This is a genomic window from Gilliamella sp. App2-1 (assembly GCF_001690255.1).
GTDB lineage: Bacteria > Pseudomonadota > Gammaproteobacteria > Enterobacterales > Orbaceae > Gilliamella > Gilliamella apicola_G.
Genome location: NZ_LZGR01000012.1, coordinates 57,672 through 115,342, shown reverse-complemented (window position 1 = coordinate 115,342; position 57,671 = coordinate 57,672). Strand labels below are relative to the sequence as shown.

The window sequence follows — 57,671 nt, the reverse complement described above, 5'->3', positions numbered from 1 at the left end:
TGATTAATGTAGACTGTTTTAGTGATTTATAACCGCTGGCATTTAAACTAAGTTAGCATAAATTTTTATTTATTAATCAAATAAATAACTCAAGCAAACCCAGACACAATTTTGCTACAAACAAACTATTTTTTTGCTATCATTAATTAACTATTTATTCAGCTTTGTCGGATTTATTTTGAAAGTAGTGAGTATATACAATAAAATAGGCTTTCGTACAGTATCTTTACTGTATTTCTATAAAAATTTAATGTGATTTAAAATAATGACTTTATATATTGTTGCCACACCCATCGGAAACTTAGATGACATTACACTTAGAGCCATCAGTACACTCAAAAGTGTCGATCTTATTGCGGCTGAAGATACTCGTCATAGCGGCTTACTTTTACAACATCTTGGCATTAAAGCGAAGCTGTTCGCTTTGCATGATCATAATGAACAAGAAAAATCCAATTTTTTGATCGAAAAACTCAAATCAGGGTTATCGATTGCTTTAATTTCTGATGCTGGCACTCCGTTAATTAATGATCCTGGATATCACTTAGTTAAAGCTTGTCGCGAAAATGACATTAAGGTGGTGCCAATTCCCGGTGCTTGCGCTGCGATTACGGCTCTGTGTGCTTCGGGCTTGCCGTCGGATAAATTTATTTATGAGGGTTTTTTACCCGCTAAAACTAAAGCACGCCAAGATAGTCTTACAAAATTGCTAGATGAGCCACGCACGATGATTTTTTATGAATCAACTCATCGCTTATTAGACACGCTTAGTGATATGCAAACTATTTGGGGGAAAGATAAGCAAATCATTTTAGCTAAAGAACTGACCAAAACATGGGAAACCATTGTTAGCTTCAAGGTCAGCGAGTTGATTAATTGGCTAGATGAAGATTCTGCCCGCCAAAAAGGCGAGTTTGTATTAATTGTGCAAGGTCATACAAAATCTAATAATGACATCGATCCTAAGGCGATTACCACTCTTAAATTATTACAAAAAGAACTACCATTAAAAAAAGCCGCAGCCATTACTGCTGAAATATATGGGCTTAAAAAGAATCAACTATATCAAATCGGTTTGAATGCAGAGCAATAATTGAATTGCGTCCCACTATTTATAGAAACGTTTATAACCGATATTTTTAACAATGATTTATAGCAATTCATGACATGCTTTAAGCTAAATAGTTATTGCTAATTTGTTTAATTATTCGTTGATTTATCGGTAAGAACATTGGCACAAATAGCACAATTTAGTATATAATCGCCCCTTATTTTTAAGACATTTTATGACAAAAGGTAACAAACAGTATGGGATTTAAATGTGGGATTGTTGGACTACCCAATGTAGGTAAGTCAACGCTTTTTAACGCACTAACTAAAGCTGGTATTGAAGCGGCTAACTTTCCGTTTTGTACTATCGAGCCAAACACTGGGGTTGTGCCAATGCCCGATCCACGTTTAGATGAACTGGCTAAAATTGTTAAGCCACAGCGCACGTTGCCAACCACCATGGAATTTGTTGATATTGCTGGTTTAGTTAAAGGTGCATCGAAAGGTGAAGGTTTGGGTAATCAATTTTTAGCTAACATTCGTGAAACCGAAGCGATCGGTCATGTTGTACGTTGCTTTGAAAACGACAATATTATTCACGTCGCAGGCAAAATCGATCCTGCTGAAGATATCGAAATTATTAACACCGAACTTGCCCTATCCGATCTTGAAGCTTGTGAACGAGCAATGACACGCCTGCAAAAACGCGCTAAAGGTGGCGATAAAGACGCTAAATTTGAGTTAGAAATTCTTCAAAAATGTTTACCGCATTTAGAACAAGGTAAAAAGTTGTTGTTACTTGATTTAAGTAAAGAAGAACTTGATGCAATTAAATACTTGAATTTTTTAACCTTAAAACCAACGATGTATATCGCCAATGTGAATGAGGATGGTTTTGAAAACAATTCTTATTTAGATAAGGTCAAAGCTATTGCCGAGCAAGAAAAGGCCGTGGTTGTAACTGTATGTGCCGCAATTGAAGCTGAACTTGCCGAACTTGATGATGCTGATCGTGAGGAGTTTATGCAAGATTTAGGCTTAACAGAACCAGGATTAAATCGGGTGATTCGCGCAGGATACAGCTTACTTAACCTGCAAACTTATTTTACAGCAGGTGTTAAAGAAGTTCGTGCGTGGACAATTTCGGTTGGCGATACTGCACCACAAGCAGCAGGAAAAATTCATACCGATTTCGAAAAAGGCTTTATTCGTGCTCAAACCATTGCTTTTGATGATTTTATTAAATACGGTGGCGAACAAGGCGCTAAAGAAGCAGGCAAAATGCGCGCTGAAGGTAAAGATTATATCGTGCAAGATGGCGATATTATGAACTTCTTATTTAATGTTTAGTTGTTTATTTCACGTCGCCTTTTGGCGACGTTGTTATATCAGCTATCATAATAAATAATTAATATTACTCAAAAATCATTTTTTACCTAAACGTATAAATTACCAAAACTTCTTTTCAAAAAATCTAATAATCGATTAATAAAGATACATAAGGACAGCACTTTTTATGTTACTCACTTTTCAGCAAGCCAAACAGCAAGTACTTCAAAGCGCATCAACCATAAAATCGCTGCATAGCGAAAAAGTTACGTTATTTGATGCATTAGAAAGAATTACTGCTGAGTCTGTGATTTCCCCCATTAATGTACCTAGTTTTGATAATTCAGCAATGGATGGTTATGCGGTTCGGTTAGCAGATCTTAAGCAATCAAAATTGTTGCCGTTGGCCGGTGCTATTTTTGCGGGAGATGATATAAACAAACTTCACTGGCCACAAGGTACTTGTTTGCGTATTATGACGGGAGCTCCAGTGCCAAATGAAGCCGATGCCGTTGTCATGCAAGAGCAGACCGAAAAATCTGATTTGGGAATTACTTTTTTAGGTAACGTAAAAACTGGCGATAATATTCGTCGTATAGGTGAAGATGTTAAAAAAGGTGCGATCACAGTCAACAAAGGGACTAAATTAACGATACCAACACTATCGACACTTGCAACATTCGGCATTAGTGATCTTGTGGTTTTTAAAAAGTTAAAAGTCGCTATCTTATCTACCGGTGATGAATTAACGCCAATTGGTCAGCCATTATCTGGCAATGGCGCTATTTATGACAGCAACCGCTTCACACTAAAATTATTATTAACCAAACTTAACTGTGAAATCGTTGATCTCGGCATTATTCCTGATGACCCAACCCAAATCAAACACGCGTTAATAACTGCATCAAGTCAGGCTGACTTGGTGATAACAAGTGGCGGCGTATCTGTTGGTGACGCGGATTATACAAAAATTGCTTTAGAAGAATTGGGTAAAATCAATTTTTGGAAGATTGCAATGAAGCCAGGCAAACCTTTTGCTTTTGGCAAAATTGGGGACGCACTATTTTGTGGCTTGCCCGGTAATCCTGTTTCGGCTTTGATAACTTTTTATCAATTAGTTCAGCCATTGATTTTAACACTTTCAGGACAACAAATAGCACCTATCGATTTATCTTTTAAGGTTAAAACCATTAATAATCTAAAGAAAAGTATTGGTCGATTAGATTTTCAACGAGGTATATTACAAAGTAATGAATACGGTGAGTTAGTAGTGACAACAACAGGACAACAAGGCTCACATGTTACTCAATCTTTTAATGGCGCTAACTGTTTTATTGTACTTGAGCAAGATCGAGGTAATGTCAATAAAGGCGAAATGGTAACCGTTGAACTGTTTAATACATTACTTAAGTAACGTTATAGTTTAAGCCATGGTTTGTGAATTCTGCGTCCAATAAAGCCACGTATATTAATAAACCGAAGTAATAGCGTTGGTGCACAATTAAAACAGCGCCACTAATATTGCACCAACTGCAATCATGGCAACACCAATACCCGCTACTAACGAGATCTTTTCACCAAATAAAACAGCAGCAAATACTACAGCAAAAACTACGCTTAATTTATCAATTGGTGCAACTTGCGAGACTTTACCGTCTTTGATTGCCATAAAATAAAATAGCCAAGATAGCGCACCAGCAATACCGCTTAGCGCAATAGTGAGTAATGCCCTTTTATCATTAAAAAAGGTGTTGATAAGGTTTAATTTACCTTGAACAACAACCACTCCGACTAAAAAAATGGCCATTACAATTGCACGAATTGCAGTTGCGGTGTTAGCATCAAGATGTTGTAAACCAATTTTTCCTAAAATAGCAACACTCGCCGCGGTAATAGCCGAAAGTAATGCATAAATAAGCCATGCACTCATATTAGTATTTATCGACTTTAAATAGATATTGTTGATTATTCGAATTGGTATTACATTGTTGTGATTTATTCATTATACCGCGACAATCTTCTAAAACACCGTGAGCTTTTGACCAATGATAGGTTTTACCTTTGTCGTTTTTGCCCCCACATCCAACTAATACTAAGCTAAACATTAAACAAGCTACCCCAATAACTGCAAATTTCATTTCTTTCTCCTTTTTAGTAAGTGCATTGAAATAATTAGCAATATTATGTTTGTTTTATTTGGATTATTTTAATACAGAATCGATGTGATTAATAGCTAGTTTTAAAGCTGATAACGTTCAGCGTTTAGACCCAATCAACTGCGATGGCAAAACCTGTTTAGAAAAGATAGGATCAGTCAATATCATTTTGCGCCTAAACGAATCAAGATTGTTGAGTGAGCAATCTGCCAGTTTCTATCTTCAGACAAATTAAGATTTATATGGTCAAACCATGTCTGATGTGTGGTAATCTACTTTGGGCTTTAGGTGCTAACTCTTTACTCGCATGGCACCAACGCAAAAACTCACTTATTTTTATTTAAAAAGATTCATCGTGCTAAAACCTTTTAGAAGTATGATGTATTTTTTAGGCATTAAATCTTGCTTTTGATTTGTCATCGTTGTTACAGTATTTTTACCACTAATTAGTTTAATCATTTGCTGTACGCTCAATTACTATGGCAACATTTCGAGCATTAGCTATCGCATTCGGTTTAGACACTTTGACTTTAAGCCAATTAACCGAGAATTGTTGAATAACACGCTCAGCAATGTGTTCAGCAACACACTCAATCAATTCAAAATTCGATGATTCAACTAGTTGTGTTACGGTTTGGCTAACGACAAAATAATCTAAACAAAGTTCGACGTTATCACTTTCTCCGGCTGGTTTATTATTCCATGCCATTTCAAGATCGATAATTAACTTTTGCTTAATGGTCTTTTCCCACTCATACACACCAATGGTAGTTAAAACAGTTAATCCTTCAATTAATACTCTATCTTTGCTATATGTATTCATACTAAAATCCAAAAAGTCGATTTTTCTTAAATAGAGATTACCGAATCTTGATAAATTACGCTATAATTTATTGCAATATATTTTAAAATACTAGCAATTATGACGCGAATTTTTCAACCTCTTACAATTGTTCAAAATAGTCTGGTTACCTTAGATGACAATGCGTTCAACCATCTTATTCGTGTGTTACGCATGAAAGTTGGTGAAGAAATTATCCTATTTGATGGTTCTAATCATATTACCCCTGCAGTGATTTATGAAGTTAATAAAAAATCAGTTACGGTTAAAACCGCGTCGTCTGTTTTAGAGAATCACGAATCCCCTTTAAATATCCATTTAGGGCAAGTAATATCACGTGGCGAAAAAATGGAATTTACAATTCAAAAATCAGTGGAGTTAGGTATTAATAGCATTACTCCCCTACTTTCTGAACGTTGTGGAGTAAAATTGGATGCTGATAGACTCGATAAAAAAGTCCAACAATGGCAAAAGATTGTGATTTCGGCTTGTGAGCAATGTGGTCGCAATGTGGTTCCCGTCGTTAACCCAGTAATGAAGCTTGAAACTTGGTGCGCAAATTTAACAACGCCGTTACGCTTAAATCTTCACCCTAAAGCTACACATGGCGTAAAGCAATTGCCTAACGGTTATAATGACATTAGCTTATTAATTGGACCTGAAGGTGGTTTATCAGAAGATGAAATCAGTATGACCCATAATTATCAATTTACCGATATTTTGCTTGGACCACGCGTTTTGCGTACCGAAACAGCAGCATTAACGGCCCTAACTGCTTTGCAAGTGTATTTCGGTGATTTAGGATAATATAAAGTCATATTGTTATAAGGTAAATTAACCCGCTATTGCTAATGTTTGCTTTGCATCTTAGACTGTAACGAGTATGATAGTTACTAGCACACTTTTAATAATGATTTAAGATAATAGTGCTTTAAAACACTCACTGTCGAATGTTCACCTAATCCAATAAATAACGGATATAGAATAATACGCATTATCAACCTATTATTCGCTAAAACAAAAAAATCAGTAAGGAGTCACCATGATTAAACTTGGTATTGTTATGGATCCAATTAGTCATATCAATATTAAAAAAGATACCAGTTTTGCTATGTTGCTTGAGGCACAAAAACGAGGTTATTCGCTTTTTTATATTGAAATGAATGACCTATTTTTAGACACTGGCGAAGCTTATGCAACAACTCGTCCTTTGAAGGTTTATAACGATAAAGATCACTGGTTTGACCTTGGCCAAGAACAAACGCTCCCTTTGTGTGACCTTGACACGATTTTAATGCGAAAAGATCCCCCTTTTGATACTGAATATATTTATGCGACTTATATTTTAGAACGTGCTGAAGCTAAAGGTGTGTTGGTAGTTAATAAACCACAAAGTCTGCGCGATTGTAACGAAAAGCTGTTTACCGCTTGGTTTGCTGAGTTTACACCCAAAACCTTGGTTACTCGCCAAACACAGCAGATTAAAGCGTTTTTTCAAAAGCATCATGATATTATTTTAAAACCATTGGATGGTATGGGAGGATCGTCAATTTTTAGAGTCAAACAGGATGATCCTAATGTTTCGGTAATTATAGAAACATTAACCAAACATAACACTTGTTATTGTATGGCTCAGGACTTTATTCCTGCCATTAAAGAAGGCGATAAGCGTGTTTTAGTGGTCGATGGTGAACCTGTACCTTATTGTTTAGCGCGAATTCCACAAAAAGGCGAAACACGAGGCAACCTTGCTGCCGGTGGCCATGGTGAAGTTAGAGCATTAAGCGATAGTGATTGGCATATAGCTAAAAGCATCGCCCCTATTTTAAAAGAAAAAGGTCTTTTGTTTGTAGGACTTGATATTATTGGTGATAAGTTAACCGAAATTAACGTTACCAGCCCAACCTGCGTTCGTGAAATAGAAGCTGCCAATCCAGATCTTTCAATCACAGGTATGCTAATGGACGCAATCGAACATCGATTAAATAAAAAGAGTTAAACAATGATTAGAGAATATAAACCCGAAGATTTAAATAGCGTAATGACAATTTGGTTACAAGGGAATTTGCAAGCTCATGACTTTATCGATTCTGAATTTTTTAAACAAAATTACGATTTAGTGAAAATGCTAATTCCAATGTCCACTTTATATGTGCAAGATCTTGACGGTATAAAAGGATTTATTGGTTTAACTGAAAACTACATTTCAGGGTTATTTGTTGACCAAAATCACCGTCACCAAGGAATCGGTAACGCACTAGTTAACAAAGCGAAACAACACCACAATGAACTGTTAGTGCATGTTTATAAAAAAAACACTATAGCGATTGATTTTTATCTTTCACAAAATTTTGATATTGTTTCAGAATCGATCAATGAAGAAACCAATGAACCTGAATTATTAATGCGCTGTATTGTTGAGCATAACGTTAAAATTGGCAAATGTGCATTATAAAAATTACCTAAATGTGAAGCTATGAATTTAAAAGATCATTTTATTATTGCTATGCCAACACTCGATGACTCATTGTTTAGTCATTCTGTTATTTATATTTGTGAACATAACCGTGATGGAGCTATGGGAGTTATAATTAATAAACCGATTATTGATCTTAATGTAGCAACAGTCCTTACACGGTTAGAAATTACTTCGCCCACAAGTTGTGCTGAATTAGAGTATCCTGTATTTTGTGGTGGACCAATCGCTGATGAGCAAGGATTTATTTTACATACACCTCAGCAAGGATTTGCTTCTAGCATTCAAATTTCGGATGATGTGATGATTAGTACTTCGCTCGATGCGCTTAAATCAATTGGCTCCCCTGAACAACCCCAAAATATTTTTTTGGCATTAGGATATTCAAGCTGGCAGTCATTACAACTTGAGGACGAAATAGCTCGTAATGATTGGTTAGTTACCAATGCTGATCCCAAAATTATTTATGAAGTTGCCATCGATGAGCGCTGGCAAAAAGCTGCTCAAACGCTTGGGGTTAATATGAATACTATCTCGCACCAAATGGGAAATGCATAATCCATGGCAACCATTATTGCGTTTGATTTTGGCACCGTAAGTATTGGTGCCGCTATTGGTCAAGATATTACTAAAACTGCCAATCCTTTGTGCTCGTTTAAAGCGCGTGATGGCATTCCCAACTGGCAAGCTATTGAAAAGGTTTTAAAAGAGTGGAAACCCGATTTTTTAGTCGTTGGTTTACCCTTAAATATGGATGGAACCGAGCAACCTTTAACCGCCCGAGCGCGTAAATTTGCCAATCGTTTACATGGCATGTTTGGTTATCAAGTTCATTTACAAGATGAACGGTTATCAACCGTCGAAGCAAAATCCCATATTTTTGCTTCTCGTGGTTATCGTGCGCTTGAAAAAGGCATCGTTGATGCAACTTCTGCCATTATTATTTTAGAAAGTTGGTTTGAAAATAATTAGCGATTTTAATTAATTGGTTATTTTGTCAAGAATTAATCGCCATTAAATTTCATCCTTGCTAAAATAGTAGACAATATTCTATTGTAAGGATTACTTGCTGTGTCAAATAATAAATCTCTCAGTTATAAAGATGCTGGTGTCGATATTGATGCTGGCAATGAACTTGTTGATCGCATCAAATCTGTCGTTAAAGAAACTACACGACCAGAGGTTATGGGTGGACTAGGCGGCTTTGGAGCGCTATGTGCTATTCCTCAAAAATATAAAGAACCTATTTTAGTATCGGGCACTGATGGTGTGGGGACTAAATTACGCCTTGCAATGGATTTAAACCGTCATGAATCAATTGGTATTGATTTAGTTGCCATGTGTGTTAACGATTTGATTGTACAGGGTGCCGAACCTTTATTCTTCCTTGATTATTATGCTACTGGCACACTTAATGTTGATGTTGCAACTACTGTAGTCACTGGCATTGCCGAAGGATGTAAACAATCAGGGTGCGCTTTAGTGGGCGGTGAAACAGCCGAAATGCCGGGTATGTACCATAATAATGATTATGATTTAGCTGGATTTTGTGTTGGCGTCGTTGAAAAATCTAAAATGATTGATGGCAGTAAAGTGCAAAACGGTGATGCATTAATTGCATTAGCTTCAAGCGGCGCTCATTCTAATGGCTATTCATTAGTGCGTAAAATTATCGAAGTCAGTGGTGTAAACCCAACAACTAAAAAATTAAACGGTACACCTCTTGCTGATTACCTACTTGCACCCACTAAGATCTATGTTAAGTCTGTACTTGATCTCATCGCCCAAGTTGACGTGCACGCTATTGCCCATATTACTGGTGGCGGATTCTGGGAAAACATTCCGCGTGTGTTACCTGCAAATACTCAAGCAGTTATTGATGAAACAAGTTGGCAATGGCCAGCCATATTTGATTGGCTACAGCAAGCTGGCAATGTTAGTTGTCACGAAATGTACCGCACTTTTAACTGTGGTGTTGGCTTAATTATTGCCTTACCTAGATCACTAGCTGATAAAGCCATTACCTTACTGAATAATCATGGTGAAACAGCATGGTTATTGGGTGAAATTAAACACGCTACATCAAGTGAACGTGTTATTATTAAGTAGTAAGTATTCTATTTAACATATTACTTAATTTTAAACAAGTGGGTAATATCTAAGATTATTTCAAGGTTTATCGATTTAAACAATAACCGTTTAAACAATAACCGATAGTATCCCTACCAAGATACTATGGTTTTGTTTTTTTCAATCGTCATTATTCGTCTATCCAGTAGCTCAAAAACTCAACGGTTTACTCAAGAAATTAATATAAAAATAGCTCAAAGCCATATGACTTTTTGGTACAATAACAAAAAAACATTATAACAAAGTAATGTTATAACACTTTAAAATAAAAGGTTTTTTAATGATCATATCAGATGCAAATAGTGCAGTGTCATCCGTCGCTTATCGTACGAACGAAGTCATTGCTATTTACCCAATTACGCCAAGCTCAACAATGGCTGAACAGGCAGGCACATGGGCAGAATTTAACAAACCAAATGTATTTGGTGACACGCCAAGAGTGATTGAAATGCAGTCCGAAGCTGGTGCAATTGCGACTGTTCATGGTGCATTAATGACAGGTGGGCTAGCAACTTCGTTTACTTCATCACAAGGTTTGCTTTTAATGATCCCATCGCTGTATAAAATAGCGGGTGAACTGACTCCTTTTGTTTTGCATGTTGCCGCGCGTACCGTTGCAACGCATGCTCTTTCAATTTTTGGTGATCATTCTGATGTCATGGCAATTCGGCAAACGGGGTTTGCGATGCTTTGTTCAAGTTCAGTGCAAGAAGCGCAAGATTTTGCCTTAATTTCGCAAATAGCCAGCTTTAATAGCCGCGTTCCTTTTGTTCATTTTTTCGATGGATTTAGAACGTCGCACGAAGTTAATAAAATTTATCCACTTAGCGATGACCAAATCCGTAACTTATTACCACACGAAGCCATTAAAGCCTATCGTACGCGAGCTTTAACGCCTGATAAACCTGTGACACGGGGTACATCAGCCAATCCTGATACCTACTTTCAATGTCGTGAAGCAATAAATACCTATTATGATAATGTCTATCAACATGTTGTTGATGCTATGGACGCTTTTGCAATAGAAACTGGCAGAAAATATCAACCTTTTGAATATTATGGTGCGAGTGATGCCGAGCGCATTATTGTGGTTATGGGTTCAGGGGCAAGCACCACCAAAGAAGTGGTTGATGTATTACTTAAACAAAACGAAAAAGTCGGTGTAGTCACAGTTAGATTATTCCGCCCTTTTTCTGCCAATCATTTGCTAGAGATTATTCCAAGTACTGTGAATAAAATTGCTGTTCTTGATAGAACCAAAGAGCCCGGCTCCCAAGCTGAACCACTTTATTTAGATATTATGACTGCATTTGCTGAAAGTTTATCACGCGGTGAACGTACCAGCATGCCGATCATTGTAGGAGGGCGTTATGGGTTATCGTCTAAAGAGTTTGATCCTCGTTGTGTACTTGCCATTTTTACCGAACTGGGATTAGATAAACCTAAACCACGATTTACCGTTGGTATTTATGATGATATAACTGGGCTTTCTTTACCGTTACCCGAACAATCTATTCCACAAAAATCCGCTCTTGAAGCCCTATTTTATGGACTTGGTAGTGATGGCACAGTGTCGGCAACCAAAAATAATATTAAAATTATCGGTGATAGTTCGCCTTTTTATGTGCAAGGGTATTTTGTTTATGACTCTAAAAAAGCAGGTGGCTTGACTACTTCGCACTTACGAGTTAGCTTGGAACCAATTGATTCCCCCTATTTAATTACCAGTGCCCATTTTATTGGATGCCACCAAGATCAGTTTATCGATAAATATCAAATTGTTGATAAATTAAAAGATGATGGCATCTTTTTGCTTAACACACCCTATAGCAAAGATGAAATTTGGCATCGCCTTCCTAAAGAAGTCCAAGTACAATTAATTCAAAAACGAGCCCATTTTTATATCATTAATGCAACAAAAATTGCACGTGAATGTAATTTAGGAGCAAGAATTAATACTGTTATGCAGGCGGCGTTTTTTCACCTAGCTGGAATTTTTAAAAATGATTTTAATATTACCCAATTAAAAGAAGTCATTGCAAAAAGTTATAGCAGTAAAGGACAAGATTTGGTTGAAAATAACTGGAAAGCACTTGATTTAGCTATAGCCTCACTTGAGCAAATTCCACTTAGCTGTGTTGACCAAAGTAGTGCCATGATGCCTCCAATTGTGCCAGCTAACGCGCCTAACTTTGTTAAAACAGTCACTGCGGCTATGTTAGCTGGTTTGGGGGATAGCTTACCAGTATCAGCATTTCCACCCGATGGTACATGGCCAATAGGCACAACCAAATGGGAAAAACGTAACATTGCTGAAGAAATTCCTATTTGGCAACCCGAACTATGTACTCAGTGTAATCACTGTGCTGTTGCTTGTCCTCATGCGGCCATTCGTGCTAAAGTTGTTGCGCCCGATGATATGGCTAATGCACCAGACTCATTAAGCTCGCTTGAAGTCAAAGCCCGTGATATGAAAGGTCAACGCTATGTGTTGCAAGTTGCCCCAGAAGATTGTACGGGCTGTAATTTGTGTGTCGAAGTTTGCCCTGCTCGTGATCGCAATAATTCTGCAATTAAAGCAATTAACATGCAATCGCGTATCGACAACCTTGATACTCAGCGCACTAATTTTGACTATTTTATGGCATTGCCAGATCGCGATATTAATACGCTTGAACGCATTGATGTGCGTACATCGCAATTACTTACACCGCTATTTGAATATTCAGGTGCTTGTGCTGGTTGTGGTGAAACGCCATACATTAAATTGTTAACGCAACTTTATGGCGATCATTTAGCAATTGCGAATGCCACAGGGTGTTCATCTATTTATGGTGGTAATCTTCCATCGTCACCTTACACAACTGATCGAGATGGTCGTGGACCGGCTTGGGCAAATTCGTTATTTGAAGATAATGCTGAATTTGCTTTAGGGTATCGCATTACTTATGATCAACATAAAAAACGGGCATTGCGCTTACTTGATTCTGTTGCTGGTGACATTTCGCCCGAGATTGTCATAGCGTTAAAATCATCAGAGACATCTATCGCTGAAAAACGGCAACAAGTCGAGTTATTATGTGAACAGCTAGCGCATCTCGACTCAGTTCAAGCGCAAGAGTTGATGCAAGATGCAAATTACTTGATAGATAAATCAGTTTGGGCTATTGGAGGCGATGGTTGGGCTTACGATATTGGATTTGGTGGGCTTGACCATGTCATGAGCTTAACTGATAACGTAAATGTATTGGTGCTAGACACTCAGTGTTATTCGAATACAGGAGGTCAACAATCAAAAGCCACCCCAATGGGCGCTGTATCAAAATTTGCTGATTTAGGTAAGCATAAAGCCCGTAAAGATCTTGGTGTGAGTGTAATGATGTATGGACATGTATATGTGGCACAAATTGCGTTAGGTTCGCAACTAAATCAAACGCTTAAAGCCTTACAAGAAGCTGAAGCATATGATGGACCATCGCTCATTATTGCTTATAGTCCTTGTGAAGAACATGGCTATGATCTTGCTAAATCGCATGAGCAGATGAAAGATTTAGTTAAATCAGGATTCTGGCCTTTGTATCGTTACGATCCACGCCGTATGGCAGAAGACAAACCAGCTTTGGTATTAGATTCAAAAGCGCCAAACAGCGAGTCATTAACTGGTATCTTACTAAAAGAACAGCGTTTTCGCCGTTTAGAAACACTTGAACCCGTGATTGCCAACACCTTGCATGAGCGTTCAACCAAAATGGTGAATTCTAAATATAAGTTTTTGCAGATGCTGGCAACCTATTCAGATATTGAAACACCGGCAGATAGCTAACAGTAACCACGGTACTTAACAAAACATTCCAAAGGACTGTTTATTTATAACAGTCCTTTTTTAAATGCTGTTTTTGAGCAATAAAGCACCATAATTGTGCATATTTAAATCAAGTTAGCCCAAAAAAGTAACCAAACATCATTGCCCTTTTATTATTGATTACTGTACAAATCAAGCACTCTTATCATTTTTAAAAAATTGGTATTATTTTTGCATGGTTAATAATTGAACACATGAGGAACAATTAAAATAGGAGGTGAATCATGGTGTCAAATTTAAATATGAGTAGAAGAAAACTATTAACATTTTCCAGTGCTGCTATAGTGGGATTATCTGTTAATCAACTGTTATCGAAAGCGTATGCTCAAGAAGTACAAAAATCAATTTCATTCTCACTACCTGTGCTTGATAAACTAGTAACCCCAGATGCAACTCATCCTATTCGACTTAATTTTAACGAAAATGCACTTGGCATGTCACCAAGAGCCAAACAAGCAGCTATTGATGCCATACCTAAAGCTAATAGATATGCAAAAGCCGAGATGCCGCTTTTAAATAAAGCATTAGCTAAACATCACCAAGTGGTAGAAAGTCAAATATTATTAACTGCTGGCTCGTCAGAAGGAATCCGCAGTACTATATCCGCTTTTGTAAAACCAGATACACAACTAGTTATACCAGAACTTACTTATGGTGATGGTGAGCATTTTGCAAAAATTTTTAATTTAAAAATAACCAAAGTTCCATGTTTAACTGATTGGAAAATTGATATAACTAGTTTAAAAAATGTAGTTGAAGGATATCGAGGTTTTTCGATTGTTTATTTGGTTAATCCTAACAATCCAACTTCTACAGTGTTTGATCTAAATGAGATCGAATCATGGATAAAAAGTAAACCTAAAAACACAATTTTTATTTTCGACGAAGCTTATGCCGAATTTGTTAATGATCCTACTTTTGAATCAGCAGAGAAATTTATTACACAAAAATATGAAAATATTGTATTGCTTAAAACATTTTCTAAGATTCATGCAATGGCTGGATTACGTGTAGGTTACATTGTTAGCACAGAGGCAAACATAAAAAATATATCCCAGTATGTGGCAGGTGAAAAATTAAACTATTGTGGTGTTTGTGCGGCATTAGCATCGATAAATGATACTCAATATTTGACCTACTCCAAAAAAGTGGTTGATGTGTCACGCGATATTATGGAAAAAGTATTGTCAGAGTTGGGAATACATTATCTTAAATCAGAAACTAATTTTATGTTTCACAAAACACCAATTGGGTTAAATGATTATCGGGAATTAATGAAACAAAAATTCATATTAGTTGGTCGAGATTTTGCCCCTGCAACCAATTGGTGCCGTATATCACTAGGCACGCCAGGTGAAATGCTTTATGTAGCAAATGTAATACGCGAATTAAGAGAAAAATCGATGATTTAATTATAGAGAGGAAACAATTAAAACTCTCTAAATATGATCGATTTAAAGAGTTTTAATTTATGATTTAAATAAATCTTGATATTAGCTATCGGTTATACGTCGTGTCATCCAGTAATGCTTCTTCCAATAACTTTCATACAAGCTTGAATAAGTTACACCTTTTGAACTTGAAGCATGTAAAAATTTACCATCAGTATAATAGATACCAACATGTAAACCACTACGGCTACGTCCTGTTTTAAAGAACACCAAATCGCCTGCTTTAGGAGTGTTCACCTTGACACCTAATTTAGCTTGCTCAGCAGCGCTTCTCGGCAAGTTTTTTGAAAGTTTGTTTTTGAAAAAGTTCATCACCAAAGCAGAACAATCACTACCGGCTAAAGTCGTACCACCGTACCGATACGGCGTATTTTGCCATTTTTTATAGTGAGATTCTATTTTAGCTAACATAGTTGGATTAGATTTTGTATTTATAACAGAAATTTGACCGTGGCTGGTACTACATCCAAATAACATAAACAGAGAAAAGATCAATGTGGTTATAAAAAAAAGTTTATTCATACTACTACTAAAGTTGCTGAGCAACGTTCCTAATAGTCGATTGTCTTTTTTTGTCATTTCTTTTTGTTCCTTTATTTAACGTCGACCAATGCGAATAACGTCTAGCTACCTTTAAACAGTTAGGTAACACACCTTTTTCCCAATCGGTTTTATCTAATTTAGATAACCTAACTGGGCTGGTGTCCGCATGGCTGCGATGATTTAAACTTTCTTTAAGGCGAATTAAACGCAAAGAAAGAAAACAAATAATAACATCATCAACACTTAATTTACTGTATCCAGAAAGATGATAACGCATTCTAGCACCATAATGTTTTGCTGTTTGCATTAAACTACCCATCGCGGCACCAATTAATGTAGCTGAGCCGAGCGAAAGCCCTCCGGTTGCTAAGTCAATACTAGCACCAATCGTTGCACCTGACACAAAGCCTTTAGTTAAATGAATACCCATCGCTTTTAGTGCATCAACATTAAAAAGGTCAGCCTTATAGCGACCTTTAATTAAAGGCAAACTTTCTTCGCTCTCTTGAGTTGAATCAAATTGATACAATTTTAGTAATTCGTTGATCACTATTTGTTCCCGCTTTCTAACTTTATTTTGCATAGCAGTAATTGCTTTTTTATCGTCTAATTTAGCCATTTCGTAAAAGGCGGTAACATCAACGAGCGTTTCAGCAATAATCCAATTAGCAGTTTGATTACGAGAATCACGAATTTGTGCGATTTTATCTAGCCAATTATCTAATATTTTTTTAGCAGGCTCAACCAGTAAAGCAAGGCTATGATACAAACGCTCCTCGCCGTCCAAGGATGGGAATACAGCATCAAACCTTATAATAGCATGAATCCCAATCCGTGAAAGCAAACTTTTCCATTCTTTTTCATTTTGATCATTATCAGCGATAAAATTTAAAACCGCTAATATAGGTTTATCACTATTGGATAAAATAGCTAATTCATCGTGATATTTGGCCAATACTGGTTCACGCACATCTATCACATAGATAGATGCATCGCTATTTAATATTTGTCTGATAACTTTAGCCTCTTGATTAAATGCGTTTTCGGCTTCTGGGCTTTGTAAAAAAAGTGTCAATCTATCAATGCCATCAAGTTTTGCGTTGGCGGGAAATAGGTGGTTAATGTAATCATACAGCGCTAAACTGTCTTCTAACCCTGGGGTATCATAAAAAACAATCGATTGATTATGATCTAGTGGTAATGTTATTGATTCAACATGTCTTGTGGTACCCGGACGATCGGACACATGACCAAAATGACTATTACGGATTAAAGTACGTAATAATGACGTTTTGCCAACATTTGCATGACCCACCACGGCTAATTTTAACGTTGATAGCATATTAAATATCCTCGATTAGCCAGTCAGGTTCAGCTAACTGAAAAGATAGCGATTGCCAATTATGGTACTGTTTGCCTTGATTAATAAACCAGATACGAGTTTGCTGTGATTTATTAATCAGCTGATTAATAAAATTCAATAACCCTCTATCAGGTGTTCTATCGGTATCAATTGCAATTAATAGTTTTTTGGCTGGTATTAATTGCAGATAATCTAACATGTTACCGCGCTGTTCACGAGTATTCAAAAAACCTAAAAAAGAAACAGATTCAGGAGAATGCCAACTTTCTTGTACATCTATGGCAACCAAAAATGCCCCCTCACCGTCTTCAATTGAATGTGTAGGCAAATGCCATTGGTAGCCATCATTACCCAATTTATCGGCATCTTCAATATTAACAAACAGTGGCTGTAATTGATTTGCTAATATTTGATAATCAGGATGCACAATATTTAGCTCAATTCGATGACAGCTAATCAGCCAATTAACACCACAAAATGCCATACATAAAAATCGTACTACTAATCCATAAACAATAAACACACCAAGCAACCAAACAGCCCATGATGAGCGTACATCGCCAGCGCTTAACGCATGTTCGCTTAGCTTTATAACTTCGTCTTTAGGGATTTCGAAACCAAATAACGACGGTAAATAACCTAAATAGTGAGTTAGTGCAATAACCGTATCCGAACTGAGCAAAGTAGTTTGCCATTCAAAACTATAATGTTTGGTTGAAAATAGTACAACTAATACCAATAATGCACTGCTTAAAATCACAGTCCAAAACAGATTAAGTACAAAACCGATGAGCCAACGAATGCGCACGCCAAACAGCTCAACAAACGCCGGTATAAGTTGCTGTACTGTCTTTTTTTGAGATAGTTTTTTAGCTAACCATAACCAACAATGAATCAATAAACTACCACCAAAATTAGCAAAAAATAAGAACGAACTCAACCAAATAGATAGTGTAATTAGATGCACACCTAATAAACTAAAAAGTGCCCAATACAGGTTGATAGGATTTTGACTTAACGCCCCCAACGCTAAAGAGCTACCCAAAAAAATAGATAATACTAGCAATAATGCAAACGATAGCTTTACCGATCGCAATAGTATTTTTTGCGCCAAATATAGCCCATTTTGTTTAGACAACATAGTTGCTCGCATCACAATTCGATCTGTGAGCGGTATTTGTTCTACTCTTACTTGTCGGTTGATGTCTTGGTCAGCAAACCGCCCAGATTTGGTTTCAATTAAATGAATCGTTTCGGTCAGCCAGAGTGATTTTAGCTTTTGTCGCATTAGACTCAATCTTCGCCATTATTCTCAATAAAATATAAAAGAAACGCGACCTAAGTCGCGTTAAAAAAATCAAGTTAATTACTGTGTTATTTCACCAATTTTGCTTAATAATGTTTGAATACGCTGTTGCCATGCTTGCTGATCTTGTTTTAGTTTTTCGTTTTCGTCGCGTAGCGCTTTCATTTCATCAGAACTCTCATTAATCAGTTGTTCCAACTCTTGATTACCTTGCTTTAATGTTGCGATCTCTTGTTGTAATGTATTGATAGTATTTACAGTATGTTGGATACGGCTTTCTAATTGATTTAGTATTTCTAATGACATATTTTTCCTCAAGCTTAATTTATTTGATGTATAATAGATAGCATTATAACCAATTCATTCTGAAATCAACACCTTTTTAAATCTTAAGTTGGAGAAAATTATGCGAAAACCTCTCGTTATGGGTAACTGGAAACTCAATGGTAGCCTCGATATGGCTAAAAACTTAGTCACAGGACTAAAAAATGAGCTATCAAACGACACAGCATGCGATATTGCAATTGCGCCTCCTGTGGTCTACCTTGATTTTGTAAAGCACCAATTAGGTGAATCTAATATTATTTTAGGTGCACAAGATGTGGGTGTTAATTTGTCGGGTGCTTTTACCGGTGAAGTATCAGTAAATATGTTAAAAGAAATTGGTGTGACTCATATTATCATTGGCCATTCTGAACGTCGCACTTATCACAAAGAATCTGATGAGTTTATTGCTAAAAAGTTTGGTGTAATTAAAGAGGCTGGTTTAGTGCCTGTATTATGTATTGGTGAAACCGAAGCTGAAAACGAAGCAGGTCAAACGCATTCTGTTTGCGCACGTCAAATTGATGCAGTAATTAAATCGATTGGCGTTCAGGCTTTTAACGGTGCGGTTATTGCTTATGAGCCAATTTGGGCGATTGGAACTGGCAAATCAGCAACGCCAGTACAAGCACAAGCAGTTCACAAATTTATTCGTGACCATATCGCCAAACAAGATGCAAAAGTGGCTGAACAAGTAATCATTCAATATGGTGGTTCTGTTAATGATAAAAATGCAGCAGAACTATTTGCGCAACCAGACATTGATGGTGCATTAGTTGGTGGTGCATCATTAAAAGCTGACGCATTTGCAGCAATTGTTAAAGCAGCTGAAAAAGCTAAAAAATAAGTCAAAAACGTAATAAATTACAAAATAGCAAATAATAAAAAGACGCTTATTAGCGTCTTTTTATTATTGAAACTAATATTATTTTTTAGCTTTTGGCTGATAGCGTGATGGCCAAATTTGCTCAACAGGAACTTGCAAATAGTCAGAAATTATTCGCTCATACTTAGGACAATGCCGATATAATGCGTTTCTTAAAGTATCCGCCTGCAATCCGCTATCTCTTGAAAGCGCTCTTAAATTTCCGCCTCTAATTTTAATTTCGCCAACAACTCTAGATGCTGTCCAGTCTTGATCTTGCTCTCTCATTATGAGATCCTCTATTGGTTAAATTTTTTGTCATTGTAAAGATTATCGGTATTACAATGTTTATAAAGATAAAAAATTACCAACAAAGAATATCACACAAAAAAACGAATTAAAACATAAAAAAACAAAAAATATATGGAATGTAATAGAAAATGAATAAAAGCAAAGTAAAAAAGCAAGATGAGAAAGAAAAAACACGAATCTTGACTGATACAGGAGTAATTAACTTTAGGAATAGATTAAATCTAGTATTAGAAGGTATATCTGGCAATGCCTTCGCCAAAAAAGTCGGCATGTCAGAAGCGGTAATACGCGATTACCTATCGGGCAAAACCTATCCAGCATTAAATAGATTAGCCATTATTGCCCAAAAATGTGATGTCCCTATTGAGTGGTTAGCAACAGGAAAAGGAGAATGTCGATTATTACCAGACTCTGAAGGCCGTGGCTCAGTACATATTCCATTTCATCATATAAATGAAATGGGTAAATCATATTCCCAAATCAAATCAATTCCATTTGATGTTACTTTAATAAAACATCAAGGTTGCAACCACGAAGACTTAACCGCCGTATGGGCTAAAGGCGATAGCATGGAACCCACGATATCAAACCATGATATTCTTATTATCAATAAAGCACATTACAAACCTATTGATGGCTATTTGTATGCTGTTGAATATGAAGATCAAATCAGTATTAAACGCATTCAGAATCAAGGAGCCAATTTAGCATTACTTTGTGATAATCCTAAGTATCCAGCCATCATTGGTGATAAGCACGGACCACAAGAGTTTAAAATTATTGGGCTTGTTGTTTACCTTTTAAAAGATCTTAACTAACGCTCATTTAACCTTTATATAATTACAGCTTTATAAACGCTGGTTTATAAAGCTATTTTAATCTGGTGCAATTTCATTTTTTTCTACGGCAATCAATACATTAAAAAATGGCAAAAAGTTTCAGAAATGTATACGTTTCAGTATAAAGCTAGTGTAAAATTAGTATAAAAAACAAATCAACACAGCAATCGTTGTCTGCATAACTTTATGCTTTTTCCGCTAATTATGTTAAAATTAGTGTCAAAATTTTTATTAATTTTATCTATTAATATAATAACTATGTCAAATATAAATACTCGAAAAAAAGTCGTTGTCGGCATGTCTGGCGGCGTGGATTCTTCTGTTTCAGCTTATTTATTGCAACAACAAGGATACGATGTTGTTGGATTATTTATGAAAAATTGGGAAGAAGACGATACAGAAGAATATTGTTCTGCTGCTGTTGACCTAGCGGATGCACAAGCAGTTTGTGATAAATTAAATATCAAATTACACACTGTTAACTTTGCTGCCGAATACTGGGACAACGTATTCGAACATTTTTTATCGGAATACAAAGCAGGGCGAACGCCAAATCCTGATATTTTATGTAATAAAGAAATTAAATTTAAGGCTTTTTTAGAATATGCGGCTGAAGATCTCAATGCTGACTTTATTGCCACAGGGCATTATGTTCGTAAACGTGAAACAGGCAATAAAGTTGAATTATTACGTGGGATCGACACTAACAAAGATCAGAGTTACTTTCTTTATACCCTAAGCGAAGCACAAGTAAGTCAAAGCTTATTTCCAGTTGGTGAACTTGAAAAAACTGAGGTACGCAAAATTGCGCAGCAGCTTGGCTTAGCAACTGCAGCTAAAAAAGACTCAACTGGCATCTGTTTTATTGGTGAACGTAAATTTAGTGACTTTTTAGCTCGATATTTACCTGCTCAAGCAGGTAATATTCGCACTGTTGATGGAAAGGTTATTGGTCAACATCAAGGTCTGATGTACCATACGTTAGGACAACGTAAAGGACTGGGTATTGGTGGCTTAAAACAAGCCGATGATACACCATGGTATGTAGTTGACAAAGATCTTATCAATAATGAATTAATTGTGGCACAAGGTCATGAGCATCCTGCGCTATTTTCCGAAGGACTAATTGCACAGCAACTCCATTGGGTCGACCGTAAAGTAGTAACCAAACCATTTAGTTGTACCGTAAAAACGCGCTATCGCCAACTAGATATCGCTTGTCAAGTTATCCCACTAGACGATGACAAAATCAAAGTCATTTTTGATAATCCTGTTGCGGCTGTTACGCCGGGTCAATCTGCCGTCTTTTATAAGGACGAAGTCTGCCTTGGTGGAGGTATTATAGAGGAACGGATTAAAAGCATTAAGGAGTGCTAGAGTGGATAATAAATATAATCATATTACTATTGCCCTTGCTGGTGCAGTGCAAAGCGCAATATTGGTGCCTCAACTTGCTAACACCGGGAGTTGCACTGCCACTCTGTATGAACAAACCATTAAAAGTGTGTTTAAAACCTCACCCAAAACAACGGATGATGTTTATGATGGCATTAAAAATATCAAAACAGGGTTACAAACGCTCATACAATTATTATCGTCAGAACAAAAAGAACAAGTCCAAATTATACGTTATCTGTTTGGTACGCTTAGTATTACAAGCAAATTATTAAAAAATAATGACGCATTAGATAAGATAGACCAGCGATTAAAACGCATTGCAGGACTTTATTCAGAGATGAATGATGAAACTGTTAGCGCTAATGTTGATGATCTGTCCTATTCATTAGCGGGAATTTATTCTGATATCATCAGCCCAATATCAACTAAAATTAAAGTGATTGGCAAAGTCGAATTTTTGCAAAACACATTAGTACAAGCAAAAGTAAGAACAGCACTTTTGGGGTGTGTTCGATCGTCCATATTATGGTATCAAGTTGGTGGCAATCGCTTTCAGTTTATTTTTAGCCGTAAACGCATTTGTAATGCTGCACAACAGCTATTAGACCAAATTAATCGAGCAATCTAATTTACACTTTATAACTGATATTTCAAATATAGTAACGGAGTTAAACCGATGGAATTATCTGCACTCACTGCCCTTTCGCCAATTGACGGACGTTATGGTAACAAAACAATAGAGCTACGCACTATTTTTAGCGAATATGGTTTATTAAAATACCGCGTTCAAGTCGAGATTTGTTGGTTACAAAAGTTAGCCTCGAACGCAGATATTTTAGAGGTTCCAACCTTAAGTCAAGCAGCTATTGATCACCTTAATCAAATTGTTGACCAATTTAGTGAGCAAGATGCAAATCGCATAAAAGAAATCGAAAAAACCACTAATCACGATGTCAAAGCGGTAGAATATTTTTTAAAAGAAAAAGTCAGCACCAATAAAGAATTACATGCGGTTAATGAATTTATCCATTTTGCCTGTACATCAGAAGATATTAACAATTTATCTTATGCGTTAATGCTAAAAACAGCTAGAGAAGATGTCTTAGTGCCATATTGGAATAAATTGATTGATAAAATTACTTCGCAGGCAAAAGCCTATCGTGATTTACCGTTACTTTCAAGAACGCACGGCCAACCCGCTACGCCATCAACTATCGGTAAAGAATTTGCCAATGTAGCCTACCGACTAAAACGTCAATTACAACAACTACAATCGGTTGAAATACTGGGTAAGATTAATGGAGCCACAGGCAATTATAATGCGCATATTGTAGCATATCCACATGTTAATTGGCATAAGTTTAGTGAGGATTTTGTTAGCTCACTAGGATTAAAATGGAATCCTTATACGACCCAAATCGAACCACACGACTATATTGCCGAGTTCTTTGATTGTATAGCGCGCTTTAATACCATTATGATTGACTTCGATCGTGATATTTGGGGATATATTTCATTAAATCACTTTAAGCAAAAAACCATTGCTGGCGAAATCGGCTCCTCAACGATGCCACACAAGGTTAACCCAATTGACTTTGAAAATTCAGAAGGCAACTTAGGAATTGCCAATGCAATCATGAACCATTTAGGTAGCAAATTACCCATTTCTCGCTGGCAACGCGATTTAACTGATTCAACAGTACTACGTAATCTAGGTGTAGGTATTGGTTATGCCATTATAGCTTACCAATCAACTTTAAAAGGCTTAAATAAACTTGAAGTCAATCAAGACTACTTACTTGAAGAACTGAATCGCAACTGGGAAGTATTAGCTGAACCCATTCAAACAGTAATGCGACGTTATGGCATTGAAAAGCCATACGAGAAGTTGAAAGAACTGACTCGTGGTAAACGAGTGGATGCAAAAGGTATACAAGAATTTATTGACTCGTTAAATCTGCCCGAAAGTGAAAAAACACGATTAAAGCAGTTAACACCGGCTAACTATGTTGGTTATGCTGTTAGCTTTGTTGATAATTTAGAATAACAACTTAAAATCAATCAGCCTAATATTGGTCACACTGTGTTAGGCAATATTGACTTTCATGTAATCGCATTAATCAATCTGATATGCAAGTTACGCGGTAATACAAATCACCTAAGCAAAAAAGAAAAATAGAGAAATCAATTGAACATTCGCATTGCAACACGTAAAAGCCCATTAGCACTATGGCAAGCAAATTTTGTTAAGAAACAACTTTTAGCTGCTCATCCAAATTTGACGGTGGAATTGATTCCCATGGTCACTAAAGGCGATGTATTGTTAGATAGTCCACTATCAAAAATTGGCGGCAAAGGACTGTTTGTTAAACAACTTGAGCAAGCCATATTAAATAACGAAGCAGACATTGCCGTTCACTCTATAAAAGATATTCCTGTCGCGTTTCCTGAAGGGCTAACACTCGCCACTATTTGTAAGCGTGATGATGTGCGTGATGCGTTTATCTCAAATACATATTTAAGTTTAGATGAGTTACCAAATGGTGCTGTAATTGGTACATCAAGCCTACGACGTCAATGTCAGTTACGGGAAAAATACCCCCATTTACAAATTAAAGATCTTCGTGGTAATGTTGGCACTCGCTTAGCTAAACTTGATAATAAAGAATATGATGCCATTATTTTAGCTGCAGTTGGCTTAAAACGTTTATCATTAGAAGATAGAATCAAGCAGTATATTGATACAAACTTAATTTTACCCGCTGTTGGACAAGGCGCAATTGGCATCGAAACTCGAACAGATGATAAACAAATCCTAGAGGTTCTTTCTGTGCTTGATGATAAAAATAGTCGAGTTTGTATCGAAGCCGAAAGAACAATGAATAAAGCCTTACAAGGTGGATGCCAAGTGCCCATTGCTTGTTATAGCCAATTAAATAATGATGTCTTATCATTACAAGGTCTTGTTGGGCGCATTGACGGTTCTAAAATAGTCAAAGTTGCACTAACAGGTGATATAACTGAACCCGAAATGTTAGGGAAAGAATTAGCAAAACGTTTATTAGATCAAGGTGCAAAAGCAATATTACAGGAATTAAATGGCGGATGATTTATGTTACTAGACCCTCTCCAGAGGGTGAAAAACTCACCCAATTATTTAACCAAGCAAACCTGCCTGCACAGCATCTTCCATTTTTTAATATGTCACAAGGCAATGATCTACTCAATTTACAAGAGCAACTAAATCAACTTTTACCCAACGATATTGTCATCGTTGTGTCGCCACAAGTTACACATGTTATTAACGCTTACCTTCCCAATTTAATACTACCGGATAATATTCGTTATTATGCGATAGGTAAAAAGTCGGCAAAATTATTTAACCAATTTACCACTACAAAAGTCAATTATCCTGACAAAGAAAACAGCGAAGGACTATTAGCAAAACTTCAACAAGAACCGATTCAAAACCACACTATTTTAATTTTATGCGGTAATTCAGGTCGGCAATTATTAACGCAAACGCTAGAAAATCGAAAAGTCAAAGTAAAATCAATTGTTTGTTACTGCCGCGAATCGATTCCCTATCTGCCAAATATCTTATCTAGTAATATTAAAAAACAAATAATCATTATTACTAGCCTAGAACACCTAATCCAGCTTGAATTATATAGCAATCTTGAACATAAAACGCAGGCTAATCTTGTTGTAACCAGTCAACGAATCTTTGTAAAAGCCAAACAACTCAAATGGCAAAAAATTCTACTGGTCAATAGCGCAAATAATCAAAATCTTTTTAATGCGGTAACGATAAACTATCGTCATACCCAATAATTTAAATAAATTAGATGGTATATCATAGTTGATCAGTAAGACAATAATTAAAATTTATTTAAAACAATGTTAACTCTATGTCATAATGCCAATATAAATTTCTAACACATCTAGATGAGGTCATTTATGCCACCAAAATATTATGGTGCCAATGCAACACTTTCAACAATAAGCACAACTTCATTTAGTCAATCAACAATCACAGCGATTCAAAATGAAGTGAATAAGACTATGAAAGAAGATAAAAAAAATCCAGCAAACGCACAATCCAGCACAACAGTAGAATCTACAGCTCAGTCAAAAACTAATAATAGCAGTAACACCAATAACACAAACAACACGCCTGTTTCAAAACTATCGATTATTGCTATAGCATTAACCGTTTGCTTGGGGGGTTTTGGTTTTTATTATGGATACCAGCAAATTGAGAAGCAAAAAAAGACCATCTCAACCTTGCAAACTGAACTGGCCAATTTAAAACAAACAACTAAGCAAAGTATAACAACCGATTTGCAAAATAGTATTATCGAGGCTGCTAATAAACAAAATCAGCAATTTAACTTGTTAGAGCAACGTGTTAATCGAGAACTGGGTGATCAACAAAAATTACAACAACAATTAAGCAATCAAGTTAATGATGCATCAAAAATCACCGAGCAAAGCCTGCAAAACATCAATGAGCGCTTAGCGGCTATGTCAACTACCGATCATAATGTTTGGTTAATTTCACAAGCGAATTATTTAGTACATTTAGCAGGTCGAAAAATTTGGAATGACCAAGATTACACATCAGCCCGATTACTACTAAAAAGTGCCGATGAAAGTCTAGCCCAAGCTGATGACCCGAGTCTATTACCTGCACGACAAGCTATTAGTAAAGATATTAACTCACTCGCTCAAGTGAGCTTTATTGATACTGATGGTATTATTATGAATTTGATTGGTTTGTCTGAATCACTTACCGAATTACCATTAGTAGGTAATTACAAAGATCTTGATCTTGGCATGACCCAATATGCCGAAGATGCCACAAATACAGACGCCAATGTAACTAAAACAGAAAACGCTAGTGTAACAAATAACTACCAAACGAATACTAACAATATGACTGACGACGCTAACAATGACGTATCATCGGTCGGCGATTGGTCAGATAATTTGTTAAGCAATACCAAGACTTTTATGGATAAATTTATCACCATTGAAAAAATTGACGATAAAGATAACAACTTTAAAGCGTGCTTAGAACAAGCAGGCCTAGACGAAAAACAAATCGTCAAGTGCCAAATATTAAAAGCACCACTAAGTTTAGAACAATCACTTTACCTGCGAGAAAACATCCGCTTCCGCCTATTGATTGCAGCACAAGCGGTGCCAAGACATCAAGATCTTATTTACCAACGTGCGCTTAACGATACCGCAATTTGGGTTAATGCTTATTTTGATGGCAATGCACCAAGCGTTAAAGCGTTCATTAATGAACTCGAGAATTTACAAAGTCAATCAATCAGCAATCAAAATGTACCTGAAAACCTAACTAGCATTGGCAAGCTTGAAAAACTCATGCAAACCCGCGTTCGTTCAATGTTGACAAAATAGGAGAATAATGATGATAAAAATACTAATTATTTTCTTAGTGCTAGTTAGTGGATTCTTTCTTGGACCACTATTACAAGGACACCAAGGTTCAGCGGTATTTGAGTTTGCCAAGTATCGTGTCAGTATGTCGTTTAATTCATTTATGATACTTGAATTAATTGGCCTACTTTGCCTTTATTTAATTTATTGTTTTTTTAATAAAATTTTTAATTCTAAAACAGCATTTGGCAATTGGTTACGCTTAAAGTCACCTAAAAAATCGATAAAACGTATCGAACAAGCGCAAATCTTATTGCTAGAGGGTGATTATCAACAAGCCGCTAAACTATTCCTAAAAAGCGCTAAAGGAACAAAAAATACCGCCTTATCGTATTTACTTGCCGCGCAAGCCCAAATCGATAATGATGAATTAATTCCAGCCAACCAATCGCTGGAACAAGCTGCTAGAAGTTGCCAGCCTAAGGAGTTGTTTGCTTTTCAATTAGTGCAAATTAGATTGCAACTAAAAAACCGTGAATACACCGCCGCACGAATGACATTAGATCAGCTACTAAACGAAAAACCTCGTAATGCTGAAGTGCTTAAATTGGCTGATCAACTTTATTATGAAATAGGTGATTACCAAGCGATTATTGACCTATTGCCTGCAATGTATAAAGCTAAAGTGTATAGCGAATCGCAATTAGATCAATTTAAACAAGCAGCCTATATTGGTCGCATTAAGCAATTAGCAACTAATAGTGATGCACAATCACTCGTAAAATGGTGGAACTCACAACCAAAAGCTATTTTGAATAATATTACTTATCAAAAAGCGATGGTCAATTATCTTAACCAGCTAGGTGAAGATAGCCAAGCTGAAAAGCTATTAAAATCGATTAGCAAACTGGAACAAAAAGAAAGAACATAAAATGCATAAAAACAGGGTAATTGCCCTGTTTTATTTTAACTCACCATTCATTTTACAAAAATAACCATTAAAAATAATCGTTAAAAATCAGTTATCGATTGATATAATCAAATCATAAAATAGCAAATTAACGCCATAGAACACATACCTGCAACCACAATGCACATTAAATTCTTAGTCACAAAGGCAACAATTGTGGTTGGAATTGTTGCTAAGCAATATTCTACGTTAAAATCAGGAAAATGCCCTTCTTTTTTCACAAATAGATTTTGTACTAATAGTGCTGTTAAAATACATAAAGGTACATACGACAAGAACCGAATCACAGCATTGGGCCACTGCAACTTTCGAATCAACACAAATGGAATAACTCTTGGCAACCAAGTCACTAGGCCACAACCTAACATGATATATAAGCTATAAGTTGTCATGCATCACTATCCATTGCTATGCCCATAAAACAACTGCCAAAAGTGCTGATTAAAATTGCCATTTCGGGTAACATAAAACGTATTAATATAATCAGCATAACTGCAACGGTTAACATGGCTAAAAGTCGATTTTTAAGAATTTTGCTTTTATCGCCAAGCAATTGGAAATAGCGCAAACCCACAAACATGGCAACTAAAGCATAATCTAGACCAAATTGAGTCGGGTCTAGCAACCACTCACCAATTAAAGCACCAAACAAACAAGATAAAATCCAAGTAAGATAAGCAGTTAAATTAATACCATGCATCCAAGTGGCATAACCGGCACTTTATTGGTAATAGCATGCATTGCAACGGCAAAGCTTTCATCTGTCAATAAGCTACCAATATCAATATTATTTAACAAAGAGAATTTTCGAAAAGCGGGGCTGTTGCCATACTCATTAAAAAATGGCGTGAATTAACTAAAAAAAACAGTAAAAATAATGGCTGAAATGGGCGTTGCAACCATCATTAATCCAGTAATAATAAATTGTGCAGTCCCAGCATAAACAATGACAGCTAATAATGTCACTTCTAATACAGATAGATGAGCTGATTTACCTACTACACCGGCGGTAAATCCAATACCAATATAGCCAAGTAAAGTTGGAACACAAGCATAAACACCATCTTTAAATATTAAAGGCATCATAATTTCTTAACGATAACAAAATGTTACAATTTAATATTGGTTTATTGTAAATACGTAATAAGGCGTACTGATTGAGTTTATTATGTACTAATAACCTGAACACCAAATTAAACAGCTTAACTCACAATAAGCCACAATATATTGCCAAATTTTGCTATAATATCGCTTAACTAATATTAATGACAATCAAAAGAACGCAATAGCAATTAACGTGGCAAACATATCTATGTATACAGGAACTCTATTTATCATCTCTGCACCAAGCGGTGCGGGTAAATCAAGCCTTATTCAAGCTTATCTAACCCAAAAAAATCTGCATCAAGCCAAAGTATCCATTTCCCATACTACGCGCAACCCTCGCCCAGGCGAAGCTCATGGCGAACATTATTATTTTGTGGATCACAAACACTTTGAATCCTTAATTGAACAGCAGGCGTTTGTCGAATATGCTAACGTATTTGACAACTATTACGGTACATCTAAAGCCGAAATCGAACAAAGCCTATTACAAGGAATTAATGTTTTTTTAGATATTGATTGGCAAGGTGCGCGGCAAGTACGCAAAAAAATGCCTCAAGCAAAAAGCATATTTATATTGCCACCTTCGCTAAAAGAACTTGAAAATCGCCTTGTTAAACGCGGTCAAGATGATAGTAGTGTGATTGAAAAACGAATGCAAAAAGCGCAAGCCGAAATTTTGCATTATAGCGAATATGACTATGTCATTATTAATGACGATTTTGATACCTCATTACACGCCTTAAGTACAATTATTACCGCTGCTAGCCTAGAACAACCAAAGCAAGCTATCGTTAATAAGCAATTATTAAAAGATTTGTTAGGGGACTGATTCGAATTAAAATACAAAAAATATCGCTGATCTCTCGGCGATATTTTTTATAAAATAAATTAATGACCTAACGCTTTATCGGCCTGATCGTTTTGAATTAACTCTAACTTATAGCCATCAGGATCTTCAATGAAAGCAATAATAGTTGTGCCCCCTTTTACAGGCCCAGCTTCACGTGTTACTTTGCCTCCAGCTTGTTTTACATCATTACACATTTTAGCTACATCATCAACACCAATAGCAATATGACCAAACGCGGAACCATGATCGTATTTATCAGTATCCCAATTATAAGTTAATTCAATAACTGAACTGGTTGTTTCATCGCCATAACCCACAAAGGCTAATGAATATTTGTATTGTGTGTTTTCGCTAGTTCTTAACACTCGCATTCCCATTATACGAGTATAAAAATCGATTGAGCGCTGCAGATCGCCAACTCGGATCATAGTATGTAATATACGCATTGCTTTATTGTTCCTTATAACGATTAAGAATTGGGTTGAGTTTATACGTTAGTGTTTAGACAGGCAAATTTTTATTAAAGGTTTAGTGATTATGGATAAAAGACAAGCAACCATGACTAACTCAACTTAGCACGTTACTATGAAGATGAGCGAAAGTTACAGGTAAATTAGGGGCAATATACCCCCAAGAAAATTAAAAATAAAAATTAAGTATTATTCTCTTGAACCGTTATCATAACGTGGTGAAGCGCTAATTTTTTTACCATTAGTGACTAAACGAACAGGTTGTCCAGCATAAAAATTGTTAGCCGAACCTTTTTGTATAATAACAATATTTGAGCCATTTTCTTGTTTAATTTCTAACTCAACTGCACTGGCTTGACTCGTTTTATCTTGAATAGCATCACCTAAAATTGCGCCACCAATAGCACCAGTAGCTACAGCTAATACTCGTCCAGTACCATCACCAATAGTATTACCTAAAACGCCACCTAAAACAGCACCACCTAAGCTACCTGCTACATTTTCACTCTTACCATTTGACGCATTAGCTTGAATTTTAACTGGTCGTACTGAAACAACTGTACCATAACTCACTTGTTGAACTTGTTTTGCTTGATCCGCGGTATAAACATCGCCAGAATAAAGATCACTATTACTACATCCAGATAAGATTGCAGCTAAAACAGCTAATGTTATGATTTTTTTCATGATTTATTCCTCATATAATATTCGTATAAACTTGTTATATATTATTCAGCATAATATCGTTTTGAAAAAACGACAATAGCATTTTCATTATTTTATCAATAGTCAATACAATTTATGTTTAAGTTGAGTTATACTCAGCACAATAGTTTATCAAGCATGCAATGAGTATATGAAACGGTTATTTTTTCAATTAATATTATCAGTTATGATAATTGACAGTCATGATGTAAATCAAACGCCATAAAAACACGATAATGCGTTTTTTGAAAAGATATCAAATGATTGTTTAAATAACCAAACGGCTAAAGACTCGCATTTTGACAAAATTCCTGCTTTAGGATGTCCCGTAAAATAATTTAATAGGCATATGTAAAATAATGAAAACTATCGAAATAGACGAAGAATTATACCAATTTATTGCAGGCCAAACTAAACACATTGGCGAAGATGCATCAAGCATATTACGACGTTTATTGAATATAAACCAGCCGGCATTGGCAAAACAACAAACTATCGCACAAAAAGGAAATCACTATCCCCTTTTTAATGACTTATTAACGAGTGACACCTTCACAAACGAAAAATCCATTATTAGTCGCTTTTTATTATTGCTTAGTGCTTTGTATAATTATAACCCTGCACTTTTTGCCATTGCCGCTACATCATTACATGGCAGCAAACGACAATATTTGGCCAAAGATAAACAATTACTTGAAACATCTGGCAAAAACACTAAGCCCCGCGAAATCATTGGCACGCCTTATTGGGTTATTAGTAACACTAATACTGCCAGAAAGCTGTATATTATTGAATCTATAATGAGTGACATGGGTATATCTGAAACCATGATAAATCAAGTCACCAATGCTTTTTTACCTTAACGGTTAAATAAAAAATATAAAGCTAAAAACGTGATATTCACTCAAGCAATTCATGTTTTTAGCCGTATAAAAATATTATTTTATGAAAAAGGAGTAAAAAATGGCCAAGCAAAACCGCGCAGGAATGTTAGCACAACCATCGGATCTTATTAACGTTGAAACATTACGCAATAATTATTACCAAATCCAACCTGATACGGATAATGCTAGCCAATTAGTTATTTTTGGCACATCAGGCCATCGAGGGAGTTCAAACAAAGGTACATTTAATGAGGCACATATCTTAGCCGTTGCCCAAGCGATTGCCGAATACCGTAAAACCAATAATATTACGGGTCCCTGCTTTATTGGACAAGACACCCATTCCCTATCAGAACTTGCACTAAAATCAGTGCTTGAAGTGTTTGCGGCTAACCAACAAACCGTAGTTATGGCGCATGATTGGGGCTATACACCAACGCCTGTCATTTCGCATGCTATTTTGACCTATAATCAGGGCAAACAATCACAACTGGCAGATGGCATTGTAATCACTCCATCGCATAACCCACCAGAAGATGGTGGTATAAAATATAACCCTATCAATGGCGGACCTGCGGATACAGACATCACCAAACAAATTGAAAATCGCGCTAACGAACTACTAAAAAACAAATTAAATGGTGTGAAACGTATTACCTTAGATAAGGCTATAAATTCAAATTATATCCACAATAAAGAATATGAAACTGATTATATTAATGATCTTGAAAGCATCTTAGATCTGTCGCTTATCAAATCATCATCGCTCAAAATTGGGGTTGATCCACTCGGTGGTGCAGGCATTACTTACTGGCCACGAATTGCCGAAAAATATGGTATTAACCTTGATATTGTCAATAATAATGTCGATCCAACCTTCAGCTTTATGCATCTAGATCATGACGAAGTGATTCGCATGGACTGCTCAAGCCGTTGGGCGATGGCAGGGCTATTAACATTAAAAGATCAATTTGATTTGGCTTTTGGCAATGACACTGACTTTGACCGTCATGGCATTGTAACGCCAAAAGGACTAATGAATCCAAATGCCTATCTTTCAACCTGTGTTAATTACTTGTTCCAAAACCGTCCACAATGGCACAAAAATATCGCGATTGGTAAAACGCTTGTCACAAGCTCGATGATTGACCGCGTGGCAAATAGCTTGAACAAACAGTACCTAGAATACCCAGTTGGCTTTAAATGGTATGCCGATGGGCTTTACCACGGCAAACTTGGTTTTGCAGGCGAAGAAAGCGCAGGCGCATCGTTTTTAAGAACTAACGGCAAAGTTTGGACAACCGATAAAGACGGTATTATTTTATGCCTACTTGCTGCCGAGATGACAGCTAAATTAGGTAAAAACCCACAAGAACAGTATCAAGAACTCGAAGCTAAATTTGGGGTTTCTTATTATGGACGAATTCAAGCACCGGCATCGTTTAGTGAAAAACAAAAACTAGCCAAACTTGATGCTAGTCAATTAACTACTGACAAACTCGCCGGCGAAAAGATCATCCAATGCCTAACGACTGCGCCAGCTAATAATGCGCCAATTGGTGGACTTAAAGTAATCACAGAAAATGGCTGGTTTGCCGCTCGCCCTTCAGGCACAGAAGATGCCTACAAAATTTATGCTGAAAGCTTTATAAGCAACGAGCATTTAAATACACTTCAACAAGAAGCGCAAGAAATTGTGGCAAAAGTGATTAAATAACCGCTCAAAACACAATAAATAACAGCAGCCATATGGTTGCTGTTATTAGGTTAGGTTGGTTTAGGACGTTTTAAGTTTTGAGGTCAAAATAGCTACGGTCACCACGTCCACAACCTAGCCAAAAACAAATAATTTTTTAGAAAGCACTTAAAACACGTCAAAAGACTTCAGGTTTACCATTGATTTTATTTAAATTTTTATTTGTCTTGTATATTTAAAAAAATAAACAACTCTTCCCCAAATCCCCACAATATAGTATCCTACTGGTTATCATTTGAACTCACACAAAACCCATATACCGTGCACGCATTTACTTTGACATTACGTAAAGTCTTTTACAGTAGTAATCTTCTTTTTAGCCTTCGGATGTTAATTAGTTTAACAGGTTCGACTTTGGTTCCATGGTATTTTGGGTACACTTCGCTTGTGATTCCTCTTACACTTGGCGTTGTAGCAGCAGGTTTGACCGAGATCGATACGCGTTTATTAAGCCGCTGTATTAATTTAGTCCTTACGTTGATCTGTTTTACTATTGCGACGTTTTCGGTCGAATTGTTATTTGATTATCCTATATTGTTTATTATTGGTTTAGTATCTTCGACGTTTATTTTTATTATGCTTGGATCGCTTGGGCAACGTTATGGAGTAATTGCCTTTGGCTCACTTTTGATTGCCGCTTATACTATGCTTGGGCATAATTTATATACCGATAATTATACCTTGCCTTGTTTTTTGTTGCTCGGTGCACTTTGGTATAATGTTGTTTCGTTAATTGAATCTATCATCCAACCCATTCGTACAACCCAACAATCGTTATCGATGTGTTTTATTCATTTGGCTCAATATCTTGATGCTAAGGCAGCAATGTTCGATCCAGATGAGTCAGATGGATTTAAAAAGCAAACTTTGCAGTTAACCGATAGCAATAATCAATTAATTAGTGCTTTTAATAACACCAAGCGCTCACTATTTAATCGCTTAAAGAGTTATCGTGGACAAGCTTATATTAGAAAGATGCTTAGCTATTATTTTGTGGCGCAAGATATTCATGAACGTGCAAGTTCGGCGCATGGGCATTATCAGGCGCTGAGTGTGCATTTTAAGCATAGTGATATTTTATTTCGGTTTGCACGTATTTTAAATTTACAAGCTAAGGCTTGTGCACAACTGGCAATGGCAATTAAGCTAAATCAAACTTATCAGCATGATCCGTTGTTTTCGCGTTATTTTTTGTACCTTGAAGAGGCAATTAATCAGTATCACGCAAGCAATAAGGCCGATATGATAATGGTGAAGGCGCTAAGAAGTTTACATCAAAATTTGCTGTCTATCGATCTGTTACTTGCCAATATTGATACCGAGCAGCATTTGTCAAAAGCGCAAGAAGATAATCAGTTAATTGATGAGGAGTTAACTCGTTTTCATGATATTTTTGTCAAAATCAAAGGAAATGTGACGGTTAAGTCCGCACTGTTTCGCCACGCAATTCGTATGTGTGTGGTATTTTTTGTGGGTTATATGGTCATTTGTTTTTCTAATTTACCACATGGGTATTGGATTATTTTAACCAGCTTATTTGTGTGCCAGCCTAACTATTCTACCACAAAGCATCGGTTAAAATTGCGCGTAATAGGCACTATTTTAGGGATTACAGTGGGTATTCCGTTAACATTTTTGTTTCCAAGCGTACCTGAACAATTAGTGTTAATTATTATTACCGGTTGGCTATTTTTTCTATTTAAGAATTCTCAATACGCTTATGCTACGGCGTTTATTACGTTACTGGTGTTTTTTAGCTTTAGTTTGATTGGTGAAAGCAGTATAGACGTAGCGGTTTCGCGCATTATTGCAACATTGATTGGTTGTTTTATTGCTTGGTTTGCAGTGAGCTTTATTTGGCCTGACTGGCAGTTTAGAAATCTACCTAAACTTGTCGATCGTGTTTGTCATGACGATAGCCATTACTTGGCGTTAATTGGGCGTCAGTATTTGTCTGGCAAAACTAATGATCCGCAATATCGATTAGCAAGACGAGCAGCGCATGATAGTAATGCGGATTTATCCTCTTTAATTAGTTTGATGACTAAAGAGCCGCATATGAATCCAGCAGCTATTGATCAGGGATTTCGTTTATTGACACTGAATCATACGTTGATTAGTTATCTTTCAACTTTAGGTGCCCACCGTGATAAGTGTATTTCAAAACAGACACTCGATCTGTTTGATGATTTGTCAGTCTATATTATTAATCTGTTAAGCGATAAAAAGTTGGACGGCGAATACCAACCCATTAAAAAGTCCGTGACCGATTATATTGAGACAATTTCGGTTCTTTCGACTGATGATGAGAAAGCCAATAATGATCTGTTAGTGATGCAACAATTGGCTTTAATTTTAGATATTCTGCCCGAGGTTATTGAGCTGGTTACCATACTTGATACAAAAACGACATAGAGCATTTTTTAAATCGCTGTCTATTATTCGCCTTTATGACTAACTAGTTTTTTATTGCAATTAACATTGCTCCTTTAACCAGCTTATTTCTTGCGCCCAGATATCGGGATCGATGGTTTCTAAGATAAGAGGAATTTCGTCAATTCTTGGATCTTGCATTATATATTTAAATGCAGTTTCACCAATATTGCCTTTGCCTAAACTGTGATGGCGATCGACATGACTGGCAAATTCACTTTTAGCATCGTTTAAGTGCATGCCTCGCAAGTATTGGAATCCAACAATTTTTTCAAATTCGGCAAAGGTCTCTTGGCAAGCTTTTTCAGTGCGCAAGTCATAGCCAGCAGCAAAGGCGTGGCAAGTGTCAATACAAACGCCAACTCGGCTTTTGTCTTCAATTTGGTCAATGATCTGGGCAAGATGTTCAAATTTATAGCCTAAGTTAGATCCTTGTCCGGCAGTATTTTCAATAACAGCAACGACATTTTGTGTTTTATCAAGCGTGATATTAATCGATTCGGCAATACGTGCTAAACATTCATCAACCGAAATCTGTTTTAAGTCACTACCTGGGTGAAAATTAAGTAATGTCAGTCCTAGCTGTTCGCACCGTTGCATTTCGTCTAAAAAGGCGGTGCGAGATTTTTCAAGCTGTTCTCGATCTGGATGACCTAAATTAATTAAGTAACTATCGTGCGGTAAGATCTGTTTGCTAGTAAAGCCATACCTTTCACAACGCTTTTTGAAGCTGTCGATGACTGTGGTCTCAAGCGGTTTAGCGTGCCATTGTCGTTGATTTTTGGTAAATAGCGCAAATGCGGTTGCGCCAATTTGGTAAGCGTTAATTGGGGCATTATCTACCCCACCTGCTGCACTTACATGTGCACCAATGTATTTCATGTTTTGTCCTAATAACGTTGTTGGTTGATAATTAGTTGGAACCGCTATTGCGTTGTAGCTGATCACGTAAATTAGGTGGAATCCCTTTAATCACTAGAGAATCAGTTTGCGGATCCCACTTAATGCGCTCACCTAATAAATTCGAATCGAAGCTTAATGTTAATCCCCCACCACTACCTGAGAATTTTTTAAGCTGACGCAGTGCACTACGATCAACAGGAAACGTTTCTTCTAAATCATATTCACTGTTTTTAATAAATTCAATAAAGTTATTGTCAACACTGGCAGGTAGTTCGTTGGCCAAATTTTTCAGTTCAATTTCTTCACCTGCTTGTAATTGGGCTTGGCAGTAGTTGTAAACGTTTTCGCGCACGCTGGTTTTGTCTTGCTTGTCAAATTGCATTTCTTGGCAGTAATCATCAACCGCTTTAACCAGTGTTTTATTTTGCGCTTTTGTATCTAATCCCTCACTTGCACCTAAATAGTCCATAAAAAAGTCAGATACTTTGCGCCCGACTCGTCCTTTTAGAAAGGTCAAATATCGCTTTGAGTCGGCTTGGGTTTCCCATTCGGTGATGTCTATACGGGCAATAATATCGGCATGATCAATATCTAGGTATTGTGTTTCGCTGATATCTAAGTCTTCATTAACTAGCATACTTAAACAACTATTTAAAACCGCAATAATCAAGTATTCAACCGCCAAATAACGATACTGGCAAAATACTACTGTTCCCCCTTCCGCAAAAGGGTATTTGGCTAGTTCATTGCGCAGTTGTTTGGTGGATTCTTGGCTAAAATGTAAGAAGTTTTGATTGCCAAGGCGTAGTTCTTTAAGTGATTGTTCAAATAAACTGTCGCTATTAAATAGTCCATAGGCTTTGCTTTTGTTGTTGTAGATACGGTTGATATCTTCAATTAGATTAACAACTGCTTGCTCACTACCTAACATTGACTCACGCAGTTGTAATTCGATTTCGGTATCGCTTTTTCTAATTAATTTATGTAGTACGATCTTTTCTAATTGTACGCTCATTGTGGGATTCCTGTTTGGATCGCGAAAAATTAGCGACTATTTTATCAAAGCGCTAAAAAAGTGCTATCAACAATTAATAAGTCTGATAGACTAATAGTCCCTAAATTGCAAAATTATACTTAAACATATACCTTATCTGAAACTTTTTAACAATATCTAACAGTGGGAATTAAAAAATATGATGAAATCTCACGATATTTATCATGATTTTGGGCATAAAAAAGTTAGCGCTTTATTTTGGCAATATGCGTTACCAGCAATTATCGGTACAATTGTTAATACACTTTATAATATTATTGATGGTATTTTTATTGGGCATTGGATCGGGCGCGAGGCGTTAAGTGCCGCCGGTCTTATTTTGCCGGTAATGAATTTAGCTGCGGCAATTGGTATGTTAGTTGGGATCGGTTCAGCCAGTCGAATTTCGATTTTTTTAGGTCGGGGTGAAAACGAAAAAGCCGAAAAAGTCGCCGGAACCTCGTTTATATTAACTGCAATATTGAGCGGAATTACACTTTCATTATTGCTCTACTTTGTAGATCCAGTGTTACACTTTGTTGGTTCAAGCCCTGTTAATCATGTTTACGCTAAAGAGTTTTTAGAGATTTTTTTACCTGGTAGTATCTTTTTAACGCTCACGTTTAATTATAACAATATGATGCGTGCCAGCGGTTATCCCTTTAAAGCCATGGTGACTATGTTTGTCAGTGTGATTGCCAATATTATTTTGGCGCCAATTTTTATTATTGGCTTAGATTGGGGAATGCATGGTGCGGCACTGGCAACTACACTGTCCATGATGATCAGTTTTGCTTTTGTTATGCAGCATTTTTTAAATAAAAATAGTAATATCAAGCTTTATCGCCGCAACTTTAAGCTTGATCTGTCAATTGCAAAATCTGTTATATCAATTGGCTTATCGCCTTTTTCAATGCAAATGGCCGCGTCAATTGTCGTAGTATTCATTAACTGGCAACTTAATCGTTATGCACCGCTTGCTAACGTATCGGGCGATGATTCAATTGCCGCTTTTTCTAATGCTAATCGACTTATAACGTTAGTCATTATGATTGTGATCGGTATTAACCAAGGTATGCAACCCATTATTGGTTATAATTATGGTGCTAAAAATTATGATCGAGTTAAAAATACCTTTTTTTATGCGGTTAAAGTGGCAACGGTGGTGACTTCGCTCGGTTTTGTGCTTGGATTTTTTATTCCTGATACATTGGTACGTGCATTTAGTTCAGAAGAAGATCTTGTTGCCCTATCAGCCATTGCGCTACGCTTTACTACGCTGTCTTTTGCTTTTGTTGGCTTTCAAATGGTGACAACGAGCTTTTTCCAATGTATAGGCATGGCAAAAATTTCTATTTTATTAAGTCTTTCAAGGCAAATTTTGATCTTATTACCAGCACTTTATATTTTGCCATTATTTTTTGGCTTTGATGGTGTTTGGACTGCTGCACCTACGGCTGATCTGTTATCAACCGGTACGGCTTGTATTGTGCTTTATTGGTATTTTAAATCTATTAAAAATAGACATTATTGTAATTAATAATGGTCACTTAATACAAAGATAGATTACATCAACAGGGGCGAAATGCCCCTTAATATTTTATTAGACAAAATTAGCAACAAAAAAGATAAAGAAGATTCCAATATAAATGCAAAGTTTATTACATTTATATTGGGGGGTGTACTAATAAATAATTTTAAAAAATAAAATTATTCAATGTTTTGCACTTGTTCTCTAATCTGTTCTATTAAGACCTTCAATTCTATAGCGCTAGCAGTCACATCCGCATTAATTGATTTAGAGGCTATAGTATTCGATTCTCGATTAAATTCTTGCATCATAAAGTCTAATCTGCGTCCTATAGCTTCGTTTTTCTTTAAGATTGAGTAAGTTTCTTTAACATGCGTCATTAACCGATCAAGCTCTTCGGCAACGTCAATTCGCTGAGCAACCATGACTATTTCTTGCTCTAAGCGCGAATGATCAAGTTCAATATTAGCTTCAGCTAATTTACTTTTTAAGCGTTCTTTTTGCCACTCAAGTATTTGAGGCATCCAAGCACGAATCTTATCGATTTCTACAGTAATGGCTTCTAAGCGTTTAACAATTAAATCACTCAGTGCTTTACCTTCACGCTCACGAACGACGATAAATTCGTCGATAGCTGAATCAAGCAGCGCTAAAATTTCTTGTGAGATAGTATCAAGATTTTGTTCTTTTGCCGATAACACTCCCGGCCAACGCAACACATCAATCGGGTTGACTTGACCTGATTGATGTGTTGTTTGAATCCAGGTCGCTGCATCTAAAATTTGCTTGGCAAGATCTTGATTTAATGACAGTTCTTGATTCTGCGCAGTTGGATCTAATTCAAAGCGTAAATTACATTCAATTTTGCCTCGAGTTAATCGATTGCGCAGTCTTTCGCGGATTATCGGTTCGAGTGAGCGAAACTGTTCCGGTAGGCGAATATAGGTTTCTAAATAACGTTGGTTAACTGAACGGAGTTCCCATGAGGCAGTTCCCCAAGGTTGATTTAACTCTTTTCTGGCATAAGCGGTCATGCTGGAAATCATAATTGCTTCCTAAATTTGTAAAAAACTTACTGGGCATTGTATCACATATTCTGTATAATACGCTCTTAGCTTAGGCTAAACATCAACCATATCTTGTTGATGTCCTCCTAAATAATTAGTTCAAAAATATTTTTTAATTGTAACAGTTGGAGAATTGCATGCGCCCGTCTGGTCGATCTGCGGAACAAGTCCGCCCTATCAAAATAACCCGTCATTATACTAAGCATGCAGAAGGTTCTGTATTAGTTGAATTTGGTGAAACTAAAGTACTTTGTAATGCTACTATTGATGAAGGTGTGCCACGTTTTTTAAAAGGTCAAAACCAAGGTTGGGTAACGGCTGAATATGGCATGCTACCGCGTGCAACCCATTCACGCACCCAGCGCGAAGCGGCTAAAGGCAAACAAACCGGTCGCACTATGGAAATTCAACGCCTTATTGCCCGTTCACTACGCGCCATGATTGACCTTAAATTATTAGGCGAATACACCATCACGTTAGATTGCGATGTCATTCAAGCCGATGGTGGCACTCGAACGGCGTCAATTACTGGTGCTTGTGTGGCACTTAATGATGCAATCAACAAAATGGTTGAAGAAGGTAAAATAAAGCAAAATCCAATTAAATCATTGGTTGCTGCTGTTTCTGTCGGTATTGTCGATGGTCAAGCGGTCTGTGATCTAGAATATATAGAGGATTCAAACGCAGAAACCGATATGAATATTGTGATGACTGACGATGGACGTATGATTGAAGTGCAAGGCACTGCCGAAGGCGAACCATTTAGTCATGACGAATTATTAAAACTGTTAGCGCTAGCAAAAAGTGGCATTGCAACCATTATTGATGCTCAAAGACAGGCCTTAAAAGAGTAATTGGAGAAAATCGATGAAATCATATAAAAGTGAATTTATTGAATTTGCTTTAAATAGGCAAGCATTAAAATTTGGTGAATTCACCTTAAAATCAGGACGTAAAAGCCCCTATTTTTTTAATGCAGGATTGTTTAATACCGGTAAAGATCTAGCTTTATTAGGTCGTTTTTACGCAGCTGCTCTCATGGATGCCAACTTAGAATACGATGTCATTTTTGGCCCAGCTTATAAAGGTATTCCTATTGTTTCATCAACCGTTGTTGCACTCTCTGAACATCATAATATCGATGTGCCTTATTGCTTTAACCGCAAAGAAGCCAAAGACCACGGTGAAGGTGGTAACTTAGTAGGTAGTTCGATCTATCAGCAACGCGTTATGCTGGTTGATGATGTTATTACCGCCGGTACCGCAATTCGGGAATCGATGAGAATATTAGAAGATAACCAATCTAAACTCGCTGGCGTACTGATTTGTCTAGACCGTCAAGAAAAAGGTCGTGGTGAACTTTCCGCAATTCAAGAAATTAAACAAACTTATCACTGTGATGTTATTTCCATTATTACGCTTGATGATTTAATCCAATACCTTTACCAAGATCCGTCACGAAAAGATCAAGTCACACAAGTTGAAGCTTATCGGGCTGAGTATGGGATAAAATAAGCTATTAGTATTTGAATATACAATAACAATATATAATTATTAGAAAACCTCGAATAATATCGAGGTTTATTTTTTGGTTTAGCAAAAAAATAAGCTTTTTATTGAATCTCTTTACAGCAAACTAAAAAAATCCAAATAACTGCATTACTATTTTCTTTATATTTCAGGCTGTGATCTGTACTTAAAAAAGTTTCTACAAAGATGAATATAAAAAAGTGCTATTTTGTCAGAAATGAATTTTATTTAATTTTAAATAAAAAATAGCTGTGATATAACCATACTGTTGTATTAACTCTCATAATTAGGAGCGAATCATGTCATACCATACAAGTAATGAAGAACACGCTATAGAGATTGTTAATCTTGCTTCTTTAGAAGCATTAGTCAAAGTCAGAATGGAAGCAGGTGCTTTTGGTTATATCCGTGGAGGTGCGGAAGACGAATGGACAATGCGAGAAAATACCTTAGCGTTTAATCGCAAAAAAATTGTTCCTCGGGTATTGCAAGGTATTGATCATGCAGATTTATCAACAAAATTATGGGATATATCATTAAAAACACCCATTATTCAAGCACCTTCAGCTGCCCAAGGATTGGCTCATGAACAAGGCGAAAAGGATACCGCTAAAGGCGTCGCTGCCGCTGGTTCTATTTTCTGTATTAGTACTTATGCAAATACCTCTATTGAAGATGCCGCAAATGCGGCGCCCAATGTTCCGTATTTTTTTCAACTCTATATGAGTAAAGATGATGATTTTAACCGTTTTATTATCGATAAGGCTGTTAAAGCAGGCGCAAAAGCAATCATTCTAACAGTCGATTCAACGTTAGGCGGTTATCGCGAAGAGGATATCGTCAATAAATTTCAATTTCCACTCCCTATGAAAAATCTCAGTGCTTACAGCCAATCAAACGGCAATGGCGATGGTTCAGGTAAAGGCATTAGCGAAATTTATGCCGCAGCAAAACAAGGTATCGTTCCTTCTGATATTCAAAAAATTAAAGATATGGCAAATTTACCTATTATTGTAAAAGGCATTCAGTCACCTGAAGATGCATCCATTGCAATATCTGCTGGAGCTGACGGAATTTGGATATCAAATCATGGTGGAAGACAATTAGATGGCGCTCCCGCTTCATTTGAGGTATTACCTAGTATTTCAGCTGCTGTTGCTAAACGTGTTCCAATCATTTTTGACAGCGGTATACGCCGTGGCGAACATGTATTTAAAGCTTTAGCAAGTGGCGCTGATCTTGTTGCTATTGGACGCCCTATTCTTTATGGTCTAAATTTAGGTGGAGCTGAGGGAGTAAAATCCGTCTTTGATCATCTTAACAAAGAACTGTCTATTACCATGCAATTAGCTGGCACAAAAACGATCGAAGATATTAAAAATACCCTATTAATATAATGGTTAGAAATTACTTGCTTCGGTTACAGTAGTAAAAAAATGACTCTAATAAATATATAAAAAAACAACGCCATATCATCAACAAGTGTTATGGCGATGATATAAAAAAATAGCCGTCATTGATTTGGCTAAACGTATTATGACCCGTTGCTATCTACCCCCAAAAGACCTCATGAAACATCAACTAACATGATTTCCATTGCATATACAACACAAAAACAAGCGGCGTAATTATTTATTAAGTTGTATGCTCATTATGAAATATTTACACAACTGTTACGTTTTAGGCTATATTTTTGTAAAAAATATTCAGGATTCTATACCGTTTCGTGATGAATTAAAACTGCCTATACGGCAGTGAACATCGGGTATCAGGAATTTTTTTTCGGGTATCATTTCTAAACTGCCTACACGGCAGTGAACAGCCACATGCAATATATTGTCCTGTTCGCTTTTTTCTAAACTGCCTACACGGCAGTGAACGTTTCCAGCGTAATTTGGGTGCCGGTTGAGCTTTTCTAAACTGCCTACACGGCAGTGAACATATTGCGTGAGCTAATCCATTATAACTAATCTTTCTAAACTGCCTACACGGCAGTGAACTGATATTCTATATCTGTATAAACCCAGTCATGTTTCTAAACTGCCTACACGGCAGTGAACTGCTGTAAACAAAAGGCTAAACCGTGGAATTTTTTCTAAACTGCCTACACGGCAGTGAACCGTTTACACTATGCGAGAGCTCAAATGGCAGCTTTCTAAACTGCCTACACGGCAGTGAACTTGTATTCATCGTTTATTTTGTGAGCAACTTTCTAAACTGCCTACACGGCAGTGAACAGATTTTCGATGATGCTACGCGGAGCGATCATTTTCTAAACTGCCTACACGGCAGTGAACGAGCAAACAAGAAACAGGACGAGCACCGACGATTTCTAAACTGCCTACACGGCAGTGAACTAGAAGCTAATATACTATCAATATTGTATGTAAAAAGGCAAATAGCTATTTAGGTTTTAAAAACCCTTTTTTGCGGTGAGTTTTTAATTATTTGATTTTATTTATTTTTAAAATATGGCAAAAAAAAGGGTTCTGTTTTTTAGTTTTTTGACTGTGTCATGACTTAGTACTACCCAAACCTAAAAACCAAAAGATCAATTTGCTTAGTTTTTTAATAAAAGCCTTAAAAATAGCGTTAAGCGTTTTCGGATTCTGATTTTATCTACCTATCAATAGAAAAATAGCCTATATCAATTAAATTCTTCAATATCTTTCTTAAAAGATATTGAATGATGTTCATCAACAACTTTCAACTAACAATAGAATGAAGAAGCGCGACCAGCTCAAATTGGGATACATGAAAGTCAGAGAAATGATTAAGGTTGGATTTATCAACCTTAATAAAGCAAATCAAAGCTCATAGATAGAAAATTAATAACAAATCAGCTATGATATAGCACCTATAACAGTGAGCGATAAAATGACTAATAAGGAAGTAAAAATTAGTTACTTTCTAATCAGGCAACACCTATTTTTTATTTAGGAATTTTGAAAATATGACTTCTAATAACACCCAATCAATGTCCGGAACGCAACAACGCGATCAACTACAACGCCAAATATGGAAAATTGCCGACGAAGTCCGTGGTGCGGTCGATGGTTGGGATTTTAAACAGTATGTACTTGGTTCTTTGTTTTATCGCTTTATTAGTGAAAATTTTGCTAATTATATTGAAGGTGGTGAAGAAGGTATCGATTACAGCACATTATCCGATGATGTCATTACCGATGAAATTAAAAAAGACGCAATAAAAACCAAAGGCTATTTTATTTATCCTAGCCAATTATTTTGTAAAATTGTAGCTCAAGCCAATACCAATTCAAGTTTAAATACTGATTTGGCCAATATTTTTAATGCAATTGAAAGCTCAGCTAATGGTTACCCGTCAGAAAGCGATATTAAAGGATTATTTGCCGATTTTGATACCACCAGTAACCGATTAGGTAATACAGTTGCCGATAAAAACAAACGGTTAGCCGCAGTACTTAATGGTGTTGCCGAACTGGATTTTGGTGATTTTGCCGACAATCAAATTGATCTGTTTGGCGATGCTTATGAGTTTTTGATTTCTAATTATGCCTCGAATGCCGGTAAATCTGGTGGTGAATTTTTTACGCCGCCGAATGTGTCGAAATTGATCTCACAATTAGCCTTACATAATCAAACAAAGGTCAATAAAATCTATGACCCAGCGGCAGGTTCGGGTTCTTTATTGTTACAAGCGAAAAAACAGTTTGATGAACATATCATTGAGGATGGATTTTTCGGTCAAGAGATTAATCATACCACCTATAACCTTGCTCGAATGAATATGTTTTTACACAATATCAACTATGATAAATTCGAAATAGCTTTAGGCGACACGCTACTTAATCCAAAGTTTGGCGACGAAAAACCATTTGATGCAATCGTTTCTAATCCACCCTATTCAATTAAATGGATTGGCAGTGATGATCCAACCTTAATTAATGATGACCGATACGCACCCGCTGGCGTGCTGGCACCAAAATCGAGAGCCGATTTTGCCTTTATTATGCATGCATTAAGTTACCTGTCCGAGTGTGGGCGAGCCGCGATTGTTACCTTTCCAGGGATATTTTATCGTGTTGGTGCGGAACAAAAATTTCGCAAATATTTGGTCGATAATGATTTTGTTGAAACCGTAATCTCACTGGCACCAAATTTATTTTATGGAACATCAATTGCGGTTAATATTTTGGTGCTAGCCAAAAATAAAACCGTCAAAAAGACACAATTTATTGATGCCAGCAAACTGTTTAAAAAAGAGACCAATAATAATGTGCTCACTGATGAACATATTCAAGAAATTATGCAAGTATTTGATAGCAAGCAAGATATCGAATATTTTGCTAAATCAGTTGATAATCAAACCATTGCGCAAAATGACTATAATCTATCAGTCAGTTCGTATGTTGAAGCCGAAGATACCCGTGAAGTGATTGATATCACCCAGCTTAATGCCGAAATAAAAGATACCGTAGCTAAAATTGAAAGCTTACGCTCCCAAATTGACGCGATTGTGGCGGAGATTGAGGGATGATTAACATAATTACAAAATCACTTAATGATATTAATATTGAGTGGAAACCATTAGGTAAATTACTTATACGCACAAAAGGAACAAAAATTACAGCAAGTCAAATGAAGGAACTACATAAAGATGATGCTCCATTAAGGATTTTTGCTGGAGGAAAAACATTTGCATTAGTCAATTTTGATGATATACCAAAGAAAGATATCAATCGAGAACCGTCTATTATTGTAAAATCTCGCGGTATTATTGAATTTGAATATTATGATAAACCATTTTCACACAAAAATGAAATGTGGTCATATCATTCCAAAGATAAGAATATTAATATCAAATATATTTATTATATTTTGAAAAACCAAGAAAAATATTTTCAAAACTTAGGCAGTAAAATGCAAATGCCACAAATTGCAACGCCTGATACAGATAAATTTGAGATTCCTATTCCCCCTATTTCCGTTCAAACTGAAATAGTCCGTATTTTAGACACATTCACAGCCCTCACAGCAGAACTCACAGCAGAACTCACAGCAGAGCTTACTGCACGGAAAAAACAATACAACTATTATCGGGATAAATTGTTAACCTTTAAAGAGGATGAGGTTGAGTGGAAGACTGTAGAGGAGATTTTCTATTTAAAAAATGGATACACACCAAGCAAATCAGAATCTAAATTTTGGGAAAATGGTGATATTCCTTGGTTTAGGATGGAAGATATTCGGGAAAATGGGCGAGTTTTAAATGATGCGTTACAAAAAATCAATAAAATAGCTGTAAAAGGTGGAAAGTTATTTTCTGAGAATTCAATTATTATTTCTACATCAGCAACTATAGGTGAGCATGCTTTAGTTACCGTTCCTTATTTATCAAATCAAAGATTTACAAATATAAGTTTAAAGGAAGAATATCAAGATCATTTTGATATCAGATTTATTTTTTATTATTGTTTTATTTTATGTAATTGGTGTAAAAAAAATACTACAGTATCAAATTTTTCTTCCGTAGATATGAATGGCTTTAAAAAATTTAAATTTCCCATTCCCCCACTCAAGGAACAAGCCCGTATTGTCGAAATCCTAGACAAATTCGATGCGCTAACAAATTCCATTACAGAGGGTTTACCGCGCGAGATTGCATTACGTCAAAAACAATATGAGTATTATCGGAATTTGTTATTAGACTTTCCGAAAGTGCAAGAATAATAAGATAGAGTTATAAAAAGATGAATACCACATTAAGGAATATTGCTGAAAAGCTGGATAAAAATGATAAAAAAACCCAATTAATCTATGCTTTTAACGGTACGGGTAAAACACGTTTATCTCAAATATTTAAAAATTTAATTATATCGCAGCATAAAGACGATAAAGAAAATAATGCAGCCTTAACAAGGCACAAAATCCTTTACTATAACGCTTTTACTGAGGATTTATTTGCTTGGGATAATGATAAACACCAAGAGGGTGAACATCAATTAATCATTCAACCTAACTCATTTACTGACTGGATTTTAAAAGACCAAGGACAAGACCAAAATATTGTTCGTTACTTTCAATCCTATACTCACCAAAGATTACTGCCACATTTCAACGAGGATTTTTCTGCTATTACTTTTTCGCTAGCAGGCGATAATGATCAGCGTATTGATAATATTAAAATCTCCAAAGGCGAAGAAAACAATTTAATTTGGAGTATTTTTTTTACACTGATTAACTTAGTTATCGCTGAGCGCAATATTACTGACAAAAGCGAACGCTCGACTAATGAATTTGACCATTTACGCTATATTTTTATTGATGACCCCGTTAGTTCATTGGACGAAAATCACCTTATCCAGTTGGCGGTAGATATTGCCCAATTAATCACATCCTGTGAATCTGACATTAAATTTATTATTACGACCCATAACCCGCTGTTTTATAATGTGCTTTATAATGCATTAACTTCAAAAGATAGTTATATTTTAAGACGATTTGAGGACGGTAAATTTGCATTAGAAGAGAAAAAAGGCGATTCAAACCGTAGTTTTTCCTATCATCTTTATTTAAAACAGTTGCTGCAAGAAGCGGTTAAGGAAAATAAAATTGAAAAATATCATTTTACCCTATTACGTAACTTATATGAAAAAACCGCCAGTTTTTTAGGCTATCCGCAATGGTCAGACTTATTGCCTGGCGATAAAAAACTTTACTTAACACGGATTATCAATTTTACCAGCCATTTAACCTTATCTAATGAAATGGTTTCCGAACCTTCTGAACCTGAAAAGCAAACTGTTGCCTTTTTACTGAATCATTTACTCGAAAATTATCATTTTAAATAGCTGGAATAGACTATGACAACTTATACAAAACCAATTGCCGAAACCAATAGCTACATTATTTTAGATAACTACAACAAGCTAGAAGAGACAGCAGCTGTTTATCAGACTGAAACGGATTTAGAAAACGAATTTATTCATGATTTAAATCGACAAGGCTATGAATATTTACCTAATTTAAACACGCATGCAAAGTTATTAGCCAATATTCGCGAGCAATTGCAAACACTGAACAAAATGCAATTTACTGATGATGAATGGCGACGTTTTGTATTAGAGTATTTAGATAAACCCAATGAATCGATGATCGATAAAAGTCGCAAAATCCACCACGATCATATTTACGATTTTGTTTTTGATGATGGTCATATTCAAAATATCAAGCTGTTAGATAAAAAAGATGTCACCAATAATAAATTGCAAGTTATCCGTCAATTTCAGCAAACTGGCAATTATGCAAATCGTTATGATGTGACTATTTTGGTGAATGGCTTGCCCCTTGTGCAAGTTGAATTAAAAAAGCGGGGTATTGCCATTCGTGAAGCCTTTAACCAAGTGCATCGCTATAGTAAAGAGAGTTTTAATCAAGACAATTCACTGTTTAAATATTTACAACTGTTTGTTATCTCAAATGGCACCGACACGCGCTATTTTGCTAACACCACTAAACGCGATAAAAACAGCTTTGATTTTACAATGAATTGGGCAAATGTTAAAAATGAGCCGATAAAAGATCTAAAAGACTTTACTGCCACCTTTTTTGCCAGCCGCACGCTGTTAAATGTGTTACTGACTTATTCGGTGCTTGATGTGAATGACACATTGTTAATTATGCGCCCTTACCAAATTGCTGCCACCGAGCGTATATTGTGGCAAATCATTAGCGCTTATCATGCCAAAAAGTGGAGTAGCCTACAAAGTGTCGGTTTTATTTGGCACACAACAGGATCAGGCAAAACATTAACCAGTTTTAAAACGGCGCGGTTAGCCACCGAACTGGAATTTATTGATAAAGTCTTTTTTGTGGTGGATCGTAAAGATCTGGATTATCAAACCATGAAAGAGTATCAAAAATTTTCAAAAGATAGTGTCAATGGCTCAAATAGTACCGCTGGGCTTAAGCGCAATATTGAGAAAACCGATAATAAAATTATTGTTACTACCATTCAAAAACTCAATAACTTGATCAAAAGCGACGATAATTTAGCTATCTATGATAAACATGTGGTATTTATTTTTGACGAAGCGCATCGCTCTCAGTTTGGTGAAGCTCAAAAAAACTTAAAGCGTAAATTTAAAAAGTATTACCAATTTGGTTTTACTGGCACGCCGATTATGCATACTAACGCAATAGGGACGCAAACCACGGCAGATGTTTTTGGTCGTGAACTACACGCTTATGTATTAACCGATGCAATTCGTGACGAAAAGGTACTAAAATTTAAAGTTGACTATAATGATGTGCGCCCTAATTTTAAATCGATAGAGCAAGAACAAGATCTCGAAAAACTTAGCGCTGCTGAAAATAAAAAAGCACTACTCCACCCAAATCGTATTGAGCAAATCACACAATATATTTTGAATAATTTTAAACAAAAAACCCACCGCTTAATGGGCAAAGGTAAAGGGTTTAATGCCATGTTTGCCGTGAGCAGTGTCGATGCGGCTAAACTCTATTATGAATCATTCAAAAAATTACAAAAAAATGCCAATCAGCCGTTAAAAATAGCGACCATATTTTCTTATTCTGCTAATGAAGAACAAGATGCACAGGGTAATTTTGCCGATGAAAGTTTTGAAACCGATGCCTTAAATCAAAGTGCCAAAGAGTTTTTAGCTGCTGCGATAGCAGATTATAATAAAATATTTAAAACTAACTTTGATGTCAGTAGTGATCAATTTCAAAACTATTATCGCGATCTGTCTTTCAAAGTCAAAAATCAAGAAGTCGATCTATTAATTGTCGTTGGCATGTTCTTAACTGGCTTTGATGCGCCAACGCTCAATACGTTATTTGTCGATAAAAACCTGCGATATCATGGGTTAATTCAAGCTTTTTCGCGCACCAATCGTATCTATAATGCCACTAAAACCTTTGGCAATATTGTGGCGTTCCGTGATTTAGAACAAGCTACCATTGATGCAATAAAAACATTTGGTAAAAGCAATACTCGTGAAGTGGTGTTAGAAAAAAGCTTTAAGGAATACATGGAAGGTTTTACTGATAAAAGTTCAGGTGAATTGCACCATGGCTATTTAGCTATCGTTGCCGAATTGCAAGACAAATTCCCATGTCCTGACGAAATTATTACCGACAAAGATAAAAAAGCGTTTGTTAAATTATTTGGCGAGTATTTGCGTGCTGACAATGTGTTGCAAAATTATGATGAATTTGTGGCATTAAAAGATTTCCAACAATTAGATATGACTGATGAGCAAGCGGTTTTAGCATTTAAAAACAAGCATTATGTGACTGATGAAGATCTGCAAAAAATGCACGCAGTTAAGCTACCGACTGATCGCGCAATTCAAAATTATCGTTCAACTTATAATGATATTCGTGATTGGCTACGCCGAGAAAAAGAAGCCAATCAACAAGATCAGCAAAGATTTGACTGGGATGATGTGGTTTTCGAAATTGATCTATTAAAATCACAAGAGATCAATCTGGATTATATTCTTGAGCTAATTTATGAACAAAATAAGCAAGAAAAAACCAAACAAGACATTGTCGAAGATGCTCAGCGATTAATTCGATCAAGTTTAGAAAATCGCGCTAAAGAGGAGCTAGTTGTCGAATTTATAAAACAAACCGATCTTGACGCTATTCCAGATAAAGCCTCGATTATTGATGCATTTTTCTTATATGCACAGCAGGAGTTGCAGGTCGAAGTGAATACCTTAATAGAAGAAGAAAATTTAAACGAAGCCGCCACAAAACGCTATATCGCCTCGTCGTTAAAGCGAGAGTATGCAACTGAAAATGGTACAGAGCTGAACGAGATTCTACCTAAAATGAGTCCACTTAATCCTCAATATTTAATTAAAAAGAACCGTGTTTTTGAAAAAATCGCCGCATTGGTTGAAAAATTTAAAGGGGGTGGTGGTAAAATTTAATTGTTAACAGTTAAATTCGCTAATAATTAAAGGAAGTTGAATGATCGATTTCTTATTCATCTTCCTCATAACTCATCACTCAAATTTACTTTGAATGATTTTGTATACAAAATCTTGCATGTTCATAATGATAAATGATTTTTGAAAAATCAAATGGCTCACCAGATGAGGTATAAAATATTTCTTCAACACAAAGTGCTGGCTCACCCGCTTGTAGTCCTAAATATTGCGCCATTTCAGCATCAAGCTTTATCACTTGCATATATTTATCAGAAAAGCCAATATTAATATTATAATTTTCTTGAATATAATTAAAAATTGAATTTTCAACGATCTCTTTATTTAAATAACAAATTAACTTTTTACGATAATATGACTGCTCTAAACCATATAATTTACCTTCAACGTAACGTAGTCGTTTAATAAAATAAACTTCTTCCTGATCATCACATTGTAGATTTTCTTTCACTTTGGAACAGGGCTTGATAGTATCGACATTAAATACTGTCGATGAGCCATAAACATCTTCTAAATCAACGGTAAAACCATGACTTTGTAAAAAATTGAGGTAGCCTCTTTTTTTTCGTTCACGAACAAAAATGCCACTGCCCTGCACTTGATAAATAATGCCTTGTCGTTCCAGACAATTGAGCGCTTTAATAATAGTACTGCGACTTACCTGATACTGATTAATCAATCCTTCAATATTAGCAAGTTGGGTGCCCTTAGCTAATTGCTGTTGATAAATCATCTGTTTTATTTTTTTGGCAACATCCTGATATTTAACCATTTACATTTATTATATTGAATAAACCATTTAAGTATTATTTTATACAGGTTATTTGAAGTTTTAAATTAAATCGTGTAAAAAGTCGATCTAGATCACAAACAATATAATTGGTCATTAACAATTCTGAAATTGTCTATAAGATAAGCTCATTAAATTGAATTTAAGGAGCTTAATCGATGTCATCGAAAATAAGAGATTATAACAAGCTGGCCGTTGATATTTTAAATGAGTTAGGTGGTGAAAATAATATTGTCACCGTTTCTCGCTGTGCAACGCGTCTTCGCCTTGTTACCCAACATACACCAGATCACGCAAAAGAAAACATATCTAAATTGCCAGGCGTAATTACTGTTGTTGAAAAAGGTGGTCAAATCCAAGTAGTTATTGGTACACATGTTGATAAAGTCTACAATGCGTTTACTCAGCTGGTTAATACTGATAATAAAGTGGCTAATAACGATAAAGCCAATATTTTAAATCGTGTTATTGCAACTATGTCAGCAGTATTTGCGCCCTTTGTTTATATTCTAGCCGCATCGGGTATTTTACAAGGAATATTAATCTTACTTAAATTGGCATTGCCAGCAGTAGAATCAACAGGGACTTTTAAAGTATTTGATTTTATATCTTGGGCACCTTTTGTCTTTTTGCCTATTTTTATTGCGATTACTGCTTCGCAACATTTTCGTTGTAACCTTTATATCGCAGTTGCTTGCTGTGCAGCGCTGTTATCGCCAACATGGACTGAGTTTGCAAAACTAATAAGCGAGGGGCAAGAAATTGATCTATTTGGTATTGCGCTATCTAAAACAACTTACGCTTCAACTGTTTTACCACCACTCTTTTTAGTTTGGTTACTCTCGTATTTAGAACGATTCTTAGAACCTCGCCTGCACAGCATCATAAAACCTGTTTTACTGCCATTATTTAGCCTTGTCATTATGGTCCCTTTAACACTACTTATTGTTGGTCCATTAACCGCAAATGGCGCACAATACATTGCTAACGGTTATAATTGGTTTGTTAGCCTAGCTCCTTTTGTTGCTGGGGGAATTATTGGTGCGGTTTGGCAAGTCTTTGTTATTTTTGGCGTACATTGGGGTATCACACCTGTTATCGTTGAAAACTTTAAGCAATATGGCCAAGACTCTTTCCAAGCATTTCAAACCATTGCCGTTATTGGTCAAGTCGGGGCAGCATTTGGTTTTTATTTAAAAACCAAAACACAAGAGATGAAAGGTATTTCATTATCTGCTTTTATCACTGGATTATTTGGTATAACCGAACCTGCTATTTATGGTGTTAACTTACGTTTTAAAAAACCATTTATTTATGGTTGTATCTCGGCAGCTTGTGGTGGTATTGTAGCCGGTTTTTTTGCTCCTCACTATGTTGCCTACGCTGGTTTACCTGGTCCATTAACTATCGTTAATGCCATTAGTCCTAATAATCCGGGTTCATTTGTTGGCGTCTTAATTGGTGCGCTTATCGCTTTTTTTGGACCGGTAATTTTGCTCCAAATTTTGGGTACTGGCGAAACCATACAAGATACCGTTAATAACCAAGAGACTATCAATAACGAAATTGATAATCCTAAAGTTCTTCTTGACGAGATTGATATCACAAGCCCAATGACGGGCCATGCTTTACCACTAAGTGAAGTGCCCGATCCTGCTTTTTCACAAAAATTAATGGGCGAAGGGATTGCGATTGAACCGACTGATAATCACGTTTATGCGCCTTTTGATGCCGAAGTCACAGCAATATTTGAAAACTCTAAACATGCTATTGGTTTAACATTAGATAACGGCGTTGAGTTATTAATTCACGTGGGGATTGATACGGTCAATTTGACCCATAACGAGTTTGCATATCACATTGAATTACACCAAAAAGTGAAAAAAGGTGATTTATTAATCAGCTTTAATCCTGACGCAATTAAGCAAGCAGGCTATCCATTGATTACTCCAATTATTATTGTTAATACCGATCAGTACCAGTTCATTTCATTAACTGATAAAACAGAAGTAACCATTGATGATATCATATTTAAAATTAAGCAATAACAAGGAATCAAAGATGACTAAAAAACCATTTTTATGGGGCGGTGCTTTAGCCGCTCACCAATTTGAAGGTGGCTGGAACGAAGGCGGTAAAGGACCCAGCGTGGTTGATGTTATGACCGCAGGCGCTCATGGTGTTGCAAGACAAATCACCCAAGATATCGAAGCGGGTAAATTTTATCCAAATCATACTGCCATTGATTTCTATCATCACTATAAAGACGATATCAAACTATTCGCTGAATTAGGTCTTAAATGTTTACGCACCTCGATCGCGTGGACTCGAATTTTTCCAAAAGGTGATGAGCTTGAACCAAACGAAGAAGGACTTCGTTTTTATGATAACGTTTTTGATGAATTAATTGCTCACGGCATTGAACCTGTTATCACCTTATCGCATTTTGAAATGCCGTTACATATTGCTCGCCAGTATGGTGGTTTTAGAAACCGTAAAACAGTTGAATTTTTTGAACGTTTTGCCACTGCGTGTTTTGAGCGTTATAAAAATAAAGTCAAATACTGGATGACATTTAACGAGATCAATAATCAAATGGATACCAGTAACCCTATTTTCTTTTGGACTAACTCAGGCGTACAAGTTAAACCGGGCGAAAATCCGCAAGAAGTCCTGTACCAAGTTGCTCACTATGAACTGTTAGCCAGTGCCAAAGCGGTGATTGCTGGTAAAAAAATCAATCCAGATTTTCAAATTGGTTGTATGGTGTCACATGTGCCAATTTATCCATATTCTTGTAACCCTGAAGATATGATGGCATCAGAAATCGCCATGCATCAACGATTCTTCTTCCCTGATGTTCATGTTCGTGGTTATTATCCTACTTATGCTTTAAAAGAGTTTGAGCGTGAAGGCTATAAACTAGATATTACCAAAGAAGATTTAGTTTATTTGAAAAAAGGTACGGTTGATTACATTGGCTTTAGCTATTATATGTCTACCGTTGTGAAAGCCGATGCCAAAAATGACAAGCGCGATAACATCGTTAACGGTGCGCTACCTAATGCGGTTGAAAATCCTTATATCAAAAGCAGTGATTGGGGCTGGCCAATTGACTCTGAAGGTTTACGTTATACACTCAATCGTTTGTATGATCGTTATCAATTACCACTGTTTATTGTGGAAAATGGTTTTGGAGCAATTGATGAACTTGAAAACGGCAATCAAGTACACGACAAACCTCGTATTGAATATCTAGGTGCACACATTAAAGCTATGCAAACCGCCATGGATTATGATGGCGTTGATGTGATTGGCTATACCGCTTGGGGGATTATTGATGTCGTATCATTCACTACTGGCGAAATGAAAAAACGTTATGGCGTGATTTATGTTGACCGTGACAATGCCGGTAACGGTAGTATGAAGCGTTATAAAAAAGATTCATTTGAATGGTATAAACAAGTGATTAGCACCAATGGCGCAAGTTTAAAATCATAATTATCAGTTAACAGAAATTTTATTAAGAGGATGCGTTCAGGTTTTGCCTGCATCCTCATTTTTTATGACGCAAAAGACCTAAAACGGAAAAATTAACTGTTTCTCAACTTGTGGATCAATTAACGTTACATGAAAACCAATTAACCGAACACCACGACCATTACGCCGTTCTAACCAAACCTTATGCGCTTGCTCAATTAAATCGGCTTTATCTAATTTAGACCATACATGCTCTTGTGTTGTCAGCTGAAAATCGTCAAACTTAAATTTGACGCCTTGCCGAGCGATCGACAAGTCAGCACGCACTTTACTTAATCGTTTTTCTATCTCTTCAAATAAAGGGTCGAACTGCAATAAACACTCTTCCCAACTATGAATATCGTCAGTTAAAGTGCGCTCAACCCCAACTGATTTACGTTGCCTGTCATTACACACTTCACGATCATCAATACCTTGACATCGTTCATGCAATATTCGCCCAAATTTACCGAATTGGTTGAGTAATTTAGTGACATCAAA

General features: G+C 36.2%; 50 protein-coding genes, 1 pseudogene and 1 CRISPR repeat array (1 of these 52 only partly in view). Of the genes and pseudogenes, 34 read left to right on the top strand and 17 right to left on the bottom strand.

Annotation, left to right across the window (positions count from 1 at the left end; all coding sequences use genetic code 11):
* Nucleotides 1-265: 265 nt before the first annotated feature.
* The 3 genes from rsmI to moeA all read left to right on the top strand — a co-directional run bounded on the left by rsmI (nt 266) and on the right by moeA (nt 3,793).
* Nucleotides 266-1,093, top strand: coding sequence for a 16S rRNA (cytidine(1402)-2'-O)-methyltransferase (rsmI, locus tag A9G22_RS01365; RefSeq protein ID WP_075508200.1), 828 nt, complete (start codon nt 266-268; stop codon nt 1,091-1,093).
* Nucleotides 1,094-1,308: 215 nt separating this feature from the next.
* Nucleotides 1,309-2,400, top strand: coding sequence for a redox-regulated ATPase YchF (gene ychF, locus A9G22_RS01360; protein WP_065585848.1), 1,092 nt, complete (start codon nt 1,309-1,311; stop codon nt 2,398-2,400).
* 166 nt (nt 2,401-2,566) lie between these two features.
* Nucleotides 2,567-3,793, top strand: a complete 1,227-nt coding sequence (gene moeA / locus A9G22_RS01355) for a molybdopterin molybdotransferase MoeA (RefSeq protein WP_075508199.1) — start codon at nt 2,567-2,569, stop codon at nt 3,791-3,793.
* Between the two features lie 87 nt (nt 3,794-3,880).
* On the opposite strand, the gene A9G22_RS01350 is transcribed toward moeA, so the two are convergent.
* The 3 genes from A9G22_RS01350 to folB all read right to left on the bottom strand — a co-directional run bounded on the left by A9G22_RS01350 (nt 3,881) and on the right by folB (nt 5,358).
* Nucleotides 3,881-4,309, bottom strand: a complete 429-nt coding sequence (locus A9G22_RS01350; protein ID WP_065585846.1) for an EamA family transporter — start codon at nt 4,307-4,309, stop codon at nt 3,881-3,883.
* A gap of 1 nt (nt 4,310) precedes the next feature.
* A complete protein-coding gene (locus A9G22_RS01345) occupies nt 4,311-4,517 on the bottom strand; it encodes a hypothetical protein (protein WP_075508198.1) in 207 nt (68 codons plus the stop codon).
* A gap of 469 nt (nt 4,518-4,986) precedes the next feature.
* Entirely contained in the window at nt 4,987-5,358 is a 372-nt protein-coding gene (folB, locus tag A9G22_RS01340; RefSeq protein WP_065585844.1) for a dihydroneopterin aldolase, read from the bottom strand.
* A gap of 99 nt (nt 5,359-5,457) precedes the next feature.
* Here folB and rsmE point away from each other — a divergent pair, with 99 nt between their 5' ends.
* The 8 genes from rsmE to A9G22_RS01300 all read left to right on the top strand — a co-directional run bounded on the left by rsmE (nt 5,458) and on the right by A9G22_RS01300 (nt 15,256).
* Nucleotides 5,458-6,183: a 16S rRNA (uracil(1498)-N(3))-methyltransferase gene (rsmE, locus tag A9G22_RS01335; protein ID WP_065585843.1), complete on the top strand. Its 726-nt coding sequence runs from the start codon at nt 5,458-5,460 to the stop codon at nt 6,181-6,183.
* Nucleotides 6,184-6,418: 235 nt separating this feature from the next.
* A complete protein-coding gene (gene gshB / locus A9G22_RS01330; protein WP_065585842.1) occupies nt 6,419-7,375 on the top strand; it encodes a glutathione synthase in 957 nt (318 codons plus the stop codon).
* Nucleotides 7,376-7,378: 3 nt separating this feature from the next.
* Nucleotides 7,379-7,831 (top strand): GNAT family N-acetyltransferase, encoded by a 453-nt coding sequence (locus A9G22_RS01325; RefSeq protein WP_075508197.1) that lies wholly within the window; start codon nt 7,379-7,381, stop codon nt 7,829-7,831.
* A 21-nt stretch (nt 7,832-7,852) separates the two neighbouring features.
* Nucleotides 7,853-8,410: a YqgE/AlgH family protein gene (locus A9G22_RS01320; RefSeq protein ID WP_075508196.1), complete on the top strand. Its 558-nt coding sequence runs from the start codon at nt 7,853-7,855 to the stop codon at nt 8,408-8,410.
* Nucleotides 8,411-8,413: 3 nt separating this feature from the next.
* The gene (ruvX, locus tag A9G22_RS01315) at nt 8,414-8,824 is read left to right on the top strand and encodes a Holliday junction resolvase RuvX (RefSeq protein WP_065585839.1); all 411 of its coding nucleotides are present in this window, start codon (nt 8,414-8,416) and stop codon (nt 8,822-8,824) included.
* A 99-nt stretch (nt 8,825-8,923) separates the two neighbouring features.
* Nucleotides 8,924-9,961, top strand: a complete 1,038-nt coding sequence (gene purM / locus A9G22_RS01310) for a phosphoribosylformylglycinamidine cyclo-ligase (RefSeq protein ID WP_075508195.1) — start codon at nt 8,924-8,926, stop codon at nt 9,959-9,961.
* Between the two features lie 301 nt (nt 9,962-10,262).
* Entirely contained in the window at nt 10,263-13,805 is a 3,543-nt protein-coding gene (gene nifJ, locus A9G22_RS01305) for a pyruvate:ferredoxin (flavodoxin) oxidoreductase (protein ID WP_075508194.1), read from the top strand.
* A gap of 281 nt (nt 13,806-14,086) precedes the next feature.
* Nucleotides 14,087-15,256 carry a pyridoxal phosphate-dependent aminotransferase gene (locus A9G22_RS01300; RefSeq protein WP_218058710.1) on the top strand — a complete coding sequence of 390 codons (1,170 nt, stop codon included), beginning with the start codon at nt 14,087-14,089 and terminating at the stop codon, nt 15,254-15,256.
* An 81-nt stretch (nt 15,257-15,337) separates the two neighbouring features.
* On the opposite strand, the gene A9G22_RS01295 is transcribed toward A9G22_RS01300, so the two are convergent.
* The 4 genes from A9G22_RS01295 to zapB all read right to left on the bottom strand — a co-directional run bounded on the left by A9G22_RS01295 (nt 15,338) and on the right by zapB (nt 18,813).
* The gene (locus tag A9G22_RS01295) at nt 15,338-15,817 is read right to left on the bottom strand and encodes a C40 family peptidase (protein ID WP_075508192.1); all 480 of its coding nucleotides are present in this window, start codon (nt 15,815-15,817) and stop codon (nt 15,338-15,340) included.
* A 7-nt stretch (nt 15,818-15,824) separates the two neighbouring features.
* Entirely contained in the window at nt 15,825-17,180 is a 1,356-nt protein-coding gene (locus A9G22_RS01290) for a DUF3482 domain-containing protein (protein WP_075508191.1), read from the bottom strand.
* Between the two features lies 1 nt (nt 17,181).
* On the bottom strand, nt 17,182-18,489 hold the full coding sequence (locus A9G22_RS01285) for a DUF2868 domain-containing protein (RefSeq protein WP_065585833.1): 1,308 nt from the start codon (nt 18,487-18,489) through the stop codon (nt 17,182-17,184).
* 78 nt (nt 18,490-18,567) lie between these two features.
* Nucleotides 18,568-18,813 (bottom strand): cell division protein ZapB, encoded by a 246-nt coding sequence (zapB, locus tag A9G22_RS01280; protein ID WP_065585832.1) that lies wholly within the window; start codon nt 18,811-18,813, stop codon nt 18,568-18,570.
* Between the two features lie 100 nt (nt 18,814-18,913).
* Between zapB and tpiA the strand changes: the two genes are divergently transcribed.
* A complete protein-coding gene (tpiA, locus tag A9G22_RS01275; protein ID WP_075508190.1) occupies nt 18,914-19,678 on the top strand; it encodes a triose-phosphate isomerase in 765 nt (254 codons plus the stop codon).
* A 78-nt stretch (nt 19,679-19,756) separates the two neighbouring features.
* On the opposite strand, the gene A9G22_RS01270 is transcribed toward tpiA, so the two are convergent.
* Nucleotides 19,757-19,984 (bottom strand): helix-turn-helix domain-containing protein, encoded by a 228-nt coding sequence (locus tag A9G22_RS01270; protein ID WP_065585830.1) that lies wholly within the window; start codon nt 19,982-19,984, stop codon nt 19,757-19,759.
* A 152-nt stretch (nt 19,985-20,136) separates the two neighbouring features.
* Here A9G22_RS01270 and A9G22_RS01265 point away from each other — a divergent pair, with 152 nt between their 5' ends.
* The 8 genes from A9G22_RS01265 to A9G22_RS01230 all read left to right on the top strand — a co-directional run bounded on the left by A9G22_RS01265 (nt 20,137) and on the right by A9G22_RS01230 (nt 28,588).
* Nucleotides 20,137-20,826 carry a LexA family transcriptional regulator gene (locus tag A9G22_RS01265; protein ID WP_065585829.1) on the top strand — a complete coding sequence of 230 codons (690 nt, stop codon included), beginning with the start codon at nt 20,137-20,139 and terminating at the stop codon, nt 20,824-20,826.
* 279 nt (nt 20,827-21,105) lie between these two features.
* Complete coding sequence (mnmA, locus tag A9G22_RS01260) at nt 21,106-22,224, top strand: tRNA 2-thiouridine(34) synthase MnmA (protein WP_075508227.1); 1,119 nt, start codon at nt 21,106-21,108, stop codon at nt 22,222-22,224.
* A 1-nt stretch (nt 22,225) separates the two neighbouring features.
* Entirely contained in the window at nt 22,226-22,873 is a 648-nt protein-coding gene (gene hflD / locus A9G22_RS01255) for a high frequency lysogenization protein HflD (RefSeq protein WP_065585828.1), read from the top strand.
* A gap of 48 nt (nt 22,874-22,921) precedes the next feature.
* Entirely contained in the window at nt 22,922-24,292 is a 1,371-nt protein-coding gene (gene purB, locus A9G22_RS01250; protein WP_065585827.1) for an adenylosuccinate lyase, read from the top strand.
* Nucleotides 24,293-24,433: 141 nt separating this feature from the next.
* On the top strand, nt 24,434-25,354 hold the full coding sequence (gene hemC / locus A9G22_RS01245) for a hydroxymethylbilane synthase (RefSeq protein WP_065585826.1): 921 nt from the start codon (nt 24,434-24,436) through the stop codon (nt 25,352-25,354).
* Entirely contained in the window at nt 25,351-26,079 is a 729-nt protein-coding gene (locus A9G22_RS01240) for a uroporphyrinogen-III synthase (RefSeq protein ID WP_065585825.1), read from the top strand. The genes hemC and A9G22_RS01240 overlap by 4 nt, the downstream gene beginning before the upstream one ends.
* A gap of 126 nt (nt 26,080-26,205) precedes the next feature.
* Nucleotides 26,206-27,678, top strand: coding sequence for a uroporphyrinogen-III C-methyltransferase (locus tag A9G22_RS01235; RefSeq protein ID WP_075508189.1), 1,473 nt, complete (start codon nt 26,206-26,208; stop codon nt 27,676-27,678).
* A gap of 10 nt (nt 27,679-27,688) precedes the next feature.
* Nucleotides 27,689-28,588 carry a heme biosynthesis HemY N-terminal domain-containing protein gene (locus A9G22_RS01230; protein ID WP_075508188.1) on the top strand — a complete coding sequence of 300 codons (900 nt, stop codon included), beginning with the start codon at nt 27,689-27,691 and terminating at the stop codon, nt 28,586-28,588.
* A gap of 107 nt (nt 28,589-28,695) precedes the next feature.
* On the opposite strand, the gene A9G22_RS01225 is transcribed toward A9G22_RS01230, so the two are convergent.
* Nucleotides 28,696-29,019 (bottom strand): AzlD domain-containing protein, encoded by a 324-nt coding sequence (locus A9G22_RS01225; protein WP_075508187.1) that lies wholly within the window; start codon nt 29,017-29,019, stop codon nt 28,696-28,698.
* Nucleotides 29,016-29,713: pseudogene (locus A9G22_RS11735) on the bottom strand (AzlC family ABC transporter permease). Before A9G22_RS11735 ends, A9G22_RS01225 begins: the two are co-directional and overlap by 4 nt.
* 226 nt (nt 29,714-29,939) lie before the next feature.
* Here A9G22_RS11735 and gmk point away from each other — a divergent pair.
* A complete protein-coding gene (gene gmk, locus A9G22_RS01215; RefSeq protein WP_075508186.1) occupies nt 29,940-30,563 on the top strand; it encodes a guanylate kinase in 624 nt (207 codons plus the stop codon).
* 59 nt (nt 30,564-30,622) lie between these two features.
* Here gmk and gloA read toward each other — a convergent pair whose 3' ends face one another.
* Complete coding sequence (gloA, locus tag A9G22_RS01210) at nt 30,623-31,030, bottom strand: lactoylglutathione lyase (protein ID WP_075508185.1); 408 nt, start codon at nt 31,028-31,030, stop codon at nt 30,623-30,625.
* Nucleotides 31,031-31,243: 213 nt separating this feature from the next.
* Complete coding sequence (locus A9G22_RS01205; RefSeq protein WP_065585819.1) at nt 31,244-31,744, bottom strand: glycine zipper 2TM domain-containing protein; 501 nt, start codon at nt 31,742-31,744, stop codon at nt 31,244-31,246.
* A gap of 374 nt (nt 31,745-32,118) precedes the next feature.
* On the opposite strand from A9G22_RS01205, the gene A9G22_RS01200 reads away from it, so the two are divergent.
* The 3 genes from A9G22_RS01200 to yccS all read left to right on the top strand — a co-directional run bounded on the left by A9G22_RS01200 (nt 32,119) and on the right by yccS (nt 36,814).
* On the top strand, nt 32,119-32,622 hold the full coding sequence (locus tag A9G22_RS01200) for a hypothetical protein (protein WP_065585818.1): 504 nt from the start codon (nt 32,119-32,121) through the stop codon (nt 32,620-32,622).
* A gap of 100 nt (nt 32,623-32,722) precedes the next feature.
* The gene (pgm, locus tag A9G22_RS01195) at nt 32,723-34,360 is read left to right on the top strand and encodes a phosphoglucomutase (alpha-D-glucose-1,6-bisphosphate-dependent) (protein WP_075508184.1); all 1,638 of its coding nucleotides are present in this window, start codon (nt 32,723-32,725) and stop codon (nt 34,358-34,360) included.
* A gap of 300 nt (nt 34,361-34,660) precedes the next feature.
* Nucleotides 34,661-36,814: a YccS family putative transporter gene (gene yccS, locus A9G22_RS01190; RefSeq protein WP_065585816.1), complete on the top strand. Its 2,154-nt coding sequence runs from the start codon at nt 34,661-34,663 to the stop codon at nt 36,812-36,814.
* Between the two features lie 60 nt (nt 36,815-36,874).
* Here the strand turns inward: yccS and nfo are convergent, their stop codons facing one another.
* Together nfo and yejK are read right to left on the bottom strand one after the other, a co-directional pair.
* Nucleotides 36,875-37,714 carry a deoxyribonuclease IV gene (gene nfo / locus A9G22_RS01185; RefSeq protein ID WP_075508183.1) on the bottom strand — a complete coding sequence of 280 codons (840 nt, stop codon included), beginning with the start codon at nt 37,712-37,714 and terminating at the stop codon, nt 36,875-36,877.
* 31 nt (nt 37,715-37,745) lie between these two features.
* The gene (gene yejK, locus A9G22_RS01180) at nt 37,746-38,750 is read right to left on the bottom strand and encodes a nucleoid-associated protein YejK (RefSeq protein ID WP_065585814.1); all 1,005 of its coding nucleotides are present in this window, start codon (nt 38,748-38,750) and stop codon (nt 37,746-37,748) included.
* Nucleotides 38,751-38,928: 178 nt separating this feature from the next.
* Here yejK and A9G22_RS01175 point away from each other — a divergent pair, with 178 nt between their 5' ends.
* Nucleotides 38,929-40,308, top strand: coding sequence for an MATE family efflux transporter (locus A9G22_RS01175; protein ID WP_065585813.1), 1,380 nt, complete (start codon nt 38,929-38,931; stop codon nt 40,306-40,308).
* 170 nt (nt 40,309-40,478) lie between these two features.
* Here A9G22_RS01175 and A9G22_RS01170 read toward each other — a convergent pair whose 3' ends face one another.
* A complete protein-coding gene (locus tag A9G22_RS01170) occupies nt 40,479-41,345 on the bottom strand; it encodes a YicC/YloC family endoribonuclease (RefSeq protein ID WP_065585812.1) in 867 nt (288 codons plus the stop codon).
* 158 nt (nt 41,346-41,503) lie between these two features.
* On the opposite strand from A9G22_RS01170, the gene rph reads away from it, so the two are divergent.
* From rph to A9G22_RS01135, 7 genes are all read left to right on the top strand, one after another.
* A complete protein-coding gene (gene rph / locus A9G22_RS01165; RefSeq protein WP_065585811.1) occupies nt 41,504-42,220 on the top strand; it encodes a ribonuclease PH in 717 nt (238 codons plus the stop codon).
* Nucleotides 42,221-42,233: 13 nt separating this feature from the next.
* On the top strand, nt 42,234-42,881 hold the full coding sequence (gene pyrE / locus A9G22_RS01160) for an orotate phosphoribosyltransferase (protein WP_075508182.1): 648 nt from the start codon (nt 42,234-42,236) through the stop codon (nt 42,879-42,881).
* A gap of 314 nt (nt 42,882-43,195) precedes the next feature.
* Entirely contained in the window at nt 43,196-44,293 is a 1,098-nt protein-coding gene (locus A9G22_RS01155; protein WP_075508181.1) for a lactate oxidase, read from the top strand.
* Nucleotides 44,294-44,628: 335 nt separating this feature from the next.
* Nucleotides 44,629-45,253: direct repeats of the CRISPR family, unit length 28 nt; unit sequence TTTCTAAACTGCCTACACGGCAGTGAAC.
* 620 nt (nt 45,254-45,873) lie between these two features.
* On the top strand, nt 45,874-47,415 hold the full coding sequence (locus A9G22_RS01150) for a type I restriction-modification system subunit M (RefSeq protein WP_075508226.1): 1,542 nt from the start codon (nt 45,874-45,876) through the stop codon (nt 47,413-47,415).
* Nucleotides 47,412-48,608: a restriction endonuclease subunit S gene (locus tag A9G22_RS01145; RefSeq protein WP_075508180.1), complete on the top strand. Its 1,197-nt coding sequence runs from the start codon at nt 47,412-47,414 to the stop codon at nt 48,606-48,608. The genes A9G22_RS01150 and A9G22_RS01145 overlap by 4 nt, the downstream gene beginning before the upstream one ends.
* A gap of 20 nt (nt 48,609-48,628) precedes the next feature.
* On the top strand, nt 48,629-49,729 hold the full coding sequence (locus A9G22_RS01140) for an AAA family ATPase (protein WP_075508179.1): 1,101 nt from the start codon (nt 48,629-48,631) through the stop codon (nt 49,727-49,729).
* Between the two features lie 12 nt (nt 49,730-49,741).
* A complete protein-coding gene (locus tag A9G22_RS01135; RefSeq protein ID WP_075508178.1) occupies nt 49,742-52,843 on the top strand; it encodes a type I restriction endonuclease subunit R in 3,102 nt (1,033 codons plus the stop codon).
* Between the two features lie 85 nt (nt 52,844-52,928).
* Here A9G22_RS01135 and A9G22_RS01130 read toward each other — a convergent pair whose 3' ends face one another.
* A complete protein-coding gene (locus A9G22_RS01130) occupies nt 52,929-53,633 on the bottom strand; it encodes a GntR family transcriptional regulator (RefSeq protein WP_065585806.1) in 705 nt (234 codons plus the stop codon).
* Between the two features lie 176 nt (nt 53,634-53,809).
* Between A9G22_RS01130 and A9G22_RS01125 the strand changes: the two genes are divergently transcribed.
* A complete protein-coding gene (locus A9G22_RS01125) occupies nt 53,810-55,699 on the top strand; it encodes a glucose PTS transporter subunit IIA (RefSeq protein WP_075508177.1) in 1,890 nt (629 codons plus the stop codon).
* 13 nt (nt 55,700-55,712) lie between these two features.
* A complete protein-coding gene (locus A9G22_RS01120) occupies nt 55,713-57,152 on the top strand; it encodes a 6-phospho-beta-glucosidase (protein ID WP_075508176.1) in 1,440 nt (479 codons plus the stop codon).
* Nucleotides 57,153-57,230: 78 nt separating this feature from the next.
* Here A9G22_RS01120 and dinB read toward each other — a convergent pair whose 3' ends face one another.
* On the bottom strand, nt 57,231-57,671 hold the 3' end of the coding sequence (gene dinB / locus A9G22_RS01115) for a DNA polymerase IV (RefSeq protein WP_075508175.1). Its footprint extends 615 nt past the window's final position; 441 of the gene's 1,056 nt are visible here — the last part of the coding sequence; its start codon lies off the right edge, out of view — the gene reads right to left on this strand; the stop codon is at nt 57,231-57,233.

What these genes read in the sequence shown, in the direction of transcription:
- rsmI (WP_075508200.1), top strand. Translation starts at nt 266, where the DNA reads ATGACTTTATATATTGTTGCCACACCCATCGGAAACTTAGATGACATT.
- ychF (WP_065585848.1), top strand. Translation starts at nt 1,309, where the DNA reads ATGGGATTTAAATGTGGGATTGTTGGACTACCCAATGTAGGTAAGTCA.
- moeA (WP_075508199.1), top strand. Translation starts at nt 2,567, where the DNA reads ATGTTACTCACTTTTCAGCAAGCCAAACAGCAAGTACTTCAAAGCGCA.
- A9G22_RS01350 (WP_065585846.1), bottom strand. Translation starts at nt 4,309, where the DNA reads ATGAGTGCATGGCTTATTTATGCATTACTTTCGGCTATTACCGCGGCG.
- A9G22_RS01345 (WP_075508198.1), bottom strand. Translation starts at nt 4,517, where the DNA reads ATGAAATTTGCAGTTATTGGGGTAGCTTGTTTAATGTTTAGCTTAGTA.
- folB (WP_065585844.1), bottom strand. Translation starts at nt 5,358, where the DNA reads ATGAATACATATAGCAAAGATAGAGTATTAATTGAAGGATTAACTGTT.
- rsmE (WP_065585843.1), top strand. Translation starts at nt 5,458, where the DNA reads ATGACGCGAATTTTTCAACCTCTTACAATTGTTCAAAATAGTCTGGTT.
- gshB (WP_065585842.1), top strand. Translation starts at nt 6,419, where the DNA reads ATGATTAAACTTGGTATTGTTATGGATCCAATTAGTCATATCAATATT.
- A9G22_RS01325 (WP_075508197.1), top strand. Translation starts at nt 7,379, where the DNA reads ATGATTAGAGAATATAAACCCGAAGATTTAAATAGCGTAATGACAATT.
- A9G22_RS01320 (WP_075508196.1), top strand. Translation starts at nt 7,853, where the DNA reads ATGAATTTAAAAGATCATTTTATTATTGCTATGCCAACACTCGATGAC.
- ruvX (WP_065585839.1), top strand. Translation starts at nt 8,414, where the DNA reads ATGGCAACCATTATTGCGTTTGATTTTGGCACCGTAAGTATTGGTGCC.
- nifJ (WP_075508194.1), top strand. Translation starts at nt 10,263, where the DNA reads ATGATCATATCAGATGCAAATAGTGCAGTGTCATCCGTCGCTTATCGT.
- A9G22_RS01300 (WP_218058710.1), top strand. Translation starts at nt 14,087, where the DNA reads ATGAGTAGAAGAAAACTATTAACATTTTCCAGTGCTGCTATAGTGGGA.
- A9G22_RS01295 (WP_075508192.1), bottom strand. Translation starts at nt 15,817, where the DNA reads ATGAATAAACTTTTTTTTATAACCACATTGATCTTTTCTCTGTTTATG.
- A9G22_RS01290 (WP_075508191.1), bottom strand. Translation starts at nt 17,180, where the DNA reads ATGCTATCAACGTTAAAATTAGCCGTGGTGGGTCATGCAAATGTTGGC.
- A9G22_RS01285 (WP_065585833.1), bottom strand. Translation starts at nt 18,489, where the DNA reads ATGCGACAAAAGCTAAAATCACTCTGGCTGACCGAAACGATTCATTTA.
- zapB (WP_065585832.1), bottom strand. Translation starts at nt 18,813, where the DNA reads ATGTCATTAGAAATACTAAATCAATTAGAAAGCCGTATCCAACATACT.
- tpiA (WP_075508190.1), top strand. Translation starts at nt 18,914, where the DNA reads ATGCGAAAACCTCTCGTTATGGGTAACTGGAAACTCAATGGTAGCCTC.
- A9G22_RS01270 (WP_065585830.1), bottom strand. Translation starts at nt 19,984, where the DNA reads ATGAGAGAGCAAGATCAAGACTGGACAGCATCTAGAGTTGTTGGCGAA.
- A9G22_RS01265 (WP_065585829.1), top strand. Translation starts at nt 20,137, where the DNA reads ATGAATAAAAGCAAAGTAAAAAAGCAAGATGAGAAAGAAAAAACACGA.
- mnmA (WP_075508227.1), top strand. Translation starts at nt 21,106, where the DNA reads ATGTCAAATATAAATACTCGAAAAAAAGTCGTTGTCGGCATGTCTGGC.
- purB (WP_065585827.1), top strand. Translation starts at nt 22,922, where the DNA reads ATGGAATTATCTGCACTCACTGCCCTTTCGCCAATTGACGGACGTTAT.
- A9G22_RS01240 (WP_065585825.1), top strand. Translation starts at nt 25,351, where the DNA reads ATGATTTATGTTACTAGACCCTCTCCAGAGGGTGAAAAACTCACCCAA.
- A9G22_RS01235 (WP_075508189.1), top strand. Translation starts at nt 26,206, where the DNA reads ATGCCACCAAAATATTATGGTGCCAATGCAACACTTTCAACAATAAGC.
- A9G22_RS01230 (WP_075508188.1), top strand. Translation starts at nt 27,689, where the DNA reads ATGATAAAAATACTAATTATTTTCTTAGTGCTAGTTAGTGGATTCTTT.
- A9G22_RS01225 (WP_075508187.1), bottom strand. Translation starts at nt 29,019, where the DNA reads ATGACAACTTATAGCTTATATATCATGTTAGGTTGTGGCCTAGTGACT.
- gmk (WP_075508186.1), top strand. Translation starts at nt 29,940, where the DNA reads ATGTATACAGGAACTCTATTTATCATCTCTGCACCAAGCGGTGCGGGT.
- gloA (WP_075508185.1), bottom strand. Translation starts at nt 31,030, where the DNA reads ATGCGTATATTACATACTATGATCCGAGTTGGCGATCTGCAGCGCTCA.
- A9G22_RS01200 (WP_065585818.1), top strand. Translation starts at nt 32,119, where the DNA reads ATGAAAACTATCGAAATAGACGAAGAATTATACCAATTTATTGCAGGC.
- pgm (WP_075508184.1), top strand. Translation starts at nt 32,723, where the DNA reads ATGGCCAAGCAAAACCGCGCAGGAATGTTAGCACAACCATCGGATCTT.
- nfo (WP_075508183.1), bottom strand. Translation starts at nt 37,714, where the DNA reads ATGAAATACATTGGTGCACATGTAAGTGCAGCAGGTGGGGTAGATAAT.
- yejK (WP_065585814.1), bottom strand. Translation starts at nt 38,750, where the DNA reads ATGAGCGTACAATTAGAAAAGATCGTACTACATAAATTAATTAGAAAA.
- A9G22_RS01175 (WP_065585813.1), top strand. Translation starts at nt 38,929, where the DNA reads ATGATGAAATCTCACGATATTTATCATGATTTTGGGCATAAAAAAGTT.
- A9G22_RS01170 (WP_065585812.1), bottom strand. Translation starts at nt 41,345, where the DNA reads ATGATTTCCAGCATGACCGCTTATGCCAGAAAAGAGTTAAATCAACCT.
- rph (WP_065585811.1), top strand. Translation starts at nt 41,504, where the DNA reads ATGCGCCCGTCTGGTCGATCTGCGGAACAAGTCCGCCCTATCAAAATA.
- pyrE (WP_075508182.1), top strand. Translation starts at nt 42,234, where the DNA reads ATGAAATCATATAAAAGTGAATTTATTGAATTTGCTTTAAATAGGCAA.
- A9G22_RS01155 (WP_075508181.1), top strand. Translation starts at nt 43,196, where the DNA reads ATGTCATACCATACAAGTAATGAAGAACACGCTATAGAGATTGTTAAT.
- A9G22_RS01150 (WP_075508226.1), top strand. Translation starts at nt 45,874, where the DNA reads ATGTCCGGAACGCAACAACGCGATCAACTACAACGCCAAATATGGAAA.
- A9G22_RS01145 (WP_075508180.1), top strand. Translation starts at nt 47,412, where the DNA reads ATGATTAACATAATTACAAAATCACTTAATGATATTAATATTGAGTGG.
- A9G22_RS01140 (WP_075508179.1), top strand. Translation starts at nt 48,629, where the DNA reads ATGAATACCACATTAAGGAATATTGCTGAAAAGCTGGATAAAAATGAT.
- A9G22_RS01135 (WP_075508178.1), top strand. Translation starts at nt 49,742, where the DNA reads ATGACAACTTATACAAAACCAATTGCCGAAACCAATAGCTACATTATT.
- A9G22_RS01130 (WP_065585806.1), bottom strand. Translation starts at nt 53,633, where the DNA reads ATGGTTAAATATCAGGATGTTGCCAAAAAAATAAAACAGATGATTTAT.
- A9G22_RS01125 (WP_075508177.1), top strand. Translation starts at nt 53,810, where the DNA reads ATGTCATCGAAAATAAGAGATTATAACAAGCTGGCCGTTGATATTTTA.
- A9G22_RS01120 (WP_075508176.1), top strand. Translation starts at nt 55,713, where the DNA reads ATGACTAAAAAACCATTTTTATGGGGCGGTGCTTTAGCCGCTCACCAA.